Source organism: Thiomicrorhabdus immobilis (genome assembly GCF_021654855.1).
Classification (GTDB): domain Bacteria; phylum Pseudomonadota; class Gammaproteobacteria; order Thiomicrospirales; family Thiomicrospiraceae; genus Thiomicrorhabdus; species Thiomicrorhabdus immobilis.
In genome coordinates, this window is the sequence record NZ_AP024202.1 from 1499455 (window position 1) to 1557125 (window position 57671).

Consider the following 57671-nt stretch of genomic DNA (forward strand, 5'->3'; position numbering starts at 1 on the left):
ATCTTTGATCGTTTTATGATGGAAGAACAGTTTGGCTGGAGGGTCGAGAAAAACGCACCGCAGGCACTCAGGGTGTTAAACACCGAAGACCTGCATTCGTTAAGGGCTTGCCGCCAGCAAATGGTCAAAAACCATCTTAAAACCAAGTCTCAACAAATCAATCTTGAAGAATTGCATTTAACTGACCAGGCCTGGTTGTTCTCACAAATGGCTCAACAAGAAATAACCAAACGGGAGATTGCCGCTATTTTCAGAAGCGATTTAACCCTGATGATCTCCGAATTTGAAATGCAATTATTGCAAGAACGGTTTCAAATACCGGCAAGACAGCTGTTTTACCAACCTTTTCTATACCAACAGCCAACAATCGAAACTTTACCGAGTTTTGAACAACGCCAGCATTTTGTAACCATCGGCAACTTCAGACACGACCCTAATTGGGATGCCGTGTTGTGGCTGAAAGAATCGATTTGGCCGTTAATACGCAAACAGCTCCCACAAGCCGAATTGCATATCTATGGAGCCTACCCCCCTCCAAAAGCCACCGCGTTGCACAACCCCAAACAAGGTTTTTTAATTAAAGGCTGGGCTGACGATGCATTCAACGTCATTCAAAATGCGCGAGTCCTTTTAGCGCCATTACGTTTTGGGGCGGGCATTAAAGGAAAATTAGCAGAAGCCATGCTGAATGGCACCCCCAGCATTACCACCCTGATTGGACAAGAGTCGATGTCAACAGGCTCCCAAAACCTTTGGCCTGGCGCAATCGCCAATAACAGCATGGATTTTGCCAACGCGGCAATCGATCTTTATCAAAACCAACAGGCCTGGTCAAAATCACAGACAATTGGCTTCAACATTGTTTCCCAACGTTATGTTTTAAAAAAGGAAGGTTTGGAAAGTTGTTCTGCTTTGATAAACAGTTGCGACCAACTTATCCGCCATTTGGAAAACCATCGGGCACAAAATTTTATCGGTTCAATGCTGAACCATCACCATCACAAAAGCACTCAATATATGGCACAATGGATTGAAGCTAAAAACCAAAACACGGAAACATCATGAGTGAAATAGAAAAAGCGGACGACATCAAAAAACGCCAACACCCCAAAGACCCTCTTCACGGTTTAAGTCTGAAAACCATAGTGACCGAACTGCAAGAGCATTATGGCTGGGAAGGCTTGGCTGAAAAAATTCCGGTAAACTGTTTCAAAAGCGACCCTAGCTTAAAATCTAGTCTGACCTTTTTAAGAAAAACCCCATGGGCGAGAGAGAAAGTCGAGCAACTCTATATCCGTTCAAAACAGAACTGGGGGAAATACAAGAAGTGAGCCTTTACTTTTAATTGGCCTTTTCTTTTATGAGCTTTTTATCCGCTTTTTACCCTTCTAAAGCTCACCCTATTGCCAATAAAACAGAAAAAACTTTAAATAACCGCCACAATCTTTCGCCTCTCAAAAGGGCTCAATGCATATTAAACAGGCCTGGTAACTTTAAAAAGTGGCCTTATTTGATTTTCAGCTGAAAATTAGCATGACAGCCTACACAAAGTTTTTGCATATTGGCCAGTTTTTGTAAAACCACTTTGGATTCTGCCGTGGGGGATTTTGAAATATCGGCAATCTCAGCAAAACCATAATGCAAGGTTTTCAACATGGCGTAAAAAGATTTAGGCATTTTATCCGTCATCTCTTTCGGTAGGTTTTTAAGCATTTTAGTACCGATTGGGTTGGCGGTACGATGCACCAATGCCATATCGTCTTTGAGAGCGTAATCTAAAACCTCCTGCGAACCCCTTAAAAAATTACGCATTTCAATCAAAAGCACCTCACGTTCAACGGCATTAAGCCAAATGGCCTGCCGGGTATCTTCTGCATGAGATGGGGCAACCATTGTTGAGAAAGAAAATCCAAGTAAGATCTGCACAAACAGTAAGCGATATTTAGCCATAATGAAAACAAGCTCTTTTTAAGTTTTGACCAGTATAACCAAGTATTCCACAATAGTGCTCAAAACAAACTGCTTGCAGAAATAGAATTCTTTATAGTCTTATTAAATAGTTTTTCCAGGCGTGAAACACAGTATCCAAAATTCAAATATAGTTGCTGAAAACGCAAAATTAGGCGTAAAATTATTTAATAGACTTAAAGAGATTGAAAACATGATCCACCCAGATTCACGAGCTAAAGCACACCATATATTAGTCGCCGACGAAGCGGAATGTTTAGCTTTAAAATCGCAAATCCACAGCTTGGAAGAGTTGATCGAATTGGCTAAAACACACTCCATTTGCCCTTCAGCAAAAATTGGTGGTGACATAGGCCTAGTTAAACCTGAAGTAATCGTAGCGGAGATGGCAGAGGCCATTTTCAATGAACCGATCGAGACCCTTCTAGGTCCGATAAAAACCGTGCACGGCTATCACCTGACCTGGGTGACCAAGCGCCATTTAGCCAACCAAGAGCAAAACTGATTTAATTACACATTCGTTCAAACAATAAACGTTTGGATTTTTAAAAATACCTTATAATCTGCCATCTTTTTTACAGCACTCATTGAGATAGATCATGAAAAAAACCTTTAAATTAAATCCAGAAAATCCTCAGCCTAGCCGAGAGGTTGAATCGATTAAAAAAGAAGTCAAAAAGTATCTAAATCGCGAGCGTAAAAAAGCCTTACCAAAAGGCGCTCACTTTTGGGATTTTGATTGCAAATTCGGACGTGATGAAGCGACAAGTGAAGAGATTCATGTCAGCGAAATAGACAATGCCATTGCCCAGGCTAAAGCCGATGGGTTGGAATCATTCTATTTAGAAATCATCGCCGCCCCTGTTGCCCGCACCAAAAAACCTACCGAACTCAAAGCGTTGGAAGACATGGATGATGAGTTTGAAGGTGATTATGATGGCGATGATTTCGATATCGATTTTGACGATGATTTAGATAACGACTTTGACGACGACTTAGGCGGAACTAGCCGCCATACCGACGATTTTGATTACAATTAAAACCGAATAAAGAATATCTGGACTCAGATTCATCCAACAATGAGCTTATGCAAAGCTTCTGTGCAAATCGCTAAGCTCGTTGTAAACTCACTATTTATTCAGATACCGTTGTGTTTTATTGCGTTTTAAACTGCCCAATCAACTTACTCAACTGTTCAGATAACTGCCCAACTTGCGAACCTGTTTCATAGGTTTTAGCCGCACCATTAGCCACTTTTTCAGCTACATCGCTGATTTGCTGAATATTTTCATTAACCATATTCACATGAATACGTTGATTATTCGAGGCATTGCTAATTTGAATATTTTTTTGATTGATATTACTTACCGCCGATTCAATCGCACGCAATGAATCTCCTGCTTCACTCGCCTGTTCAACACTTTCATTAGCTTTCTGCTGCCCAAGCATCATAACCTCAACCGCTCGTTCAGAAGCCGTTTGTAGCTGTGCAATCGTTTGTTCAATCTCTTTGGCGGAATCTTGGGTTCGGCTCGCTAAAATCCTTACCTCATCGGCAACAACGGCAAAACCTCGCCCATACTCACCGGCACGTGCGGCTTCTATTGCCGCATTCAATGCCAGCAAATTGGTCTGTTCAGCAATATCCTTAATAACTTCAAGCACATTACCAATGGTTTCACTGTCCTCTTTCAGGCGTTTAATGACATTGGCCGCATTGATTACCTCATTGGCCAAGTTGGTAATCGAGGAGACCGTTTCACTCACAACCTCACAGCCTTTATTACTGGCTAAATTAGCGGCTTCAACCGAACTCAACGCATCTTCCGCTTGGGCAGACATCTCATAAACGGCCGCATTCATATTCTTCATTGCGGAAACCACGTTACTGGTATCGCGCTTTTGCATCTCCACCCCAGACTGTGTCGCTTGGGTCTCGATCAACATCTCTGAAGAGGCGAGATTCAATTGACTTGAAACATCAGCAATTCGGTTAATCATATTGCGTAAGTTTTGAGACATCAGATTAAAACTATGCGCCATATCCCCAATAAAATCATTACTTTGCATCATACATTTATGGGAAACATCATTATTGCTGATTGCGTTGGCGACTTCACCGATACGTTTAAGGCGTTGCAATAACATTTTGTTTAACAGCCAGAAATTAAACAGGCCGATACTAATCCCGGCAAGTATGCATGAGAGTATAAACCAACCTAACATTCCCTCTTTCCAATCCACAAACAGATTGGCAAAAATGGGAAACAATATCCCCATGGAAAAACCAAAGCCCATGAATGCCAGAAAGATATTTCTCAATACACTTGGCTTACTGAAGTCAAATGAAATCATTATTGATAATCCCTACTAAAATAAAATTAACTGACCATTTCAAACCAACTTAACGGCCATTCTAAAGTTAAATATTCATAAGCAATCATTAAACCAACAAACAGCCATAAGCAAAAAAAACTAATAAAAAATACAAAAAAACTAGAATCAAACATTAAAAATCTGATTTAAATGATAAAAAATAGATGGAACCGCCCCAAAGAATGCCATTGAAACGGTTAGATTAGATAAGTTATTTTGATTTTTTGCGGTTATGATTCTTTTGAGCTTGGTTAGCTTGACGCTCTTTGACAATTTGCCGATACTCAGACTTAGTCTGGTTTTGTGCCTTAGGTCTAGAAGCGTTACCTTGTCGCGCCGTTTTACTGGAGTGCGCTACAGCCTGGTTTATCTCTTTCATCTCTTGGGTGGTTAAATAACGCCAAGCACCGGGCTTTAAATCACCCAATTCGACATTCATTATTCTAGAACGCTTTAACTTTCTGACGTTATATCCTAGATATTCACACATCCGTCGAATCTGTCGATTCAAGCCTTGTGTGAGAATCATCTTAAAAACAAATTGACTCTCTTTTGTGACCTTGCAAGGCTTGGTAACGGTGCCTAAGATTGGCACTCCACGAGACATATGGTTAACAAAGCTGTCTGTAATCGGTTTGTCTACGGTAACGATATACTCTTTATCATGCGCATTTTCAGCACGTAAAATCTTATTAACAATATCACCATCATTGGTTAAAAAGATTAACCCCTCGGATGGCTTATCCAAACGCCCTATCGGGAAAATCCTCTGTTTATAGCCGATTGCATCGATGATATTGTCTTCAATACTGGTATCCGTGATACAGATAATCCCAATCGGTTTGTTATAGGCAATGTAAATACGATCCGATTTGTTTTCAGCTACCGAAGCGATTGGTTTGCCGTCGACTTTAACGATGTCATCAGCTTGTACCTTGGTACCCAATTCCGGCAATTTGCCATTGATAGTCACACGATTTTGCTCGATTAAACGATCCGCTTCTCGGCGTGAACAAAAGCCGGAATCGCTGATAAATTTGTTTAAGCGTTTTTCTGCTACTGTAGTCAAAACCTGTCCTAATCATTACACTATGAAAAAAGTGTATTAAACCATAACAAGCCCTGATTGACGCTAAAGATTCATTTCCAAAAGCTGTCAGCCTACTAAATCCCAGGCATAAAAAAAGCACCGTTTACCAGTGCTTTAGTTGCGATTCAACCATTAAAAATGGCAAAACTTAATTAAGAGTAATCACATACTCGGCAATGGATTTCATATCATCAGAGCTTAATCCAGTCGCCATTGGAGCCATCATGCCTGTCATCGGCCCCATTTGCTCACCAGCTTTATACTTTTCCAACTTAGCCACAATATCTGCCGCTGACTGGTTATTTAAACGAGGACCAACCCCACCTTCGGCTTTAGAACCGTGACAGCCTACACAAGTTGCATACGCTTTCTCACCAGATGGCGTCGCTGCAACCATTTCAGCAACCTCTTCTTTAACCTCGGCGACTTTCTCTTCCACAGCCGTTTTGACCTCTTCAATTGCTGCTGGAGCCGGTTGCAACGCTTCTTTTGGCGCTTCCATTGGTGCAGGCTGTTTCACCGCCATGGTATTTTGTTCTGCTGCTGGCGCTTGAGCCGTTTTCGCATCATCATTATCACCAGAACAACCCGCTAAAAACAGTGCCGACCCTAAAATAGCCGTTGAAATCATTGCCGTTGCTTTAAAGTTAAAACGTTTTTTCATATTTGAATCCTCAATGTTATTTCATGATATATCGAATATATACAAAATCTTAAATCTATTATCTTTGTGTATGGTTATAAGGTTAAGACACAACGTCACACTTAAATGTTAAGAAAACATGAAAAATCTCGTAGAATCTTAAATCGTTTTAGATTTAAATCAAACAAACCTTAAACTACCCTTAAACTGTAACAACCTTATTTGTTCTATTGCAGTTTAAAACGCTTTAACCGCTTATACAAGTAGCCCCTCTTAAATAAGCTGGGTTTCTCGACAACATAAGAAAAACACGGATAAAAGCCTAACTTGCAAGACTGCGTTTTTTTATAAACCGCAATGAAGAAGAACTCCAATTACATAACTGGAATTCATGCCCTACCTTTACAGCGCTTTCATCTGCTTTTGCAAACGTTGAATGGAAACCGGTTTTAAGGTTTTCATCGGCTGAGAAAACAGAGAGATTCGGAGCTCCTCAATCATCCAACGGATATCCACCAGGCCTGGTTGGTTTTGGTAAGCCGGTTCTGCCGCCAAATCTTGATACATTTGTAGAATAGGTTGAATTTCTCTAATCGACTTTTGGTCTTTATTGGGGTCTAAATCAAGTTTTTGCAACCGTATTTCTAGCGCCTTCAAATAACGCTCAATCTGTTTGAACCACATATCCGGGGTATAACGAACAAAATCTTTGGAAATCAAACCATCCAATTGGGTTTGAATATCGGCAACCGATGCCAACCAACGAGGGTTGACTCGTCCTCTGACCTGTTTGGCGATCGTTTGATGTAAGCTAAAAATCTCATTAACCTGCTTGGCAATCTGTTGTGCCACCAAAATCCATTCCGAGCGAACCTTTTCCAAAACCTCGTTAAATTGCGTTTGTCTACGAATCTGTTCAGGATGCGGCACTAAAGTATGCAACGCCCTATCAATCACCTGCTGGGTTAAATCCTGACAGGTTCCATAGGGTGCGTAACACAAACAGGCTTTTTGCATCGGCAGCTTCTTTTGTAGATATTTCATCTTATCGGCCAACAGGCGTTCAATCAGTAATATCACCGCTTGTCCGTGGGCGCGTAAAGCCGTTTGCTGGTCCCCAATTAAATCCAACACAATCTCATCATCTTGGATTTGCAATGCCGGATAAGCCAACATTTCTTTACCTTGACTCTTAATGGTTTGACTATCGGATAAATCACCAAAGTTCCATTCATGGACCTGTATATGCTGTGTTTTTTGTTTGGCTTGATGTTTCTGGATTTTGGCATCCACCAAATGCTGGTAACTTTTCTTAAGTTCATTCAAGTCATTGCTTTCCGCCAACTTTGCACCTTTGTCATCCTCCAGAACAAAGTACGGTTTAAGATAATCCGGCAAGACTATTTCGGCAAAGTCACGTAATGAAACCTTTTGATTGGCTTTACGGTTTAACGCCCAAACCAGTTGATGCAAATAAGGTTCTTTTTTTCCGGCAGAAACGGTTTTCTCCGCATTCATCTCCGCCAAGACCAAATCGGCATATTGGGGTGCGGGAATAAACTGTTTACGCAGCTGTTTTGGCAACGACTTGATATAGAATGCGGTTTTCTCTTTAAGCAGACCCGGCGTCAACCATTCAAAATCTTGCGCTTCCACATTGTTCAGGTTGGCCAGCGGCAAATGGTAAATCAGGCCATCTTTTTGTTTGCCCGGTTCAAAATGGTAATCCACCGCCAACGACATCTGATTGCTTAAATGCACCTGGTCAGGATAGTCTTGCAATAGCGTGCTATTGGCGGACTGCTTCATTAAATCCTGTTCCGTTAAGAACAGCGCTTGCAGTGCTTGAGGTGACTCTTTCTCGGCCTTTTTCACCCACTTTTCAAAAGCGGGTTTGCTATAGATATGTTTAGGGATGCGCTCATCGTAAAACTGATAAAGCACCTCTTCATCCACCAAAAAATCCGGTCGACGTAATTTATGCTCTAACTTTTCAATCTTTTGGATCAACGTTTGGTTATGCACGAAAAACTTGGCTTTGGTGAATAACTGGCCTTCGACCAATCCGTGGCGAAGGAAAATCTTGTGGGATTCTTGAGGATTGATCGGCCCGTAATTGCAGTGCCGTTTGGTGACAATCGGCAAACCATACAAGGTGATGGATTCATAAGCGCCGACCTGGCCGGTTTTCTTCTGCCAATGCGGATCACTATAGCTGTGCTTGATGAGATGTTTGGCCAACCCTTCCACCCAACGCACATCAATCGCCGCGTTGGTTCGAGCATAGAGTTTGGTCGTTTCCACCAATTCGGCCGACAACATCCATTTAGGTTTGCGTTTAAACAGACTCGAACTCGGGTGAATGAACAGTTTGGTATTACGTGCCCCCAAATAGGATTTTTCATCGTCACGAGTGGCGACATTGCCGAGCAAGCCTGCCAACAGTGAACGGTGCACCGCAATGCTGTGCAAATCGCTCAAACGCTCTTTAACCTCACCTTCATGTCCATTGGGCAATTTGGTACGCACCTCTTCAAACAGATGCAGCTCGCCGACTTTCATGCCGATTCGTTTTAGGCTTTGTTCAAGTTGCATGGTCAACTCATGCCACTCTTTCATGCGCATATAGTTCAAGAAATTGGTTTTACATAATTTACGCAGTTTGTTTTGCGATAGGTGACGACGTTGATGCTCGTAGAAATGCCAAAGATTCAAATAGAACAGAAAGTCAGAACGTTCGTCTTCAAGAGGTTTATGGGCCACTCGAGCCGCTTGCATGTTGGTTTCATTGATATCGCGCGGATCTTGAATACTCAATACCGCCGCAATAATCAACACCTCGGCCAACACACCATTCTTTTCCGCTTCAATCACCATTTTGGCGACACTGGGGTCTACCGGCAGCCTGGCGATTTGCCGTCCCTCTTCGGTCAATTGGCGCTTGTCGTCCAAGGCCCCAAGCTCATGTAACTGCCTAAAACCGTCATTAATCGCCTTATCATTCGGCGCTTCAATAAACGGAAAACGATTTACCGCACCTAGCTGCAACTGGGTCATGGTTAAAATCACCGATGACAATGAAGTCCGGTGAATCTCCGGGTCGGTAAACTCGGGTCGGGCGTTGAAGTCCTCCTCTGCATAAAGACGAATACAAATCCCGTCGCTGACACGCCCGCAACGTCCTTTACGTTGGTTAGCCGATGCTTGGGAGATTTTTTCGATTGGCAGACGTTGCACTTTATTGCGCACACTGTAACGGCTGATTCTGACCAGGCCTGGGTCGATCACATATTTGATACCCGGGACGGTCAACGAGGTTTCGGCGACATTGGTACTTAAGATGATGCGACGTTTTTGCGAGGTTTGAAATACCTTTTGCTGCTCACTCATTGACAAACGTGCATACAGAGGCACAATTTCGGTGTTTTTCAATTGGTGTTTGCGCAAGGCCTCGGCGGTCTCTTTGATATCGCGTTCACCGACTTGAAACACCAGAACATCACCAAACGGATCTTCTTGTCCGAGTTCATCAATCGCATCGACAATCCCGGTAATCATGTCTTGCTCGATTTCATTGCCGGCATCATCTTCATATACCGACAATGGGCGATAACGTAATTCAACCGGATAGGTTCGCCCGGAAACCTCCACCACTGGTGGGCGCTTACCATTCAGGGTGAAGTGCTCGGCAAAACGTTGGGTATCGATGGTCGCGGAAGTGATAATGACTTTTAAATCGGGTCGCTTTGGCAACAACTGTTTAAGAATCCCCAACAAGAAATCGATATTGATACTGCGTTCATGCGCCTCATCAATGATGATCACTTCATATTGATTCAGATAACGGTCGTTCTGCACCTCGGCCAACAAAATCCCGTCGGTCATCACCTTAATCAAACTGTGCTCATGCACCTGATCCAAAAAACGCACCTGATAACCGACAATTTGTCCCAGCGAAGAGTGCAGTTCTTCGGAAATACGTTCCGCCACACTGCGCGCCGCAAGACGGCGTGGTTGGGTACAACCGATTTTACCGTGTAGACCTAAACCGGCTTCTAAACAGATTTTAGGGATTTGCGTGGTTTTACCCGAACCCGTTTCACCGGCGATGACCACCACTTGATTGTTTTTGATCAGTTCAACCAGTTCATCTTTTTTACTGGCAACCGGCAAAGCCTCATCGTAATCGATGCTCGGTAGCGTTTTCTGGCGGGCTGCTACCTGCAACTGTGAAGCTTGTATTTTTTCCGTTAATTTCAACCAGGCCTGGTTAGATTGCAAATCCTCCGAAGTCAAATCCTCAAAACCACCTTGTTTAGCCATTTTTTGCAATAAAAAACGGTCTTTAATCATGCATTCTTGAATTGCATTTTTAATATTTTTAACGGAAAAACCGGGGGTTGACGAATTTGCCATAATAATAATTAACAACCAGATAAATATTTTATATAGAATTAGTATTAATGCGAATACTAAAGTAAAAATCAAACGATTATTATAGCAAATACATCTTACGACGATTCACAAACACAAGGCATAACAGCATGAAAATTCGCCAACTATTTGATTACGAAACCTGGACCTACACCTACCTATTGTGGGATGAAACCACTAAAGAAGCGGCTGTAATTGATTCGGTATTAGAGCAAGTCGATCGTGACATGCAACACATTGAAGAACTTGGACTGAATGTAAAATACCTGCTGGAAACCCATATCCATGCTGACCACATTACCGGTGCAGGGCCGATTCGCAAGCGCACCGGGGCTAAAATAGCGGTTCATAGCAAATCAGGTTCAGAGTGTGCCGATATATTGACCAATGATGGGGATATATTCAAATTGGGTGAACAAGAAATCAAAGTGATGTACACACCAGGCCACACCGATAACGACAGCACCTACTTGATTGACGGTGCCGCATTTACTGGTGACACCCTTTTGGTTCGTGATTGTGGACGTACCGATTTTCAATTAGGGAGCAATGAGAACATGTACCACTCTCTAACTGAAAAATTATTTACACTACCGGAAGAGACCTTGGTTTTTCCTGCCCATGACTACAAAGGCTTTACCCAAAGCACCATTGGTGAAGAAAAGCAGTTCAACACCCGCGCTGGTAATGGCAAAGCATTCGAAGATTTTTCAACCATTATGGATAACTTGAACCTACCGAATCCAAAACGGATTGATATCTCTGTGCCTGGCAACCTACAGTGTGGCGATTTAGACAACTAAACCGTCAACCACAATTTTTGAACACAAAAAAGCCCGATGAACCATGAAGTGACCCCCAAATGTTGGACACCAACTTTGGGGGTTTTTCATGTCCAAATACAATCGAGAATTTAAACTGGCGATTGCTAAGCAATGCCTTTCTCATGAATCCAGTCTGTCCATTTCCAAGCGACTCGGTATTCCAGATCGCTATATCCGTTACTGGACACAAGTCTATCGTTTCCATGGTCAAAATGCGTTTATCAAACGTAACACACCATACTCTTTTGAAGACAAATATCGTATCCTAAAACACATGCGTGAAAATCACTGGTCTATTAGTTATACCAGTATTGTCTATAACATGAGTTCTGCGGGTACGATTTCTACTTGGCTCACTCAATTCGAACGGTTCGGCCTTTCAGGCTTACAACCTAAAAAGCAGGGTAGAAAAATGAAAAAAAACCAAAAGCAAGAAACCATTAAACCAACCGAACAAATGAGCCTAGAAGAGTTACGAGAAGAACTCGAATACCGTCGAGCGGAGAATGCCTATTTAAAAAAGCTCGATGCCCTGCTTCAGGAAAAAGAACGCCAAAGCAAGAAAAAGCAGGGCTCATAGATAAGCTTAGAAAGTTCTATCCACTTAAACATCTTCTCAAGGCCGCAGGGCTTGCACGAAGTGTGTTTTATTACCATCAGGCGCGCAGTGCGCTGCCTGATCGTTATGCGGACGTTAAAAGAGCGATTCAACAACTCTTTAATGAACATAAAGGTCGTTATGGGTATCGACGCATGACCTATGCGTTAAGACGCTTAGGTCACTTTTTAAACAAGAAGGCCGTTCAACGTTTAATGCAAGAACTGAACTTGAAGTCATTCGTCAGGCCAAAGCGTTACCGATCCTATAGAGGTCAAGTAGGCCGAATTGCCGAGAATGTGCTTCAAAGAAACTTCCATGTTGATGCACCGGATAAAAAATGGGTCACCGATGTCACGGAGTTTAAAGTCGGAGAACAGCGTGTTTACCTATCCCCCGTGATTGATCTGTTTAACCAAGAAGTGATTAGTTATCGAGTGGCTAAGAGTGCACGGCTACCACTGGTGACCGACATGTTAAAAGAAGCAGTCAATAAGTTAACAGGTAAAGTCAAACCCATATTCCACAGTGATCAAGGTTGGCAGTATCAGCATAGTGATGTACAGAAGCTACTGAAAGAGAATGGATTAACTCAGAGCATGTCAAGAAAAGGGAACTGTTTAGATAATGCGGTTGCTGAGAACTTTTTTGGAATCCTAAAAACCGAGATGTATCATCGTAAGAAGTTCAATAGCGCTGAGCATCTAATGGAAGAAATTAAAGACTATATTGAGTATTACAATACAAAACGAATCAAGGTGAAACTAAAAGGCCTGACTCCGATAGAATATCGAAATCAGGCCTTAAGTGCCGTTTAACTAAAATGTCCAACTTTTTGGGGTCACTTCACCATCATAATTTCATCGGGCTTTTTTTATTTCTAAGGCACCAATCAATCTGGTTTCTTTCAACTTTCTCAAATTCAGTCAAACACGGCGATGTACCATGTACCGATGCACCTAAGGGTGCACCTTCGGCACCCAACCGTTTTACTCTGAATTCAAAGCGAGCTGAAAAAAACCGTTAAAATCAATGGACTTCTAGAACTTCTACTTTGTAATCCAAGGTTTGATCGGCAAGCGGATGATTACCGTCTAAGTAAACCTTATCTTCCGTGACTTCGATAATACGGAATGTCACGGTATTGCCCTCAGGGTCTTCGGTTTCTACCGCTGAACCCACTTCGATTTCGACATTATCATCAAAATTTTCCGGTCCGGCAAAAACAATTAAATCGTCGTTACTCACACCGTAAGCTTTTTCTGGTGGAATGGTCACTTTAGCTTCAAAACCAGGTTCCTCACCCTCCATAAACTCTTCAAGACCCTCAATGATTTCACCTTCACCTTGAATGTAAATAACGGGCTCACCACCAAAAGTCGAATCTAACACATTGCCCTTTTCATCACGCAACTCATAGTGAAATGTAACTCGACTGCCTTTTTTAATTCTCATAACTCAACCTTTGTGACCTTTTAACTGTCTTTTGCATTAAAATAATGACGATATTTTACAGCAAAGAGAATCCGAATGCGTCAGATAATATTAGATACTGAAACCACCGGTTTTGAACCACATAATGGCGACAGAATCATTGAGATTGGTGCCGTTGAAATGTTTAAGCGCCGCTTGACCCATAACAACTACCACCAGTATATTTATCCTGAAAGAACGGTTCCACAAGAAGCGATCGAGGTTCATGGTATTACCGATGAGTTTCTGAAAGACAAACCGGTTTTTGCAAAAATCGCTGACGAATTTATGGAGTTTGTCGCCGGAGCGGAATTAATCATTCACAACGCTCCGTTCGATGTTGGTTTTATCAACCACGAACTATCACTTCTACCTGGCAATAAATGGGGAAAAATCGAAGACCATTGTGTGATTACCGACTCACTCAAAATGGCTCGCCAAACCTATCCTGGACAAAGAAATTCTTTAGATGCGTTATGTAAACGTTTAGGCATAGACAACTCCAACCGAACCTTGCACGGAGCCTTACTCGATTCCGAGATCTTAGCCGACGTTTACCTAACGATGACCGGTGGACAAACCGATTTGATGTTAGCGGCAGACAGCCAAAACAACAGCGAAAACAGTGATAGTCGAGTGACTGTTCGCAGTGACCGTCCAGCCCTTAAGGTTTTAAAAGCCAACGATGCGGAACTTATGCTTCATCAAAAAAAACTGGAAGAGATCTCTAAGAAATCAGGCCAAGAGTTAGCCTGGTAATCTGAAATACATCAATCCCTCATCATAAAAAACGCCCATTAAAGGGCGTTTTTTTTATTCTTACATTTATCCCTAACCAGGATCAAACAACCGTAAAGCGAGCTTACAGCTCTTTGCTAAGAATTCATCAACAACTCATCAATCGCCAAATTCGCCAATTCATCCACTCTTTCGTTCTCTGGATGACCGCTATGCCCCTTGACCCAAAACCACTCGACCGTGTGTGGCTGCAAAGCCGCATCCAACCTTAACCAAAGTTCTTTATTTTTTACCGGCTGGTTGGCGGCGGTTTTCCAGCCTTTCTGCTTCCAACCAGCCATCCACTTAGTCACTCCGTTCTTCACGTACTGAGAATCCGTGGTGATATGCACCGTACTGCTGCGGGTCAATACTTCAAAAGCCTGGATTGCGGCCATCAACTCCATTTGATTATTGGTGGTGTCTTTTTGATAACCTTTGAGTTCTTTACGATATTGACCATATTGCAATAGCACCCCCCAACCGCCAGGCCCGGGATTCCCTCGACAACCGCCATCCGTAAAGGCTTTAACCACCTGATTGTTTTGAAATTGCATCGTTACTTATCCACGCTATTAAGATGTTTTATTTTCTGGCTTGAAACCGTTGCACCGTTTCTGATGCCCTGCCATTTAGGCAAGTGCCATTTCAAACCAACCAAAGTAGGCGCATCAACACGTTTTTTTGCCACTAAACAATAAACATTGCCAAAATCCAAACCGATCATCTTAAGAGAGCTCTCGACTTTTTCGATGATTTTGGCCCAAAATGCATATTTCTCACCGCCGGTGAAACACATTACCGAACTATATTCGATAACCTTGACCTCATAACCTAACACTTCCAACCACTCTTTAATACGATTGGCGCGGCGGTAGTTAGCCTGGTTGAATCCTTGAAGGGTAGAAAAATGTTTTAATCTGAATGGCATACAGGCAATGGGGTTGAACCCCGTCAATACGATATGCCCTTCCGGCACCAACATACTATCCACCTGGCGTAACAAATAATAGGGGTCATCCACGGTTTCAAGAGTGTGCGGCAAGAAAACCACATCCGCTTTATCTTTACCGATCGGTAAAAAATCCAACTCCGCTTGCACCCAGTGCACGCCTTGCAGAATGGTCGGTTGACCACTCAGCTGTTCATCAACCAATAACTTACTGACTACACGACTGTTTTCCACCAAGTTTTCATTCGAAACACAGCCTAATTGAACCAAAAAATAACCGAATAGTCGATTGACAGCCTTATCAACCAGCATCTTTTCTTGTTTATAAACGACCAGGCCTGCTGAACTTTGAAACCAATGTTTTAAAAACGTTTGAAAACCTTGATTCATCGTGCTTTTCCCACTATTTTCAGTGTAATTTTGTTAGAATAATTTTCAATTATAGCAACTGGATTCGGTATCTTATATGAATATCGTTGGTTTACCTGCCTTAGTGGGCACCTATGACAATTACATTTGGGTCATTCACAACTCGGAAAACGCCTGGATTGTTGACCCTGGCGAATCTCAGCAAGTATTGGATTACCTGAATCAACACAATTTACAGTTGCAAGCCATTTTAATCACCCATCAACATTTTGACCATATTGACGGTATTGCCGACTTACATAATGCTTATCCTAACGCACAGGTATTTGGACCGGCAAAAAGCACACATCCTTCGATTCAAATCAAATGTAAAGAAAACGATGTCATTACACTAGCAGATGAGTTGCAACTCAAAGTGTTAGAAACCCCCGGACACACATTGGACCACATCGCTTTCTATAATGATTCAGTACTGTTTTGTGGAGACACCTTGTTTACAGCAGGTTGCGGACGCATTTTGGGCGGAACGGCACAACAATTCAGCGACTCTATACTCAAGCTCCGTCAACTGCCTGATGAGTTAAAATTCTTCTCAGCGCATGAATACACTTTAAGTAATCTAGGCTTTGCCGCCATTGCTGAACCTGAAAACGCTGCGCTAAAACAGCGGATTGCAACTACCGAAATCCATTATCCAAGTAACCATACAGGTGCACAATCGACACTAGGTGAAGAGAAAGCGACCAATCCATTCTTACGATTTGATACACCTCATCTTAAAAAATCCCTACTGGAACGTGGAGCGGAAGATTCTGCAGAAAGTTTATTCGCCACTTTGCGAGCTTGGAAAGATGAGTATGACCGCAACCACTAAACCATCCCCGAATACTAGAACTGAAATACCTATGGCACAAAATACTGAAACCGACTTAATATCAACCCCCAACCGGAGTCAACCAGGCCTGTTCAGATTGAGTTTAATGACCTTAGGTTTGATGGCCCTAGGCCTAAACACCTTGGTATTGACTGGTTGTGTGTCCAACTCTAGCATTCAGTCCGATTCAGGTTTGACTCCGTCAGCTAAACCACAAGTTATTAGCAACAGCCGTCCAATCCAAACTCCGACAACAGCCGATGTAACGCCGGATAACCTACGTGTAGATTTACAAACCCATGTCTACCACCCTATCATTTGGGATGAAATGCGTTATAAATTTGATTTGGCAGATGAAAACTTTGGTCATTACTCAGATTATTTAGCCTTTTACGGAGAACGTAAAACACATTTGAAACGTGTCTCAGAAAGGGCAAAACCATACTTACACTACATCCTGAACGAAGTTAAAAAGCGTAAAATGCCTTATGAAATCGCCCTGTTACCCGCAGTGGAAAGTGGCTTTAGACCTTTTGCCCGTTCCCATCAAAAAGCGGTTGGTTTGTGGCAGTTTATTCCAAGTACGGCGAACATCTACGACCTTGACCAAACCTGGTGGTACGATGGTCGAAAAGATGTGGTCGAAAGCACTCGTGCGGCTTTAGATTATTTACAAAAGCTGTACAAACTGAACAACAACGATTGGCTGCTTGCCCTTGCCTCCTATAATGCAGGTTTAGGCAATGTTTATCGAGCGCAGAAAAAGTATCGCAAAAAACACAAAGACCAAACTGGCATCAAAGAGTACCTACCTAATTTCTGGGAAATAAAAGAGTTCTTACCTCAAGAAACCCAAGGTTATGTTCCTAAACTTCTCGCTGTCGCACATATTATTGAATATTCCGAGCGTTTCAACATTGAACTCGAACCGATTGCCAACCGACCTTATTTCTCGCAAATTGCGTTAAACAAGCAAGTTTCATTAGGTCAGGTCGCTAAACTTTCTGCGACCTCTGCTGAAGTGCTGGCGTCTTTGAACCCGGGCTACCATCAACCTGCCACGCCACCCAATGGTCCTTATCACCTGTTACTGCCGGTTGATAAGGCGGAAGCGTTTGAAGAACATATTGAAAACAACCAAGAAATCTTCAATATCCAATGGCAAAAGCACAAGATTCGTCAAGGTGATAGCCTGAGTGTGATTGCCAAAAAATATAAAACCTCATCCAAAGCCATTCAGCGTTTGAACGGTATGAAAAATGCCAATATACGTGCTGGCAAAACGCTGTTAATCCCGATACCCGCGGATAAAATAGCCCAGGTAAAAGCCCAGTTAGCTCAGGCTGAACAACAGAAACCTTATAAGGTTAACAAAACACCGAATAAAACAACTCAAGCAAAATCAGTAGACACTACCGCAGCGAATAGCCACCTACACAAAGTGAAATCTGGCGATTCTTTATGGCTTTTAGCCAAGCAATACAATGTCAGCAGCCAGCAAATTGCCAAGGCGAACAAGCTATCTTTTAAAACCCCGTTAAAACTTGGCCAAAACCTTGTGATTCCTGGGTATGAAGCAACGACTAAAATCCAGCACACCTTGAAAACCGGAGAAAGCCTATGGTTGGTTGCAAAACGTTATAAGGTAACCACTCAAGATATTGCGGCTTGGAATAACATTTCTGCTAAAAAAGTGCTACAACCAGGAATGAAATTAACGATTTGGACAAAGGAAACACCTAACAAATCGGTTAAATATGTGGTCAAGAATGGCGACAACTTATGGAATATCGCCAAGGCAAATCAAGTTTCCGCTCAGCAGCTTGCTTTACATAACAACCTCTCTTTAAAGAGTTTACTGAAACCTGGGCAGATAATTAAAATCCCATTAACGAGCGCTAAAAATACTTAATATTACCCACCATATTCAATTGAAAGAATTACAATAGGGTTAATTTTTCGATTTAATGTCAATGACGGATAATTTATTTTGACTGTGTCTCAACACTCTGCCAACCTTTGTTCTTCTCAAAACCTGGGGATTGCCTCTCTCCAAAGTTCAAGGTTTGCCGTTTTTTTAGCTTTAACTACATTACTGTTTTTAATAGCCCCTTCTGTTAAAGCGCAAACGGATAAGACCTTGATGAGTGAACAACAAAAAGATTTTTTGTTGGCATACGATGCAATCAAACGTAATGACCGTACAGCCATTGCTAGCTACAAGAAAAAGTTAAAAGACTACCCTCTAGCAATCTACATCACCTATCATGACTATCGTATACACCTATCCAGCACCCCAAGAAAACAAATCAATCAATTTATCAAACAGAATAAAAATCATTATTTAGCGGATAAACTGTACACAAAACTGCTTGTGCAACTTGCCTCAGAAAAGAAATGGACGACCTTTCTCAACAACTACAAACCGCAGAAAAGTCAGAACTTACAGTGTTATCACATTCAAGCATTAGCTAACCGTAAACAGACAACTCGAGCCGTTACATTGGCTAAACCCATTTGGCAAAACTCCACTGAATTGAGTAGTGCCTGCCAGCCACTCGATAAACTGCTACGTGACCAGAAAAAACTCACCGGAACCATGATTTGGGAAAGAATCGAGTTAGCGATGAATAAACGTAAAACCAAGTTAGCCAAGAAACTCAGCCACGATTTATCCAATAAAGATAAAGAGATGTTCAACTACTGGCTCAAAGTCTATAAAAACCCGCTGTTAATCGCCAAACCGTTACCTAAGAGCATATCGCCAAGTATCAAAAAGAAAATTTTTACTCAAGGCATTCGCTTTCTTGCCTCAAGAGATCCTGAACTGGCCGACACAAGCCTGAATAAGTTCTACAAAGACTATGGCTTAAATAAAGATCAATATGCCATCTTAAAACGTAAAGTCGCTCTAAGAAGCGCATACAAATACGCGCCACAAGCGGCCGATTTACTCAATGAAGTCAACGGAAGTACCGCTAAAAGTGAAGATACCCTACGCTGGCAAGCCCAAATAGCCCTTAAGCAATCCAACTGGGCGAGTTTACTGGAAACCATTGACTTGATGCCGGCTGAAACCCAACAAGACAAACAATGGCTATACTGGAAAGCACGTGCTTTGGAAGCCGCTAAACAACAAAAGGAAGCGAATGATTTATATCAAAAGCTGGCTAAACAACGAAACTATTATGCTTTTTTAGCAGCCGACCGCTTAAAACAACCGTATCAATTCAACCCGAATCCGGTTCAAAAACGCGACACCGCTTATCTGGTTAAGAAATACCCCGAACTACAAAGAATTCAGGAGCTAATGGCGATTGACTGGCCATTGAGTGCCAAGCGTGAATGGTACCAACTATTGAATCGTGTGAATCAGGATGAGCTTCAAGCCATCGCCGTCCTCGCCAACCAATGGGAACAGTATTCACAATCGATCCGCAGTTTAGCTAAAGCCAAAAAATGGCATGATTTAGGTTTACGTTTCCCCACTCCGCATAAAGAACCGGTTATGCAAAATGCGGATAAAAATAAAATTGATCCTGCTTGGATTTACGGCATCATGCGCCGTGAAAGTGCCTTCTCAGAAGACGTTAAATCCTCGGTTGGTGCCGTTGGTTTGATGCAACTCATGCCTAAAACGGCAAAATACATCGGCAAGAAAATCGGAGTTAAAAAAGTCTCTTATACAGACTTGACCAAAGCGGAAAACAACATTGAGTTGGGCAGTGCTTATTTAAGTTATCTACACGACAAATATGATGGCAATAAAGTATTAGCCACGGCCTCCTACAATGCGGGGCCAAATCGTGTCGACACCTGGATCCCTAAAAATGGAACTCTGGCCGCCGACCAGTGGATTGACTCGATTCCATTCACCGAAACTCGTGACTATGTGAAAGCGGTTTTAGAATACACCACCATCTTCAAATCGCTTCTAAACAAGAAGTATGACCGTTTAGAGGACGTTATGCCCCCTATTGGCGGAAAACCCGTTAAGCAAACCGACCCTCAACATCCATAACCCCATCAAGCAGTTTACGCTTTCGCTAGTGATAGACCATTTTCTTAATTATCTGTTTCAGCACATTTGTTTCAGCACTTTAAACAGGCAAAAAAAAACCCGAGTTGGACGACTCGGGTTTAAATACATTATCTCATTAGAAATAATCAGAGGAGGATACTCATGAAGAAACATGAATGAGCGAATTATATTAGCATTTCCTTATCTTGTCAAATATAAATAAGCCTTTTTCTAAATAAGAAAACTTAATAAGCAGTTTTAAGCAGTTGATTAAAATACATATTTTTTATAAGGATATTGCCCTACACCAGCCTAATACAGCAAGCTGTACAGCAAACCCTTATAAACAGCGGGCTTTGTATTCCTAAAAAATTAACTCTTTTTATATCCTACGCCAAGTTGTTCCTTCCGCACTATCCAATAATTCAATCCCTTGTTCACTCAATAAATCACGAATCTCATCTGATCTGGCAAAGTTTTTTTCTGCTCTCGCCGTTTTTCTTTCCGCAATGTATTGTGCAATCATCTCATCACTTAAGTCGGAATCGCTGGGTTGTGATTTAAAGAAACTCTCGGCACTCTGTTCTAATAATCCAATTTGATTTGCCAACTTAACCAATAAAGCGGCCAGGCCTGGTTGTTTCGTTTTATTGACTTCTTTCGCCAACTCAAACAATACCGCAATGGCTTTAGGTGTATTGAAATCATCGTTCATAACGGCCATAAATTCCGCTTCGAACTCCGTACCCTTCGCAGGCTCGATAAGTTCATTCAGCTCAACACTTTCTAAAGCCGAATACAATCGCCCAACACTCGCCTTCGCACTATTCAAATTCTCTTCGGAATAGTTCACCGGACTACGGTAATGGCTCGATAACAAGAAATAACGAATCACTTCTGGGTGATAGACTTTCAACACCTCTCGAATGGTAAAGAAGTTATTTAGTGACTTGGACATTTTCTCATCATCGATACGCACAAAACCACAGTGCATCCACGTGTTTACATAATGTTCACCTGTAGCGCATTCTGACTGGGCAATCTCGTTTTCATGGTGTGGGAAAGACAAATCCATTCCGCCACCGTGAATATCAAAATGGTTACCTAAACACTTGGTAGACATGGCTGAACACTCGATATGCCAACCTGGACGCCCATCACCCCAAGAGGAATCCCAACTTGGTTCATTCTCTTTGGAAGCCTTCCAAAGCACGAAATCCAACGGATCTTGCTTGACTTCATTAACATCGACACGAGCGCCAGACTCAAGGTCATCAATATTTTTTCCGGATAAACGCCCGTATTCCGCAAAGGCTTTGACTTTAAAATAGACATCGCCATTGTCTGCCGGATAAGCAAAGCCTTTCTCTATCAAGGTTTCAATCATATGACGAATCTCATCCATATGCTCGGTCGCTTTTGGCTCCATATCCGGACGTAGCACATTCATCGCTTTTTCATCGGCATGCATCTCTTCAATCATACGTTCCGTTAAAGATTGAATGGACTCACCATTCTCTAAAGCACGTTTAATGATCTTATCGTCGATATCGGTGATATTGCGCACATAATTAACGTCGTAACCCAAAGCTCTTAAATGACGTACAACCGTATCGAAAACCACCATGACACGAGCATGGCCGATATGACATAAGTCATAAACCGTTACACCACATACATACATGCCTACTTTTCCAGGGTGGATTGGGGTAAAAACCTGTTTTGTACGGGTTTCCGTATTAAAAATTTGTAGGCTCATAGTCTTCCTGCCGTGTCGTTTCATTTATGGGGTTTACGTTAAAAAGGCATGTAACATTGGGTACAGTATTAAGAACCGCACCAAGATGCTGACTCAATCCTTAAAATTAAGTTAGAAACTGTTCAGCCTATTTAACCTAGGTGTTAGAATGCTGCATATTGTATCTTATAACCGATTTAATATGTTGGAGTGAATCATGAATAGAAGACTGTTTTTAACCTTTAAAGCCGCCCTGCTAACTGCTTTTATCAGCAGCAGTGTCTTTGCTCAAACAACAACCGAAACTCAAGCTGAAGTGGCCAGCAAAACTCCTGCAAAAGCACCGCAAGTATTAATCGAAACCACCGAAGGGACCATCGTACTTGAGCTATACCCAGACAAGGCGCCAAAAACCGTTGAAAACTTTTTGACTTACGTTAATGAAGAGTTTTATGACAATACGATTTTCCACCGCGTGATTCCTGGATTCATGGTGCAAGGTGGCGGTTTTACTGAAGATTTTGAGAAGAAAATCACTCATGCCCCCATTCAAAATGAAGCGGACAACGGGCTACGTAACCGCATTGGTACGGTTGCGATGGCGAGAACCAATGACCCACATTCGGCTACGGCGCAGTTTTTCATCAATGTCGCACAAAACACTTTCTTAGATTTTCGTGAAAAAACCCCTCGCGCTTGGGGCTATGCCGTGTTCGGTAAGGTCATAAGCGGCATGAAAACCGTCAATAAAATTCGCATGGTGAGAACCGGTTTTAAAAACGGTATGAAAGATGTACCGATCAAAACCGTAAAAATCATCAAAGCCCGTCAAATCAAGTAATGGATTCTAGAAATCTTAGATTTGATTTTAGAAATCTAAGATTTGATTCTGTAAATCTTCGATTTGATATGCACAATCAAGTAAAATACCGCGCATGATTTTATAAATACAAAACAAGGATAATCCATGTCAAAAGTCGTTATTGAAACCACAATGGGAAACATCACAGTTGAACTAGATGATGAAAAAGCACCGATTGGCGCTGAGAACTTCATTCATTATGTAATGGAAGGTTTTTACAAAGGTACGATTTTCCACCGTATCATCCCTAACTTCATGGTTCAAGGTGGCGGTATGGTTGAGGGAATGCAAGATAAAGCGTCTGGCGCTCCAATCGAAAACGAAGCCGATAACGGCCTTAAAAATGATCGCGGGACAATCGCTTATGCGCGTACTGGTGACCCTCATTCAGCAACCACACAATTCTTCATCAACCTAAAAGACAACGGTTTCCTTAATCACACCGGCAAAGACATGCAAGGTTGGGGATATGCGGTATTTGGTAAAGTAACCGATGGTATGGATGTGGTCGATGCGATGGCTAAAGTGGAAACCACAAGCCGCATGGGACACCAAGATGTTCCGGTTGATGACATTACCATTTTAAAAACGACTTTGATTGAAGATTAATCATCTAAAACAAGTTTATTTTTAAATCAAGCCGAGTTCAAAACTCGGCTTTTTTGTTTTTAACACATCATTTTAAAAAGACGGGCAGCAAAGCCATCAAAAGCCGTTAAAAGCATTCAAATCACTAGGTGTTGGCCTATATTCTTGTTAGAATCATGCCATGCAAAACTCTATCCCCTCACCCAATCCATTCACACTAGTGGTTGCCGACATTCACCTTCAACCTGAGCAAGAGCACCCTATCAATCAAGCCTTTTATGATTTTTTGGAGCTTGAAGCCGCCAAAGCCGATGCTTTATATATCTTAGGCGACCTGTTTGAGATATGGGTGGGGGATGATATTGGGCTTGAACAATATTCGACTATCATCCAAAAATTTAAAAGCTTAACCGATGCAGGCCTGCCAATTTATCTACAATACGGCAACCGCGATTTTTTGATGAAGCAAGCGTTTTGTGTGGCTACCGGCATTACCATCCTTGACGACATTACCGTAGCAAGACTTTATAACGAACCTTATCTGTTTTTGCATGGCGATAGCTTATGCACCGATGACATCGGTTATCAAAGAATGCGTAAACTGTTTAGAAATCGGTTGGTACAGTGGATTTTCTTGCATTTAAGCCGTAAGCGCCGTTTAACCATCGGCAATAAGATGCGCCACAGTTCCAAACAGCATAGCCAACAAAAAACACCACAAATCATGGACGTCAATCAAAACACCGTTTGCGAACTTTTTAAGCTTCACCCTCAAGTCAACCATATGGTTCATGGACATACCCACCGTCCAGAACACCATATTATTGAAGCGGAACATAAGCGCTTACATCGTTGGGTGTTAGGCGATTGGCGGCCGCAGGCGAAGATTATATTAATTGACCACAATGGCCCGCAGCTTATTGATTACCCTAACCATTGCTAACCTGCTACTAAGATATTCCATACAATGAAAAAAACCGCTTTCAAAGCGTTTTTTTTCAGCAACTTCCTAACAAGCTTGATGGTTTTTTAAGCATCCAGTTTCAAAAACTTAAAGTGTAACTCGCCATCAGTTTCTACGGTAAAACGCACCTTCTCTTTTACACGCCCCGCTTCTTGCGTTCCTGAACAGGTCCAAGCAATGGCCCAATCATAACTGTAATCACAACGGTATAAATTGTCTTTTAAATGTACGATAGCATCCACTGCGATATTCCCAGCATAATTGGCCGCTTGGCTAATATGACTCATATCTTGGACAAAATCATCGCTGTAATCATCGATATATTTATCCAGTAATCTCTTCAACTCTGGTTCTAAAACCAGACTATCGTCAACATTACGGTCCTGTAACTCCGTCAAGGTCAATATCAAAATAACACCCTCAAAGATTCGTTTTGTAAAGTTACCAGGCCTGGTAACTTTATTTATAATTAAAAATTCTTTGTTACTAAAACGTGCTTTTCACCTTCGGTTTTAGCAATCACGACAGCTCCTACCGAATCACTGAAGATATTCACCGCGGTGCGCATCATATCCAAAATCCTATCCACCACCAACAGCAAACCGATCGCCTCCGCAGGCAAACCGACCGCCACTAAAATAATGCTTATCGCGACCAAACTGGCCGATGGAATCCCCGCCACGCCGATAGAAGTGGTTAACGCCACAACAACGATAAGCAATTGGGTAGCAAAGTCTAATTCGACACCGAATAATTGCGCTATGAAAATAGCCGCTACACATTCATAAAGTGCCGTGCCGTCCATATTGATCGTCGCCCCCAACGGTAAAACAAAACTCGTTACCCGGTTGGAAACACCCGCTCTATGCTCAACAGAGTTCATAGAGATCGGAAGTGTTGACGAAGACGAACTGGTTGAAAACGCGGTAAGCAATGCCGGAGCCATAGCCTGATAATGCAACCAAGGATTTTTGATTCCGCCAACAAATTTTAAGATAAGCGGCATAACCACCAAAAAGTGAACCCCTAAAGCGAGAACCACCGTCATAAAGAACAGCGCTAGATTACCGAATTGCTCAAAACCGGTTTTGGCAACTGAAGCGGCCACCAAACCAAATACCCCTAACGGGGCGAACTTCATGATCAAATCGGTCATTAACATCATGACTTCGAAGACACCCAGCCAAAAGTTATTCATAGTCGTAGCGACATCCCCTTTTAGCCTCGTCATAAAAAAACCAAACAATAAACTGAAGAAGATCAAACCCAACATTTGACCTTGAGCGGCCGCATTCACCACGTTGGTTGGAATCATGCGCAGAAAGACTTCAACCACATCGCCAGCGGATTTGCCTTCAACAGCCATTGTCACTGTTTCATTCGCTTCGATTACCGGAGGGGGATTATTTGAAACCCCGGGTTGAATGATATTCACCAACACCAAACCAATTAAAATCGCAATCAGACTGGTCGCTAGATAATAACCAATGGTCTTCATCCCTAAGCGACCAAAACCACCTTGACTCCCCACATTGGCAATCCCCGTGATAATGGCTGAAACCACTAAAGGCACAACAATCATCTTTAACGCGTTTAAAAAAAGTGTGCCAATAAAGGTATAGATTGCTAACCAATGAACGCCCCAAATAGTGCCTTCAACACCCGTATACGCTCCCATAGCCGTGGCGATAACCAATGCAATCAAAATCTGCCAATGTAGTGCTAATTTCATATTCATATCCCTTAAAGAGCTTTTATGGTGTATTTAATGATATAAAAAAAGCGCTTAAAACAGGAGCCTTAAGCGCTTTTTTCAAAAAGACCTAATCAAAGGTATTCAAACTATAGATCCGGGCATTGATGCCAAGCCATGAATGACCCTAGGTTGTACACTTCAGAAAAGCTTTGCGATAACAAGATTTGCATCGCCATATGTGAACGCTGACCAGAACGACAGAATACGATTACCGGTAAATCGGCGTCCAATAAGCTTTCACCGACACGATCAATGTCCTGTAATGGAATATTGATAGCACCCGGCAATTTACTCATAGCGAATTCTTCTGGAGTGCGAACATCGACTAACTGTGCATTTTTTTCTTTAATTAAGCGTTTTGCGTCATCGCATGGAATAAACATAATTTCTCAACTCCCAATTGTATGTTTTTATTTGGTGCGTAATATACCTTAAATCAATTCGCTTTAATAGTTTAAGAAGACGTTAAACTATTAATATCCCCCCAAGCAAAGGTTATACCTTTTAGAACCCTAATCGTTATTAATTGAATCTAATTCATTTAGGTGTCGACGATGTCCTACCAATTGACGTCCTAAGCGATAAAAACATAGGCCAACCAAATCACCGCAATAGCATAAAAAGCGGCAAGTACGTCATCCAGCATAATGCCAAAACCGCCTGAAACTTGCTCATCCACACTCTTGATTGGCCAAGGTTTCCATATATCAAAAACTCTAAAAGCAACAAAGGCAGCAAACCAATATTGCCAATTCTGTTCAGGGAGCACCAACAATACCAGCCAAATCCCTACAAACTCATCCCACACAATACCGCCATGGTCATGAACTTGCATATATTCTGAAGATTTACCACAAATGTGACTTCCTAAAAACAGAGCTAACGCAAATACCAACCAGGCGAACCATTCTGACCATAGCAAAATAGGCAAAAACAATAATAACCCCAACAAGGTTCCAGCGGTACCAGGGCCTTTGGGCGACAATCCCGAACCAAAACCAAAGCCAAGCATCAACATTGGATTATGTAATAGTTCAGAAAATTTAGGGATTCTTGGTTTATTTTTTGACATATCGTTATAGCTGATTGATGTAGAGTGGTTATCGAATTGAATAGCTCACGGGCATATCTGTAACGTTTAGATGCCACATATAAAAACAGCGTTATTTCTAACGCTGTTTTTGATTTAAAGCCTAATTACTTAGAACGTCTTTTTGCTGCCGTTTTCAAGCGCAAGGCATTCAACTTAATGAAGCCTTCCGCATCTTTATGGTTATAGGCTCCGCCATCATCTTCAAACGTGGCAATATTCTCATCAAACAAGCTGTTCTCGGAAGTGCGGCCAACCACAACAACATTACCTTTATACAGTTTGACACGCACGTTACCAGAAACATAAGTTTGTGACTGGTCAATCAACGCCTGTAACATTTCACGCTCTGGAGCAAACCAGAAACCGTTGTAGATCATTTCAGCGTACTTAGGCATTAACTCATCTTTCAGGTGAGCCGCATTACGGTCTAATGTTAAAGACTCCATTGCACGGTGCGCCTTAAGCATAATGGTTCCCGCCGGGGTTTCATAACAACCACGAGCCTTCATTCCCACAAAGCGGTTTTCGACGATATCATCACGACCAATCCCGTTTTCACCACCCACTTTGTTCAAAAATTCCATAACGGTTGCTGGTGACATTTTTTCACCGTTGATTCCAACGATATCACCTTTTTCAAACTCGATATCTAAGTAAGTCGCGACATCTGGTGCGTTTTCTGGAGAAACCGTCCATAACCACATATCTTCTTCTGGCTCGTTTTCAGGGTGTTCAATAATCCCACCTTCATAAGAGATATGAAGTAAGTTTGCATCCATTGAGTAAGGTGATTTTTTACCTTTTTTCTTCTCAATCGAAATACCATGCTCTTCAGCATAAGCCATCAACTTTTCACGAGACATCAAATCCCACTCACGCCAAGGCGCAATCACTTTAACCTCAGGCATTAACGCATAAGCATTCAATTCAAAACGTACCTGGTCATTACCTTTACCGGTCGCACCATGAGAGATAGCATCGGCACCGACTTCTTTCGCGATTTCAACCAAACGTTTCGAGATTAGAGGACGAGCGATTGAAGTACCTAAACGATACTCCCCTTCATAGATTGCGTTAGCACGCATCATAGGGAAAACGAAATCACGAGCGAACTCTTCACGCAGGTCTTCAATGTAGATTTCTTTAATCCCCATTGCTTGAGCTTTAGCACGAGCAGGTTCAATCTCTTCACCCTGACCGATATCAGCGGTAAAAGTCACCACTTCGCAGTTATATTCATCCTGTAACCACTTAGCGATAATTGAAGTATCTAAACCACCAGAATAGGCTAAAACGACCTTTTTAACATCAGACATGATTGTTTTCCTTACTATAAAACGATTAATTGCGCGAATTATACATGAAACAGCCAAAAACATCATAAATTTAGGTGTTGGATTCACTCTAACTTACAAATTATTCGTATCCATTTTGAACAAAAAACATACGCTTGATTCAAAACGCAAAAAATTCGACATAGCACTTAAAAAACCCCGTTATTTTTAGGTCAAGTGAAGTAGATATTCAAAGTAATAACAAAAGATTAATTAGCCTCCTTGAAATATTTACATTAGAATCCCATTAACTAAAGAATATAAAAAATTCAGGAACGCTTTGTCATGGCAAAACTAATGGACTTTATTAAAGTCACACCCCAATATTTCATACCTAAACACCTACTTTCGAGTGGTATGCACTGGTTCATGCAGGTTGAAACACCATGGATTAAAAATAACGTAATCAAGCTTCTAACCAAAGTTTACGGTATCAATATCAGTGAAGCGGCCGATGAAGATATTAACAACTACCCTCACTTCAACGCTTTTTTTACCCGAACTTTAAAACCAGAAGCACGCCCGATTGACCCAACACCAAATAGCTGGGTAAGCCCGGTAGATGGGTTGATCAGTCAATCCACCCACATTGAAGGTAATAAAATCATTCAAGCCAAATGCCACCCTTATACCGTTGAAGCTTTGGTGGGTGGAGACATTGGTTATGCCAAACAATTCCAAGACGGCGATGCCGCGGTCATTTATCTATCGCCAAAAGACTACCACCGAATTCATATACCGGTTGATGCCAAGCTATTATCGATGACCTACGTTCCAGGCGACTTGTTTGCGGTTAACCCTGCTACGGTGCGTCAAGTAGATGGATTATTCGCACGTAATGAACGTTTGGTGATTCGTTTTGAAAATGAACAGGGTCCATTTTGCTTAATTATGGTCGGAGCGATTTTTGTCGGTAGCATGGAAACCGTCTGGCAAGGTAAAATCACGCCGGATTACGAGCCGACAATTCAACATTGGGACTATCAAGACGAAAATATTGAATTCAGCAAAGGCGACGAAATCGGTCGATTCAATATGGGCTCCACCGTGGTTTTACTTACACCTAAAGGGCAGTTACCAGAATTAGGCAAGATTCATAGCGACACCCCTATTAAAATGGGTGAACATTTGGCAAAATACCCAAATAGTTCAAACAGTAATGAACAGCAAGACCAACATTCTTAATCATTAAGGAAGAAATATGAAACTGATTACAGCAGTAATTAAACCGTTTAAATTAGATGATGTTCGCGATGCGTTACATGAGATTGATATCCACGGTATGACTGTTACCGAGGTTAAAGGTTATGGTCGTCAAAAAGGTCATACCGAAATGTATCGTGGTGCTGAGTACGTTGTAGATTTTCTTCCTAAACTCAAGCTTGAAATTGCGATTAAAGGCGAAATGGTTGACTCTGCGATTGAAGCGATTATCAATGCTGCTCAAACAGGCAAAATTGGTGATGGTAAGATTTTCGTAACCAATATTGAACAGACAATCCGTATTCGTACAGGTGAAACGGGTACAGAAGCGTTGTAATCTAGCGCAAAGCCTATTGGGTAAATACAAGTTCAATATAACGCCACTTTTTAGTGGCGTTTTTATTCAATCGAAAAAATTTTAAGTGCGCAACTGGCCTGGTAATCGTATAGACAAGCAAATCAGGCCTCTTATTTTTATATTCACGACACCCTTTTATCGCTGTTTGCCACTAGATATCTATCAATCCATAAAAATAAATTCAATTAATGCTGGACATTCCCCCCTAAACTCTGTAGTGTACTCCTCAGCAAGAAAGAAAGCCTAAAATTTACAACCTACATTTCGCTGTTTTATTCGTAACACCCCGTTCTGAAGTTTTTAAAGTATCAGTCAAGATTTCCATGCTACACAAGCCTCTTGAGGCAATACTCTCAAATATAATTCAGGATAATTATTATGTCTAATGCAGTTAAAGGAACCGTTAAGTGGTTCAACGAATCTAAAGGTTTTGGTTTTCTAGAGCAAGAATCTGGTCCAGATGTTTTCGCACATTTCAGTGCAATCACTGGTTCTGGTTTCAAAACGCTAGCTGAAGGTCAAGCAGTTGAGTTCACAGTAACTCAAGGTCCTAAAGGTCCACAAGCTGAAAACATCGTTGCGATTTAATCTTTAAGATAAACTCTCTTAACCTTGAGTTAAGTTGAGTTTAAAGATTACCAACCATAAAAAAGGCAGGTTTCAAAACCTGCCTTTTTTGTATCTAAAATAAACAATATTACAAAGTGCTCACCTACAGCACTCTTCAGCAAACTTTCTATTGAAGTTCAGACTCTGCCATCTCTTTTACCGTTAACCTTAACAGACGCACCTCATTGCCGGTTTGATTGTGTTTATATACGCTATGCATTGGCTCCTCACGCAACAAACGATAACCTTCATGCATATAGTTAATACGCTCTTCATAATAGCGTTTTAATAATGAGGTTTCCAAACTCCAACCTTTTGGCATGGCCACGCCTTTTACCGGCTTGCTCGAGACTTTGCTCGCCAAACAGATTAAAGTGTTATCTTTCAATTTTGTAAATTGAGTGCTCAGCCAATCACAAGGCATTTCACTCTCACCGAATTGAGTCAGCATCACCATATCTTTAGAGGTCTCTAAACCACCGCCCTCTAAAGCGGCTAAAAACTCATTGGCTTGTTTTAAATCTAAAAAACCGATTCTTAGTAAATCTTCATCAGAACAAATTGCAGTTGGATGCAAAGTACCTTCTACAGAACCTAACGCATCCAAAGCCTTTTGATTTTTTAATGCTTGCTCTTTATTGATAACAATCGAATAACCTTCAATTAAAACTGCCATTTAATTTCCTATGTGATGTGTAGTGATATCCACTGCAAAGTTGAATTTTATATAAGCAAAATGCTAAACAGTTAGCCTGCAAAAAACAACCGATTAACATTACAATTCATTATGCAAATCATAACTAACTCAAACTCTATTCACGGTTAAGTTGGTTTTAGCGAAGCTTAATTAAAAACTCAAGTAACTGAAACTTTAAATCCAGACAACCTTTCTAGCCATCTATCAATGATTCAATCCTTCTTTGGCTCTAAATACTGTTTACGAAGTTCGGTGTATTTTTGAATTTTCTGTTCAACAATGCCATTTAAACTGTCTTTAGGATAACGGCCTTTTTTATCTGCCACACCCATATCCACACCACTTAATATCGATAGCATCTCATCCACCGTTTCTACCGAATAAACTGCAAACTGGCCAGCTTTTACCGCTTGTAAAACTTTAGAGCTTAACATGAGGTGAACTCTATTGGACGCAGGGATAATAACACCCTGCTCCCCGGTCAAACCACGCTTATCACAGAGTTCAAAAAAACCTTCAACCTTCTCATTTACACCACCAATCGCCTGAATCTCTCCATGTTGATTCACAGAACCCGTCACCGCTAAACTCTGTTTTAATGGAATATCCGCTATTGCAGAAAGTAACACGCACAGTTCCGCAGCTGAGGCGCTATCGCCTTCAACCTCACCGTAGGATTGTTCAAAGACCAAACTCGCTGATAAAGCGAGAGGTTTCTCTTTTGCGTAACGATAAGCAAGATAAGAGGAGAGAATCATCACCCCTTTGGAGTGAATCGCGCCACCCAATTCAACCTCACGCTCAATATCAATCACTTTACCAGAGCCCAATCGAGCAGTAGCGGTAATACGAGTAGGCCGTCCAAAGCTAATATCGTCTAGCTGTATGACACTCAGACCATTGATTTGACCGACCTTTTCACCACTGGTGTTGATTAAGTGAATCCCTCTCAATATTGACTCTTGAACACGCTCACGAAGCTGCCCGCTTCTCATTAAGCGGCTATCGATTGCTTTTTCCACATCTTCTCTAATGATGCCCTTGCGTTTAGCTTGCTGCGCCCAATAATCGGACTCTTTTAGCAAATCGACTAAACTCCCCATATGCAATGACACTTTTTCGCCATCGTCAGCCATTCTAGAACAATGCTCAATGACTCTCTCCACCGCCGCTTTATCCAATGCCAACAGTTTGTTTTGCTGTTGTAGCCCAGCTATCATGCGAGCATATAAAAAACTATTTTCGGGGTCGCGATCCATATCTTCAGAAAAATCAGCCGCCACCTTGAACAGCAGCCCAAACTCTGGGTCAAATTGTTTCAACAAGTAGTACAACACCCTGCTACCCGTTAACACGACCTTCACATCCAGTGCGATAGGCTCCGGTTTTAGTGAGATTGTGCTGGCCATGCTTAGAATTTGCTCTAAGGATTCAATTTTGACGACATGTGAACGTAACGCTCTCTTTAGACCATCCCACGCATACAGCGACGTCAAGACCTTACGAGCATCCAACACCAAGTATCCACCGTTAGCCTGATGCAAAGCGCCAGATTTAATAAGCGAGAAATCGGTTAGCAAAGTACCGAAGTGGGCAATATGCTCCACTCGACCAATGAGATTTTGGTAGCTAGGGTTATCCTCGAAGATAACCGGTGCACCTTCCGTTGTACTGTTATCAACCAACACATTGATTTGATATTCGGTAAACTCTGGAGGCAATTGATTGGCGGTTAAGGTCGCAGGTGGTTTTTCAGCGGCATATTTTCTGAACAGATCCGCGTTGTTGATAATATCCTGTTTGACGAGTTCCAAAAATGCCTTAACCTCGGCTATATCTGCGTAATGGGCTTGCAGATCTTGAGCATAATGCGTGACCGTCATATTGGAAACATCACGGTTCAATTTTTTAACACTTTCAGCCATCTCTTTTTGCCAAAGTGGGATCTGTAACAAGATTTTCTTCAACTCATCTCTGAGCTCTTCGACCACACGAGTAATCACCTGTTGCTCATCGTCCGGCAACTGCTTGAACTCCTGTGGCGTAAGCACTCTTCCCTCTTTTTTGGGGCCAAGATTCCAACCGGTGGCGGTACGAGCCATCATGATATTGTTCGTTTCCGCTTTTGCGGCAATTTCCTGTAATGAAAGATCTTCTTTATGCACAAAAGCATCATGGATGGTTTGATATTCGGCTTGATACTGGTCACTTTCAAAAGCGGCGGGAATGGCAATCAACAAGTCAGAGATGAATTGCACCATATCTTGCTGCAATGACTTCCCCCTGCCTTTAGGGAGTTTTAAAACCAGCGGTTTTTCAGGAAACTCAAAATTGTTGACATAACACCAATCAAAAGGGGGTTGCGCGTGCTTAGCTTGCTCTTTTAATAAGGCTTTAACGGTGGTGTTTTTTCCTAAACCAGTTGAACCTAAGACAAATAAATTATAGCCCTCATGCTTCATGCCCACACCAAACTTAAGTGCGTCCATAGCACGATCTTGCCCTAGATTTTCAGTTAAAGACTCCAAATCGGAGGTGGTCTCAAATTCTAATTCGGATAGGTCGCATTGATGATATAGATCCGCATTAGATAATTGATATTTTCCTGGCTGACCTTGATCATTAGATGCCGTCTTTTTCATAGAATCACTCTCATATTTAAATAATGCGTTTAAATATCACATTGTAAAATTCAACTACCGTTCAGCATACCATGGCAATAATAAACCTAAAAATCCATTTCATGGCTATCATTGAAATGCTTTACATGATGTTGAGTTAAATCAAGTTGGTTTAGAGCTCTACATCGACCAGCTATTGATTGGCCAATTAACTCTAAGGAGCAATGCTTGGAATAGGTTTCTACCTCCAAAAGCTTGACGATAAGATGAAGAGTAATGAACGGCAGAGAATGACAATAGAGAATAACGATAGAGACCGAAAACAGAACGCTTAAAAGACGGTGATGATTTCAGCCTTTAATCAAAGAAGCTTTTTTTAAGATGGTTGCTGTAACCTAATATTGTTATAGGAAAGAAACACCTACATGGTTTTTTTGCCATTTTTTACCGGCCTCACCTAAAGGGACCACCTCCCATTCCCAGGTGGTCTCAGCTTTTGGTGGCTCGACATCCCACCAAGGATCAAAGCGCTCCACCTCCTGCCCCTGTTCATCAAACTCAATATCGAGGCGATCGGCAATCAAGCAGACCTCACCGGAAAATTGCTTGAGGTAGTTGACGTGGGCAAAGATCAATTGCTTACCGACTATATCAGCCGCCTCTTCGGAAAGTTTATAATCATTAAGCAGCCAACGCACCGGGATTAGAGGTAATTGAGTAATTAAATTCAAGGAAACCACCAAATCGATATGCGGATCATCCAACCAGGTAGATGGTGCTTGAACCATGGCTTGACCTTCTGAAATCCACTCCAAAGACTCGGTAACATCATGCTCTATCAATTCGACATTATCGAATTTTGCGGCTTTCTCACGGGCAGATTTTAAGAACACCAAATCCACCAACATCACCCTTTCAAACCGGTTGGATAAAGCCTCCAACGGTACATCATTTAATGAACCTGCACCAAAAATGAGTACTTTACGATGTTGCACCGCTCGAGTCATTGCTTGCAAGATGACTTGTTGACACTTTTCATAATGCATACCCCACTCTTGCTGACAACGGTCGGCACGGGCTGACATAGCAATTGCTTCTTTTAAGTATCCCATTTTTTTTGCCTGCTCAATTTGAGTGGGAGTGGTCAAATACTGCCAAAATTCAAATATCATTGAGAGTGCCTCTAGTGAATTTAAGTCGACTAATGTCATCGTTAGCCTAGACTTGCATTTTATTGCCTCATACCTGAACCGAACGGAATCTTTAAAATCCAATCAATTCAAATACATTCACACTAATGATGATTACTCATCAAGCCCTAAAGCCTGAGTTTTACGTGTTAGGGTATTTCGTCCCCAACCAAGCAACACTGCAGCTTTTTGACGATGATTCCCACTGGCATTCATAGCAACTTCGATCAAGACTTTTTCAAACATTTGCTCTGCGGTAGTATGCAGACCTTCACGGCCACTTTTCAAAAACGCTTCAGACCAACGACGCAAAGGTTTCTCCCAATTATCACCACTACAATCGTCCCCCTCTATCTCCGAAGGGTTTTGTAACTCAAGAGGCAGGTCTTCCATATAAACCGTTTTATCTGGCGCCATAATGGTCAGCCAAGTACATAAACTCCTTAACTGTCTAACATTACCAGGCCAGGGTAAATTGGATAAAAACTGAGTCACCTCTTTACTTAATGTCTTCTCTTCAAGCCCTAACGCCTTAGCCTCTTTTTCCAAATAGAAACGTAACAACAAAGGTACATCTTGAGCACGCTCCCTTAACGCTGGTACCTTGATACGGATAATATTCAAACGATAAAGCAAATCCTCACGGAATTTCCCTTCACGCACGAGCTGTTTCATGTTTTGGTGAGTCGCCGCTACGATTCTAACATTGGTCTGAATAGCACTTTTGCCCCCTACTCGATAGAAACTACCGTCGTTCAACACTCGAAGCAGACGCGTTTGCAAATCAACAGGCATATCACCAATCTCATCTAAAAACAGAGTTCCGCCATCGGCCTGTTCAAAACGTCCTACTCGCTGTGAGTGCGCTCCGGTAAAAGAACCTTTTTCATGTCCAAAAAGCTCAGACTCCAATAATTCTCTGGGGATGGCGGCGGTATTTAAAGCCACAAAAGGGCCTTCCGATCTTGGGCTTAACTCATGTAATGCTTGGGCAACCAACTCTTTACCGGTACCTGTTTCACCATTTATCAACACCGTGACATCCAATTGTGAAACACGCCCCAACACCCTGAAGACCTCCTGCATCGCGGGAGCGGCACCAATGATATTCAGGGGTTGCTTATCGGTTTTAGCCGAGCGTTTGACCTTTTTGACACCGCCTGATTTAAAACGTTTAATCGCCCTATCGACAAGGGTGGTGACTTCATCGATATCGAAAGGTTTAGGAAGATACTCAAACGCTTTACTCTGGAACGATTTTACCGCTGTGTCTAAATCTGCATGCGCAGTCATGATGATGACCGGAATGTTTTTATCCAACTCATGCAACGCTTCCATAAAGGTCAAGCCATCCATATCCGGCATACGTACATCACTGACCACGACGGATGGAGGGAACGCATCATAAGACTTCAAAGCAATTAACGGCGAATCGAAAATCTTGACCAAATAAGGCTTGTCTTCCAAAGCGGCCTCTAATACCCAGCGTATTGAAGCATCATCATCAACAACCCAGACAATCGGTTCCACACTATCTGCAACGTTATCACTCTTTATACTCATGCCTCATCTTCCTTCTGTTTCAACGGTAAATACACGGTAAATACCGTATTACCAGGTTCACTTTCTGCAACAATCAAACCATCGTGTTGACGCAATACATTTTGTGCCACGGGCAAACCTAAACCGGTTCCCTCTTTCTTACTGGTCACCATCGGGTAAAAAATCGAATCGAATACCGAACTGGGAATCCCCTCACCCTCATCCTTAATACTGATGGTAGCGACCAACGGATAAGTTTTAGCACCCAGGGTGAACTTATGCTCAACACGGGTTTTGATGGTTAAAAAACCACCCGTTTTCTCCATCGCCTGCAAGCCATTTTGAATCAAGTTCAATAACGCTTGTACCATGGCGTCAAAATCCATATAAATATCTGGAATACTCGGGTCATAATCCAACTTCACATAAACGTTTTCCGGCTTTTCACCCTCAATCACTTGCAAGACATAACGAATCAATTCATGCACATTATGCGCTTCTTTATTTGCGGTTTTTTCTGGCCCTAACATGCGATTCACCAAGTTTTTAAGGCGGGTCACCTCCTTGGAGATAATGTCTAAAAAAGCAGACTCTTTGTCTTCAGTGCCAAATCGTTTTTGTAGCAATTGGGTCGCACCCAGAATACCTGCCAATGGGTTTTTAACCTCATGTGCAAGGGTCTTAACTAAAAGGTTACCCGCTTCATACTGATGCCAACGCTCATCTTCCTCAACAATTCGGTGATGGCGCTCCGTATTATAGATTTCCACAAGCCAACCCATTTCATCATTCAACTCATAAGGAGAAATGGTACAACTCACACGAATCTTTTCCATTTCTTGAATGGTGATGACATATTCATGAATGGTTACCCGTTTATCCCGCGATTGATTCAAAGTATCCACTAGGCCTGGTAACAATATCTGCCAACTTTCTCCCAGCATTCGTTTGGGACTCACCTGAAAAATCTCCCCGGCGGCCACATTCATAAACTGAATGGTCTCTTTTTTATCCAACCACAAAACCGCGGTAGTCAAACCCTCAAGCACTTCATAAAAAAAACTTTTAGACATCATTTTTGATTAGCCTTCTTAGCTTTTGGTTCGCCAACGTATAACGCCATAGCCAACCGGTAATCAATGGCATGCAGACTCTTGTCTTCAACCTCTACCAACAAAGGACCGTTTAACGGTGCCATATTTTTGATCGTTAATGAAACACCGGTAGTCAATCCAATATTCGCTAGATAACGTAACTCTTCAGGACTACGGTTTTTAATGCGAATGACCTGGACTTGCTGCCCTAGCGGAATATCGATCAATGGCACTAAGTTTTGTTTCACCAACTCGCCATCAACCGATGGAATCGGCGATCCATGAGGATCATGAGTAGGCTGCCCTAAATCGTCCCACATACGATTCGCTAACGTATCCGAAACCGCATGTTCGAGCACTTCCGCCTCTTCATCAACCTCATCCCAAGAATAGTTCAGACGTTCGACCAAATAGAGTTCAAGAATACGATGCTTACGAATCATATTTAAAGCGATTTTACGACCCGATGCAGTCAAACTCACCCCGTAATAAGGCTCATAGGAGATAAAATCTTGCTCAGCCAACTTTTTCAACATATTGGAAACAGAAGCTTGAGAGATGGACAGTCGCTCGGCAATCACGGAGGTTTGCACCCCTTTCTCTGAGCTTTTATCTTCAAGCTTATAAATAATTTTTAGATAATCTTCCAAGGCTTTAGATGCCATTAAAACCGCTCTCTTTTAATCCGTTGTAAAACACTTATGAGTTTGCTGAAAGCGGTTCAGCGCCATGGGTCATCATCTCACGGATCACATCAGGATCGGGAAAAGCAAAAACGTATAAGATCATGAACAAGATATAGAAAACAAAGCGTCCCACACCTTGAAACTGGAGTTTTGGATGACTTAAAACGGCAATCGCCAAACCGGATACAATCCCCCCTAGCGTGCCCAAGGTAGCCGCCAACATCGCGAGTAAAGCGCCAAACGCCATTACATAGTAATGCCATGTAAACTTTGCTTTTTGTTGATTCATTGATACTATTCCTGCTAATTATTAATGACAACCATTAACACAATGGTTTGTAAGTGAGTATATTCTACACTCTAAATTCGATTGAGTTGAAATACTTCCTCCATTTTGGTGCAATATTGCACAGTAAAATTTTCTGCTGACAAAATGAAATTACAGCAGATAAAAAGTTATTTAATTCAAGAGGTCAACGAATGAAAGATCCTATTATTGTTATCGGACTAGGGGAGTTAGGAAGCGTATTTGCAAGAGGCTTCTTGCGTTTAGGCTATCCGGTACAAGGCGTTTCTAGAGAGATGGATTCTGCCGTTATCGCAAAAGCAATCCCGAATCCTGCTGCCGTTTTAATCGCCGTAGGCGAAGCCGACATTACCCAAACACTTAAGACCCTACCTCAAGAATGGAAAGACAAAGTCATCCTATTGCAAAACGAGTTACTTCCAAGGGACTGGAAGGCCGCTGAAATCGATAACCCGACAGTCATCTCGGTTTGGTTTGAAAAGAAAAAAGGTATGGATAGTAAGGTCGTATTGCCATCGCCAATTTTTGGTGCAAATGCCAAATTGGTTTTTGATGCCCTTTCACAAGTTGACCTACCAAGCTTTATTTTAGACTCGGAAGAAGAGTTGACCTATGAACTGGTGCGCAAAAACCTGTATATCTTAACCACCAACATTGCCGGCCTAGAAGTCGGTGGTAATGTTGAAGGTTTGGCCAATGAACATGCTGGGATCATGAATGCTGTCGCCAATGACGTCTTAGATATCCAAGACTGGCTAACCGATTCGAGCAATGAACGTACACGTTTGATGTCAGGGTTAATAGAGGCAATCAATGGTGACCTTGCCCATGGCTGCATGGGACGCTCTGCGCCAGCAAGGCTTACTCGAGCGATTGGCTTTGCAGACCAAGCAGGCCTAGAGGTTGCAACCCTGCGTGACATCGCTGAAAAACACCTGTAATACGTCGTTTTAAACCTACCAGGCCTGGTTAATACCTAAACCAACAGGCCTGGTCGGTTTTCCAAACCCAATACCTATCGAATCCACAACACAACCAGTCACTCTGAATCAACTTAGATAAATCAGCCCAGCTAATTCACTTCAGCCAAATGCATTCACCCTTGATTCTTTCCGCTTGTAACATTACTCACTAAAACACTCTTAATTTAGCCACTTTTGTTAATTTTGTTAGAATGGGAATTAAATCGTTCAAAGGAATCAAAGATGATTAATGAACTACAACACCCTCTTGTCAAAGACTTAGTGAACCGTTTGCGCTCAAACCAGACACAGGCAGAAGAATTCAAGACAATCATTGCCGAACTCAGCCGGTTATTGGCATATAACGCCTTAACAACCCCTCCATTAATCCAATCAACCATCGATACTTGGCAAGGACCGGCTGAATACAGTTTCATTAAACAGGACGATCTAATCTTCATTCCGATTATGCGTGCCGGCTTACCCATGTTAAGCGGCCTTAGTTCGCTGTTTCCACATAGCCCAAGCGGTTTTTTAGCAATGCGCCGAGATGAAACCACCCACCAAGCCAAAACCTACTATGACCGCATACCCGAGTGTAACGATAAAATTGTAGTGTTATTAGACCCAATGGTTGCCACAGGCGGTTCTTTAAATGATGCGACAACCCTCATTAAAAGCAAAAACCCTAGCAAAATCATCTGCTTGAATATCATCGGCTCAAGAGAAGGCTTAGATGTTGTTGAAAGCAATCATGCCGATGTAGACATTCACATCGCCCAGATTGATAAAACATTAGACAGCAATAAATTTATCATTCCAGGACTTGGCGATGCAGGTGATCGTGCGTTCAACACACCAGAGTAAAAGAAACCGATCTGTTGGTGAACAAGCGTTCATAAAACCACAACGACATTGCCACTGATTGCTGTTCTTAGAGAGGGAAATTAAATGGGAATTAAATAGGATAAATCCTAGACAATAAAAAACCCCGTTTTTCTATTGAAAAACGGGGTTTAGAATATGGTGGGTCGTGAGCGATTCGAACGCTCGACCAATTGGTTAAAAGCCAACTGCTCTACCAGCTGAGCTAACGACCCATAATCGTATGATAAGCTCAATACAAATTGTTTCCAAACAAACCCAAAAATAAATGGTGGGTCGTGAGCGATTCGAACGCTCGACCAATTGGTTAAAAGCCAACTGCTCTACCAGCTGAGCTAACGACCCGCTTGGAATGGGGCGTATTATACAAGCCTGTCAAAAGTGTGCAAGTCCTTTTGACAATTATTTAACATTTATTTGAACTTTTTTATCTGACTCAGACGGGGATTAAGGCTGATATATCGTTGGATCTGGCACACCAGCGTCGCTAAACCCTTGTTTTCTCAAGCGACATGAATCACAAACCCCACAAGCACGCCCCAACTCATCCGCCTGATAGCAAGATACCGTTAAACTGTAATCCACACCATTTTTGATGCCTTGTTGGATAATTTCCGCTTTGCTCAAATCAATCAACGGAGTTTGGATATGCATTTTATGCCCTTCAACCCCCGCTTTGGTTGCTAAATTGGCCAGGACTTCAAAAGCGGCTATGTACTCCGGACGGCAATCAGGGTAACCTGAGTAATCTACCGCGTTGACACCGATAAACACGTGATCGGCCTGTAAGACCTCTGCCAAACCTAAAGCGTAAGATAAAAACACCGTATTTCGTGCCGGCACATAGGTGATAGGAATTTCATTCTCTTCCACCCCGCCTACCGGGACATCAATGGAACTGTCGGTTAACGCAGAGCCACCAATCGCCCGCATGTCCATATTCATAACGCGATGTGTTTTAGCCCCCAGCTGCACCGCCAACTTTTCAGCCGCATCCAACTCTGCACGATGCCGCTGACCGTAATCAAAACTCATGGTATGGCACTCATAACCTTGTGCAGTGGCAATCGCCAATACGGTGGCTGAATCCAACCCTCCTGAGAGCAACACAACGGCTTTTTGAGGTGAAACCGAATGTTCTTGTGATTGACTGTTTTGCGTTTGCGACATCAATAACTCTCCAAACGCTTCTGCGCATTTTTAGCGGCCTTGCTATGTGGACGACTGTCGATGATGTCCTGATATAATTTTTTGGCTTCCGTTATTTGCCCTAAACGATCATACGCATCACCGGCACGAAGTTTCGCATCAGGAACTTTTGATGAATCCGGGTAACGCTCTATCACCAGCATAAAAGCGTCTAATGCCGCCTGGTTTTGGTCTTTAATCAAATAGCCTTCACCACTCCAATAAGCCGCATTACTCGCTAAATCGCTCTCAGGATAATTGTTTAAAAATTCCTGAAACGACTTAATCGACGCTTCGTATTTAGAGGCTCTCATTAACGCAAAGGCCTCTTTATATTGCTCTTTTTCCAACTCAGTTGGTGTACGTGTTTTAATCGGCATCGAGACCGCTTGACCTTCTGTGGCCGCAACAGGCTTATCAGCCGTGGCTAATGTTGCTGAAGCGACATTAACTGAATCGGATGCTGCTTCAGTTGCTTTTGAATTTTCGGTAATAGAATTTTCATTCACCGAATCTTTAACCGCTGAATCCGCTTTAGAGTTGTCACTCACACCACCTTTCTGCGCTGATGGAGTTACAGCAACCTGAACCTGTTTACTTGGGTCTGAATCGGCACTGGAATCCATACTTGAATCACGACTGCCAGCTCGCTCATCTTGATTCTTGTTGAAAGCGACACCACCTTCTAAAGCACTGAAACGCTCATCACTCTCTTTATAACGCTTATCCATCAAACTTCTTAGGTTTTTAAGTTCACGTTTCAAACGATCGTTCTCATCTTGCAATGATTGGATATCTCGCTGTTGCTCACCTAACCGACGACTTAATTGCAACAGGACAGGATTTTCCAGCATGCGTTCCAAACGTTTCACACGCTGATCTAAGGTGGCACCCTCAACGGCCTTTGCTGGCAGGGCTACACTTAGACTTAGAACAGAAACGGCTGAAATTAAAACAAAATTACGCATTACCAATCCTTATTTGATTACGATTTCTACACGACGGTTTTTCTGCCATGCTATTTCATTACTTTGTACATCTTCTGGCTGCTCCTCACCAAAGCTGACCACTTCAATGCGCTCTTGTTGCACACCAAACAACATCATCGCCTGAGCCACGGCCTGGGCTCTTTTCTCACCTAACGCCAAGTTATATTCAGGGGTTCCACGTTCATCGGTATGCCCTTTCAAAACCACTTTTTGTTTAGGGTTCGCCATAAGGATATCGGCGTGATAACGTACAATATCCGTTGCTTTATCATCTAAGTCGTACTGATCGTATTTAAAGTAGATAATCGGTGGGTAAATGGAGTCCACATCCACCATCTTCATCTCATCTAAAGATTGCCCTGTTCCTAGATTTTCTCCACCAGCCTGAGAACCACTTGCCGGAATCACTTCAACACCATTGGCAGAGTCACCACCAACACCAGGTGCGGTATCCGTAGTCACTTCAGGGTCATTCATGCCACTGCCAGCTTTGTCCGGAGTTGAACTACAGGCCGCAAGTAAAGAGATTGCCGCAATAGAAAAGAGTTTTTGTAATGTATGCATTTGAAACCTCATCGGTTAATTTGTGTGTTAATTTTAATGCTTAAGTTTTGAATGTTCATATATGGAAATGGGTTCTACCAGCGAAATCATTTCACCAAATACGGACCCCAAGCAGGCTCACGTACTTCACCATCTTTCACTTTGAGTGTCTGTGAGGTCTTACCATCGATTGCAACCACCGCCAACTCACCTCTACCATTTTTATTCATCGCATACAGAATCATCTCGCCATTAGGTGAAAAGGTTGGAGACTCGTCTAAATAAGTGTTGGTCAACACTGAAAATTCATTGGTATATAAATCCTGTATTGCAATATGAAATCCACCATTACCGTTTACCACGGCTAGATAACGGCCATCGGGAGAGATTTCAGGGTTAGCGTTGTATTTACCCTCATAGGTGACACGGCGAATCTCGCCGGTATCCAAGAACACCTGAAAGACTTGAGGTTGACCACGACGATCAGAATTGAAGAAAATCGAATTGCCGTTTGCCGCCCACGTCGCTTCAGTTTCAATTGACCAGTTACGTGTTAAACGGCGTAACTTTTGCGTCGCCAAATTCATAATATAGATATCGGCACTACCATCCTTTGAAAGCGTTAGCGCCATCTGCGTGCCATCCGGAGACCACGCTGGAGCGCCATTAATCCCTTTATAGCTGGCAATCACTTTTCGGTACTTACCATCTAAACTTTGCACAATGATATTAGAACGCCCACTTTCAAATGACACATAGGCCAACTTACTCCCATCCGGGGACCAACTTGGAGACATGATCGGCATCTTGGACTTTAAAATCGGTTGGGGATTAAAGCCATCCGCATCGGCGATTTCAAGGGTATAAAGTCTTTTACCACCTACCTTACGTAGTGTCACATAAGCGATTTGGGTGTTGAAAGCCCCCCTTACCCCGGTTAACTCTTCGTAAATCAAATCACTGATTTGATGGGCGATTTGTCTTAAACTGTCTTTGTGGATACCACTCCAACGTTTTCCAATCACCTGGTTTTTACGCAAAACATCCATAAACCGCATATCAATTTGATAAAGGTCATTACCTTGAGAGACCACTTTACCGATAAGCATGTTATCTAAATCAAGCGCTTTCCAATCATCAAAGTTGATGGCATCGATATCCGTTGGCAAAGCAGGCAATGAATCTCTTGAAATAGGGCTAAAGCGCCCACTTCTTCGTAAATCGGCCGCAACCACAGAAGCAATATCAACAGGTGCACCTTGTGATGAAACCGGCTTAGACAAATTCGGCTGATTGGCCATAGTGGCGGCATCTTCAAAACCAAATGGCACAACCGCTATCGGCAATGCATTTTCGTAACCTTCATTGATTTCGATTGTTAACTCTGACCAAGCGGGTAATGAAAAAACCAATAACACACTCAATACAATGGATTGAATTTTAAGATTTAGTTTTGACTGTAAATGCAAAGGAATCACCATTCATTTTGATTTAATTATTTAGAACACTTTCTATCGTTTAATTGACAGAACGCCTAGAAAACTAACCAGGCCTGGTAAAATTATAAAACCAGGCCTGTTAGTTTGTTTGTATAGTTTCATGATACTCGAACAACGTTTAAATACAGCATCAAACAATGCGGCTATGGTTTAAACTCAAAGGTAATTTCACGTTCAAACAACTCTTTAACCGGTGGAGCTGGGAGAGGTTCAGCACGGTAAACCGCTTTTTCCGCCGCTTCTTTAAACTGCTTGGTGGCTTCTTTATTACAGTTCAGCACCTTAACACTGGTAATATTCCCACCAGGTGACTGCGTAATCTTTAAATCACACTGAGCATCAGGAGAGATTCGAGCCGGCGTTCTCCAGTTGTCTTTGACTTTAGCGGTAATCGATGAAATGTAAGATTCTCTTAATGAGAGCATTTGCTTACGTTTTTGTGCCGCTCTCAACTCAGCCGCTTCTTCATCCAATTGACGCTGTAACGCAGCCGCCGCTTCCTGCTGTTCTTTTTGGCGTTGCGCCTCAATGGCCGCTTTCTCCAACGCTTTCTTCTCTTCCGCTTTTTTCGCCAACTCTTTCTCTAAGACTTTCTTTTTCTTCTCTTCTTCCAAACGCTGTTTTTCTGCCAGAGCGGCCTTCTCTTTAGCGGCTTTACTTTGCTTTTCCGCATCTAGAGCCGCTTTTTTAGCTTGTTCGGCTTTTTTACGCTCTTCATCCGCTTTTTTCTTTTCAACCAAAGCTAAACGTTTCGCTTCTTCCGTCTTCTTACGCTCGGCTTCAGCTTTGCGCTTCTGCTCTTCAGCCTGCTGTTTGGCCTTATCCGCTTTGGCTCTTTCGATTTCTTGTTTCTTTTGCAGTTCCTTCAAACGCTCACGCTCTTGGTCTGTCTTAGCCGCCAGCATTTTCTGTTCATAACGTTTGGCTTCTTGCTGTTCCTTAAGCTTACTTAGCTGAGCTTGAACCTGGCTCGCATCCACCGTAAAGGTTTTCATAGGTTCTAGCTGGGCGATTTGTTTTACATGTTGCGGAGGCTGGTTGTCTTGCTCACCCTGCGAAGAGACTTTAATCACTTCCTTTGAATTCCAGTTAATACTGAATGCACCCACAATCGCGATGTGCAGCATGAACGCCAAAAAGACCGAAACAGGATGTTTAGAAATAAATTTTAACATTAGGGCTTCACCAACTCAGGTTCTGTCATTAATGAGACGTTCTCAACACCATTTGCCTTCAACAAAACAAATATATGCACAACTTTACCGTAGGGTGCGGCTCGGTCACCTTGAATATAAATGGGTTGTTGATTTAATTGTGAACGCGCCATAACTTCGGCAACTAAAGTCTCTAAATCCTGGCCGCTTAAGGTCATCTCAGGCTGCTCGGAGGTCTTATACAAACCATCGTTGGTGACCGTAATGACAAAAGGTTTGTTTTCCTCGGTTACCGGCGTTGATGGCTTAGTCACTTCAGGTGTTTGCGGCAGGCTGACGGTTACCGCTTGCTGCACGATGGGAGCCGTGACCATAAAGATAATCAGCAACACTAAAGTGACATCAATGTATGGCACGACATTGATTTCAGCCATTAGGCGTTTTTTGCTTCTACTACTACGAAAACCATTCTGCATTGTCTTTCCTAGATACCACTTAAAATCAACTCGTTATACGCTCTTTCAAACACTATGCGCTTGGCGGTGTAGAATTGTTAAAAACCCTTCAGAGAAGTTCTCATATTCGTTGAGCAGACGGTCGACTTTATTCGTTAAACGGTTATAGGCAATTACCGCTGGAATAGCGGCAAACAGCCCGATAGCGGTCGCAATCAACGCTTCTGAAATACCCGGCGCAACCGCGGCTAAAGTGGCATGCTGGACGTCGCCCAATGATTGGAAAGCGTGCATAACGCCCCATACGGTTCCGAACAAACCGATATAAGGCGCCGATGAACCGACCGTAGCCAATAAAGACAGGTGGTTTTCCAATGCATCCGACTGTCTTGAAAAGGCAATTTTCATCGTTCTTTGGGCACCAGAAACCAAATCCGCCGCCTCTTGCACACCCTGTTGCTTTAAACGGGCAAACTCTTTAAAACCATCCGCAAAGATAAGCGCCAAACCCGCCGCATCATGGCGGTTAGATTCTACTTGATGATAAAGGCTCGATAATTCTTGAGTTTCCCAAAATATTTTTTCAAACTGTTTGGCTTCACGTAACGCTTTACGGACTTGATAAGACTTTGCAAAAGCCACCGACCAAGCCGCTAATGACATGATGGCCAGCAACACCATTACCGTTTGCACTACAGGACTGGCCGTTAATATAATTTCAATTAAATCACTATCGTTCATGAGTATCTCTTTCCAATATCTGGAGAATTAATTTTAAAAATCAGTTTATATCGTGCACATCATTCTAACGTATTTCTTGACCAATTTTAACCTAATGTAATTAATTTACATTTAAAATAAGCCATTACGATTCTTCGAAATTTAGATGGCGATAAGCATGTGAAGTGGCCATACGACCTCTTGAGGTTCTAACCAAGAACCCCTGCTGAACCAAAAAAGGTTCGATCACATCTTCAATCGTTCCACGTTCTTCACCTAAAGCGGTAGCCATACTATCAATCCCGACAGGGCCGCCTTCAAACTTATGGATCAAGGTTTCCAAAAAACGTCTATCCATTTTGTCTAGCCCCAACGAATCGACCTCTAATAAATTCAACGCCAAATCGGCAATCGACTGGGTTATCACACCATTACCTTTCACTTGAGCGTAATCGCGCACTCTACGCAATAGACGGTTTGCGATACGTGGTGTCCCTCTAGAGCGGCGCGCGATTTCCCGAGCCCCTTCTGCTTCTGAGTGCATCCCCAAGATAGAAGCTGAACGTGTCACAATCTGTGTCAGCTCATCATCGCTATAAAACTCCAAACGCTGAACCAAACCGAAACGGTCACGCAAAGGTGAAGTCAGCAGGCCTGCTCTTGTCGTTGCACCAACCAAGGTAAAAGGCGGAATATCAATCTTGACACTTTGTGCAGCAGGCCCTTCACCGATAACGATATCGATCTGGAAATCTTCCATTGCCGGGTATAAGACCTCTTCTACAATCGGACTTAAGCGATGAATCTCATCCACAAACAGAACGTCATGCGGCTCTAAACGTGTCAAAATCGCAGCCAAATCACCGGGCTTTTCAATCACCGGCCCTGATGTCTGACGTAAAGTCACCCCCATCTCTTGTGCAATGATATTGGACAAAGTGGTTTTACCCAGGCCTGGTGGCCCATAAAGCAGCACATGATCCAAAGCTTCATTGCGCATTTTGGCCGCATCCATAGAGAGTTGAAGCTGCTCTCTTACAGCGGTCTGGCCAATGTATTCGTCTATCTGCTGCGGGCGTACCGTAGGGATACTATAGATGTCATCCTCAGTCTCTTGACTGCCGATAATACGGTCTGTTTCAATCATCTAAAGTTTCACCCCTTGTAAGGCCCGTTTAATAATGGCTTCCAATGTTAACCCCTCTTCAAAGACCCCTGCAACCATTTTTTCTGCCTGGTTATTTTTGTATCCTAAAGCAATCAATGCCTCACAAGCTGACTGTTGTATTGAGCTCGCAAAACCGGTTGTTGGAATCGATGTTTGCTTGGATGATGAGTCACTAATCGGTTGATAATTCAATAGCCCAGATTCTACAATCGGCTTGAGGCGATCACGCATTTCGATCTGTAGCCGTTCAGCGGTTTTTTTACCCACACCAGGAATACGTGTCAATGCCGAAATATCCCCGGTATCCACATAACTACAAAACTCATTGACCGACATGGCCGACAAAATACCCAATGCCATCTTAGCGCCTACACCATTGACCTTAATCAAGGTTTTAAACAGAACTCGTTCCGATTCAGTGGCAAAGCCGAACAACAGCATGGCATCTTCACGGACATGCATATGCGTGAGAATCGTGACAGAGTCATCCACCGACTCCAGCTGATAAAACGTCGACATCGGAGCCTCTATCTCATAACCGACACCATTGACATCCAGCAATAACATTGGCGGCATTTTTTGAACTAAATTACCTCTTAAAAAGCCAATCACTTTTCATCTTCTCCTAGAACTTGGTACCTTTGGAAATCAATTCGGCATCAATCCCCAAAGACATATAACGGTCGTGACATAAGGCACAGGCTAGAGCGTCTGCCGCATCTTCTTGAGGTTTGTCGGTCAATTTCAGTAAGTTTTGAACCATATATTGCACCTGGTCTTTATTGGCATGCCCTTTACCCACAATGGTGCTTTTGATTTGGGTCGGCGTGTATTCCATAATCTCTACATTCTTAATCGCCGCGGCGCATAAGATGACGCCTCGTGCCTGCCCCAAGGTAATCGCTGATTTAGGGTTCTTATAGACAAAGACTTTTTCAACCGCCATCACATCGGGTTGATATTGGTCGATAATCTGGCAAATGGATTCAAAGATGTTTTTCAGGCGTTGCGCACCGGAGAATTTCTCGACTCGAATGACTCCACTCACTAAATACTTGGCAGAATAGCGCCCCGATTCCACAACTCCAAAACCGGTTTTGCGAGACCCAGGGTCAATACCTAAAATACGTTTTAACTTTGCCAAAAAACACCTCTGACCAGGCCTGGTTGATTTAAATTAGGCCATAAAAAAGCGGGCATAAACACCCGCTTAACATTTAACCAAAATCACTTGGATTTTACCAAACCTGCTTTTCGAGAAAAATCGAGCATTCTTTGTAACGAAACCAAGGCCTTTTGGCGAATGGGTTCTGCAATATGGATTTCACCAGTACGGTTTTTAATGCAATCGCGAAGATTCTCTAAACCGTTCATCGCCATCCATGGACAGTGTGCACAACTATTACAAGACTGTACTTTGCTACCGGTCGGCGCAATATAGAGCTTTTTGTGTGGTGCCGTTTGCTGCATTTTATAAAAAATACCGTAATCGGTTGCGACGATAAACTCTTCATCCGGCATCGATTCAACCGCATTCAGCAACACTTTGGTTGAACCGACAACATCCGCCAAATCCACCACTTCAGAGGGGGATTCGGGATGTACCAAAACTTTTGCTTTGGGGTGTTTCTGTTTTAACGCTTCGAGTTCAAAGGTTTTGAATTCGTCATGAACAATACAATGCCCTTGCCAACGGATCATCTCGATACCCGTCTGTTTCTCAATCCAGTCACCTAAATGACGGTCAGGTGCCCAAATGATCTTTTTACCCTGCTCTTTTAAATGATTGACGATCTGCAATGCATTACCAGAGGTTACCACCCAATCCGCAATGGCCTTGACTTCAGCACTGGTGTTAGCATAAACCACCACGGTGTAGTCAGGGTATTGAGCGCAAAACGCCGCAAATTCATCTGCCGGGCAGCCAACATCCAATGAACAGGTGGCATCCAAATCAGGCATGAGTACGGTTTTTTCCGGGCTAAGCATTTTGGCGGTTTCACCCATAAAACGCACCCCACAAACCACCAACATGTCTGCTGTGGACTGTGCTCCGAAATTCGCCATCTCCAGAGAGTCGGCAACCACACCGCCGGTTTCCTCCGCCAAAGCCTGCAACTCATCATCCACATAATAATGGGCAACCAATTGCGCATTATTATCCTTTAACAACTGCTTGATTTCAGCTTTCAAAGCCGTCTTTTGCTGCTCATTCAACCAAGGTTGAGTTGGCGCATCAGCCGCCAACTTCTGAATACGCGACTCCAGCTGCACAGGAATGTTCAACGCCTTTTCCTGGGCTTTTTGTTGCTGTGTATCGCTTATTGATTGCGCCATGGCTAAACTCTCTTCACTCAGACTTAAAAGGTTTAAGCTTCACCACGTGCTGGCTTTCTAAAACGTAGAGCCAACTCAGCAAGCTGTGCGTTATCGACCAGGCCTGGTGCTTCAGTTAATAGACAGGCCGCAGACTGGGTTTTAGGGAAAGCGATTACATCACGAATGGAATCGATATCCCCAAGAATCATCACCAAACGATCCAAACCAAATGCCATACCCGCATGCGGAGGACAACCGTACTTCAATGCGTTCAATAGGAAGCCAAACTTATCTTGCGCCTCTTCATCTGAAATGCCTAATAATTTAAAGACGGCTGCTTGCATATTGGTATCGTGAATACGTACCGAACCACCACCGACTTCCAACCCGTTGATAACCAAGTCATACGCTTTAGACAACATCTGTTCAGGTTCATCGTGGTTTAGAATCTCTTCCGTGGTCGCTTTTGGTTGCGTGAATGGATGGTGAATCGCCGTCATTCGAGCCGTTTCTTCATCCGCTTCAAACATCGGGAAGTCAACCACCCATACCGGTTTGAACTTGCCGTTAAGCATCCCTAAATCTTCACCAATCTTAACACGCAAAGCCCCTAACGCATCGTTAACGACTTTAGCGTTATCCGCACCAAAGAATACGATATCACCATCTTGCGCACCGACACGTTGCATGATATCCATAACCTGGTCTGGGAAGAATTTAACAATCGGCGACTGCAAACCATCAATACCCGCAGATAAATCATTCACCTTGATATAAGCCAAACCTTTTGCACCGTAGATACCCACAAACTTGGTGTATTCGTCAATCTCTTTGCGGCTCATAGAACCTGCGCCAGGAACCTTAAGGGCTACAACACGACCTTTCGGGTCTTTAGCGGGTGCGGCAAAGACTTTGAATTCGATATCTTGCAACAAATCAGCGATATCGACTAACTGCATATCAATACGCAAGTCAGGACGGTCAATACCGTACTTTTGAATCGCTTCGGAATAAGGCATACGAGGGAAGTCGCCTTCAAACTCATGACCAATCGTTTCTTTGAAGATGGTTTTGGTTAGCCCTTCCATCAAATTCATTACCGCATCTTCTTCCATAAATGAAGTTTCGATATCCAACTGGGTGAATTCAGGCTGACGGTCGGCACGTAAATCCTCATCACGGAAACAACGTGTGATTTGATAGTAACGGTCAAAACCTGACATCATCAACAACTGCTTGAATAGCTGTGGAGACTGCGGCAAAGCGAAGAATTTGTTCTGGTGAGTTCGACTTGGCACCAAGTAGTCACGCGCACCTTCTGGTGTTGACTTGGTTAGGATTGGTGTTTCAATATCCATGAAGTTATTGTCATCTAAATAACGACGCATTGAACGAGTCACCTTATAACGCAACATCAAGGTCTGTTGCATCTCATCACGACGTAAATCGATATAACGATATTTTAGACGAGTCTCTTCACCCACATTCTTATCATCCAACTGAAATGGAATAGGCTCAGCCATACTCAAGACATTCAGCTCGCTGGCAACGATTTCAATTTTACCCGTTGTCATATTAGGGTTGATTGTACCCTCTGTACGTGGAATGACTTTACCGGTAATCTGCAATACACACTCAGAACGCAAACGCTCCGCTTTAGCAAATACTTCCGCTGTATCAGGGTTAACCACCACTTGCACCAAACCTTCACGGTCACGTAAATCGATAAAGATAACCCCACCGTGGTCACGGCGACGATGCACCCAACCTGCAACGGTTACTGTTTGGTCAATAAATGATTCTGTAACTTGCCCACAATACTGCGTACGCATACTCTTTAAACCCTTTTAATTTCACAGCTCTCGCTGTTTTAAATCGCTTTGGTCACCTAAACACTTAGAACAAGTGTTGTAAAGCAACCACTAAAAATAAACTATATTTCTAAACAAAATCCAAGCATGACAATCTCAACAACCTCAATAAAACGGGTTATTTTGGATCAATCGCTGGAGTCTCTTCAGAGGAATTCTCAATTTTCTTTGTCTGGTTTTTAGCAAAACCATTCTTCATGCCTGGGACAACCACACCACCAGAGATGACCATCTTCAAAGCGTCATCTACACTCATTTCCAACTCAATAATTTCATGTCTTGAGGCCATGATAAAAAACCCCGAAGTTGGATTGGGTGTTGTCGGTACAAACAAATTAACCGTATCACCCATTTGAGTTTTCTGCTGAGCTTCACCCTGATGCGTCCCTGTTTGAAACGCCAAAGTCCACAGACCTTTTCGAGGATATTCAATCAAATAGGCCTTTTCAAACATTTGGTCGCCGGAACCAAATACCGCTTCTGCAATTTGTTTGACCGCATTGTAAATGGAACGAACCAAAGGGATACGAGATAAAAAAGACTCCCATATCTCTACAATCTTACTACCTAAGAAGTTAGCAACCACAAAACCGGTGAATAAAATCAACAAGAAAGACAGAACCACACCAATACCTGGGATATTCACACCCAGCAGGGTTTCTGGTCTATAAGCATAAGGGATCAACAACAAAGACTGGTCGAATAAATCAACCAAAAATTTGATGACGGCAATAGTCACACCCAAAGGCAACCAGATTAACAAGCCAGCTATCAAATAACGCTTAAAAAAAGACACGGAGTTCAACCTTGTTGGACTTTCCTGTAAACCGAAAGCAGATTAAAAATAAATAAACGAGTTATTATAAAGGAATTCGTATAACAATTAACACTAGATTTAGACAGAAGCGATGGTTTTAACCATATTTTTTAGAGTTAAGCCAACAACTAGCAGCTACATAGTAACTAACAAAAAAACCACTACCCTCATTAAGACAATTTAACCCCAATAATCTAGGTTACAGAGTCAGTTTTTGATACAGTTACAAAACAGATAACCCTAAAGAACACCCCCTCATCCAACACATTTATAAACAACAATAAGCAACAAAATAACAACAGGCTAAACCATGACAACACTCAGCACCTCTCAACTTCTCATTTTCAGCGGCATTCTTGGGCTTGTAATCGGCAGTTTCTTATCCATGTTAACCTGGCGACTTCCTCGAATCATGATGTTAGAAGAAGAGGAACAGCTAAAAGAGATTAGCCTAGGAGGCTCCAAATGCCCACAATGTGATGCCACCCTTCCCTGGTATCGCCTCATCCCCCTTTTCAGCTGGCTTGCAACCAAAGGTAGATGCCACAATTGTAAAACCAAAATCTCAGCACGTTACCCTCTGATTGAAGCATTAACCGCCATAATCACCATTACCTGCATGTGGCAATTCGGCTTAACAACCGAAGGCATAGCCGCCACCTTATTCAGCTGGATTTTAATCGCCATTTTTGTGATTGACTACGAACATCAATTAATCTTAGACAACCTGAGCCTACCCCTGCTCTGGCTTGGCTTACTCCTCAATACACAAACTTTATTTGCCACCCCTATTGACGCCATCTGGGGTGCGGCCATTGGATACCTTTTACTATGGGTAGTCTTTCACAGCTTCAAACTGCTCACCGGAAAAGAAGGCATGGGATACGGAGACTTTAAATTACTCGCGGCTTTAGGAGCTTGGTTTGGCTTTATCGCGCTCCCACAAATCATTCTGATTGCCGCTGTAACCAGCATTTTGATCAGCCTTATTGGAATCATGCTCAAAACCCGTGATCGAAATACCCTTATGGCATTTGGGCCTTTTCTTGCCATTGCAGGCTGGGCAACTTTGTTTTTTGGACCCAATATTTTCTAAGCACACCAAAAAAATAAAGCAAAAATTTCAGACATAAAAAAAGCGCCTAAGGCGCTTTTTTATTTAGGGCTAAATTTTAATCATCAAAAAAACATCCGCTAAACACGGCACAACAACAGTTTTTTTAAACTCGAGAAAACAGCGAAAACTACATTCCAAACCGATTATGAAAACCTGATTCGTTAGTCCTTAAGTTAGTCATTATGCGATTACGCACCTAACTTAGACTCTACCAATTCACACACCTGGGTCATCTTCAACTTATTGCTTTTGACAAAATTCATAACATACTGGAACATTCCTGGATTCTTCTGCTCCAAAGTCGTATCAATAATCAAACATTTCTGCCCTTCGTACAGTTCAGGATGGAGCAGATCCGAATAAACCAAACGCTGCATCTCATAGCTTGCGCCCATAGATGAAATACGGTCAATCCAATCACTTGGTCTAAATTTGCGCCCATCTTCTGTGACGCCTTCGATAACATATTTACAGTGCTGCACTTTTCTAGCCCATATCCAGAATTTCAAACCTTTAAATTCTAACACAATAAATTGTTACATTGCCCATCATAAATGCAGTTTTTTCGTAATTTTTAGAATCATGTTTTCATTCAAAACACCGCCAGCACCGCTTACTTTAAAACAAATCAAGCAAATCACTATAATTTCCTGCATTTTCCCAGCCAATTAGATGAATTCATTAAGCAAACTCCTTCATAAGATGGCATAATATTTCGTCCAATAAAACGAGTTTTGGTAAGCACAAAATTTAGCATAAAAAATCCTGCAAAATAGACGCTTACAATGAAATCCGGCCGAGCTTTTAAACACTATAAAGCACGACGCAAAACGCAGTATTAAGCACACAACCCAATTGATGATTAAGGTTTTAAAATGACGCAGTATCAAACAGATGATTTACGCATCAAGAACATCACAGAAGTTCGCCCACCTCGTGAATTGCATGATGAATTCCCTCTTACCGAAATGGCCGCTCAAACGGTATACGATACACGTCAACAGATTCACAACATCCTTGCAGGTCGTGATGATCGACTTTTAGTGGTGATTGGACCTTGCTCTATCCACGATACTGGAGCGGCTCGTGAATACGCAAAAAAATTGAAAGAGCAAATCGCACACTATAAAGACACCCTTCTTATTGTCATGCGTGTCTATTTTGAAAAACCAAGAACAACGGTTGGCTGGAAAGGGTTAATCAATGATCCAGGTTTGAACGAATCTTTTGAAATCAATAAAGGGTTAGGTTTAGCGCGTGAGTTACTACGTGACGTCAATGACATGGGGGTTCCTGCAGCAACAGAATTCTTAGATCTAATCTCACCTCAATATGTAGCCGACCTGATCTCTTGGGGGGCTATCGGCGCACGAACAACAGAAAGTCAGGGGCATCGTGAACTTGCATCAGGCCTTTCTTGCCCGGTTGGTTTCAAGAATGGAACCGATGGAGGATTTAAAATCGCCGTTGACGCTATCCGTGCTGCAAACAACCCACACATCTTCATGTCCATGACCAAAGACGGCCACTCAGCCATCTTTGAAACCAGCGGTAATGAAGACTGTCACGTGATTCTTCGTGGCGGAAACGAAGGCCCTAACTATGAAGCGGAATTCGTAGCGGATGCCGTCAACCAGCTACAAGCTGCTAAAGTGGAAGATAAGCTGATGATTGACTGTAGCCATGCAAACAGCAGCAAGCAACACGAAAGACAACTGGTCGTGGCGGAATCCATTGCTGAACAACTTGCTAACGGCTCACCTTACATTATGGGTGCGATGGTTGAAAGCCACCTAGTCGGTGGCCGTCAAGATGTTGAACCAGGCAAACCGCTTAACTATGGTCAAAGCATCACCGATGCTTGTCTAGACTGGGATGATAGTTTGACCGTTCTAGAAACCTTATCAAAAGGTGTTGCGGCAAGAAGAGCGCTTAATAGTAAATAACCTATTGAAATCAAATTAAGTTATCTCCTTGCTTTATCGAAAAATGCCCGGCTTTATGACAAAAACCGGGCATTTTTTTGTGCTCTGAAATCACACAAAAGCAATCTTGTTCAGCAAACATTCAAACAGAAAATTTTCTCGCAACAAGGATAATCCGTCAAAAGTGCAAATAACCTTTGAGTTCTCCACCCTGCTGATTAAAAACCTCACCATCTTGCAATAGTACAGGTGAAACACTTTCAATCACCCGGCCGATAACCGTGAGCTCAACACCGATTTTTGAAGCTTTTTCGTGCATCGTTTTAAAGTCATCTTCAAGCATGGTGAAACAAAGCTGATAATCATCACCACCCGTTAAAATCGTCGTCCAATCTTGGGTTTTATCAATATACTTTTGGGTAGCGCTTGAAAGAGGGATTTGACCTAACTCAATTTCAGCATTCAAACCTGGGGTTGATTGCTCGAAGATATGCCCCATATCCGCTAATAGTCCATCTGAAATATCAATCGCACTGTTCGCATAATCACTCAACAGCCGGCTCAATAAAAGTTGCGGGATCGGACGGTTTAACGCAGCCAACAAAAAGCTTTTTTCTTCGGCGCTTAAAGCGTTATCGACCTGTCTTGGCAAACTGTTTTGCGCCACTTTCAAACCTAAAGCGCCATCTCCAATAGTATTGGTAACACAAATCAAATCATCACATTGAGCACCTGAACGGCGTACCGCCTTCCCCTGCTCGACCCAACCTTGTGCAGTGACCGTTACCGTTAAATGCCCTTTGGTGGTGTCACCACCAATTAACGGGATGGAATACTGTTCACTGATTGCTGTTAAACCTCGAGCAAACTCACCCAACCAGGCCTGTTCATTATTGGGCAAAGTCAGCGCCAAAGAGAAAAAACCCGGTTCGGCACCCATAGCCGCCAAATCACTTAAATTAACCGCCAAAGCTTTCCAGGCAATATCATAAGCATTGGTCTCTTCAGGAAAATGTAC

57 protein-coding genes and 2 tRNA genes (2 of these 59 only partly in view) are annotated in these 57671 nt (G+C 42.5%); 21 read left to right on the forward strand and 38 right to left on the reverse strand.

Features of this window, described 5'->3' with window-relative positions; all coding sequences use genetic code 11:
- Together L6421_RS06805 and L6421_RS06810 are read left to right on the forward strand one after the other, a co-directional pair.
- A protein-coding gene (locus L6421_RS06805; RefSeq protein ID WP_237260773.1) for a glycosyltransferase crosses the window boundary here: on the forward strand, positions 1–1065 show its 3' portion. Its footprint begins 318 nt before the window's first position; 1065 of the gene's 1383 nt are visible here — the last part of the coding sequence; its start codon lies off the left edge, out of view; its stop codon occupies positions 1063–1065.
- Positions 1062–1331, forward strand: a complete 270-nt coding sequence (locus tag L6421_RS06810) for a VF530 family protein (protein WP_237260775.1) — start codon at positions 1062–1064, stop codon at positions 1329–1331. The genes L6421_RS06805 and L6421_RS06810 overlap by 4 nt, the downstream gene beginning before the upstream one ends.
- Before the next feature lie 175 nt (positions 1332–1506).
- Here the strand turns inward: L6421_RS06810 and L6421_RS06815 are convergent, their stop codons facing one another.
- Entirely contained in the window at positions 1507–1950 is a 444-nt protein-coding gene (locus L6421_RS06815; RefSeq protein WP_237260777.1) for a hypothetical protein, read from the reverse strand.
- Between the two features lie 211 nt (positions 1951–2161).
- Here L6421_RS06815 and L6421_RS06820 point away from each other — a divergent pair, with 211 nt between their 5' ends.
- Complete coding sequence (locus L6421_RS06820) at positions 2162–2473, forward strand: peptidylprolyl isomerase (protein ID WP_237260779.1); 312 nt, start codon at positions 2162–2164, stop codon at positions 2471–2473.
- 94 nt (positions 2474–2567) lie between these two features.
- Positions 2568–3008: a DUF6172 family protein gene (locus L6421_RS06825; protein ID WP_237260781.1), complete on the forward strand. Its 441-nt coding sequence runs from the start codon at positions 2568–2570 to the stop codon at positions 3006–3008.
- Between the two features lie 115 nt (positions 3009–3123).
- Here the strand turns inward: L6421_RS06825 and L6421_RS06830 are convergent, their stop codons facing one another.
- The 4 genes from L6421_RS06830 to hrpA form a co-directional block, all read right to left on the reverse strand.
- The gene (locus L6421_RS06830) at positions 3124–4323 is read right to left on the reverse strand and encodes a methyl-accepting chemotaxis protein (protein WP_237260782.1); all 1200 of its coding nucleotides are present in this window, start codon (positions 4321–4323) and stop codon (positions 3124–3126) included.
- Positions 4324–4555: 232 nt separating this feature from the next.
- On the reverse strand, positions 4556–5413 hold the full coding sequence (gene rluF / locus L6421_RS06835) for a 23S rRNA pseudouridine(2604) synthase RluF (RefSeq protein ID WP_237260783.1): 858 nt from the start codon (positions 5411–5413) through the stop codon (positions 4556–4558).
- A 169-nt stretch (positions 5414–5582) separates the two neighbouring features.
- Positions 5583–6098, reverse strand: coding sequence for a c-type cytochrome (locus tag L6421_RS06840; protein ID WP_237260784.1), 516 nt, complete (start codon positions 6096–6098; stop codon positions 5583–5585).
- Positions 6099–6479: 381 nt separating this feature from the next.
- Entirely contained in the window at positions 6480–10493 is a 4014-nt protein-coding gene (gene hrpA, locus L6421_RS06845; RefSeq protein ID WP_237260785.1) for an ATP-dependent RNA helicase HrpA, read from the reverse strand.
- A gap of 128 nt (positions 10494–10621) precedes the next feature.
- On the opposite strand from hrpA, the gene L6421_RS06850 reads away from it, so the two are divergent.
- From L6421_RS06850 to L6421_RS06860, 3 genes are all read left to right on the forward strand, one after another.
- On the forward strand, positions 10622–11314 hold the full coding sequence (locus tag L6421_RS06850) for an MBL fold metallo-hydrolase (RefSeq protein ID WP_237260787.1): 693 nt from the start codon (positions 10622–10624) through the stop codon (positions 11312–11314).
- A gap of 88 nt (positions 11315–11402) precedes the next feature.
- Complete coding sequence (locus tag L6421_RS06855; RefSeq protein ID WP_237260710.1) at positions 11403–11915, forward strand: helix-turn-helix domain-containing protein; 513 nt, start codon at positions 11403–11405, stop codon at positions 11913–11915.
- Positions 11825–12751 carry an IS3 family transposase gene (locus L6421_RS06860; RefSeq protein WP_237264455.1) on the forward strand — a complete coding sequence of 309 codons (927 nt, stop codon included), beginning with the start codon at positions 11825–11827 and terminating at the stop codon, positions 12749–12751. Before L6421_RS06855 ends, L6421_RS06860 begins: the two co-directional genes overlap by 91 nt.
- A 211-nt stretch (positions 12752–12962) precedes the next feature.
- Here L6421_RS06860 and L6421_RS06865 read toward each other — a convergent pair whose 3' ends face one another.
- Positions 12963–13388 carry an FKBP-type peptidyl-prolyl cis-trans isomerase gene (locus L6421_RS06865; protein WP_237260788.1) on the reverse strand — a complete coding sequence of 142 codons (426 nt, stop codon included), beginning with the start codon at positions 13386–13388 and terminating at the stop codon, positions 12963–12965.
- A 75-nt stretch (positions 13389–13463) separates the two neighbouring features.
- On the opposite strand from L6421_RS06865, the gene dnaQ reads away from it, so the two are divergent.
- Positions 13464–14165 (forward strand): DNA polymerase III subunit epsilon, encoded by a 702-nt coding sequence (dnaQ, locus tag L6421_RS06870; RefSeq protein WP_237260790.1) that lies wholly within the window; start codon positions 13464–13466, stop codon positions 14163–14165.
- Positions 14166–14281: 116 nt separating this feature from the next.
- Here the strand turns inward: dnaQ and rnhA are convergent, their stop codons facing one another.
- Together rnhA and L6421_RS06880 are read right to left on the reverse strand one after the other, a co-directional pair.
- Positions 14282–14740 carry a ribonuclease HI gene (gene rnhA, locus L6421_RS06875; protein ID WP_237260792.1) on the reverse strand — a complete coding sequence of 153 codons (459 nt, stop codon included), beginning with the start codon at positions 14738–14740 and terminating at the stop codon, positions 14282–14284.
- A gap of 2 nt (positions 14741–14742) precedes the next feature.
- Entirely contained in the window at positions 14743–15525 is a 783-nt protein-coding gene (locus L6421_RS06880; RefSeq protein ID WP_237260794.1) for a class I SAM-dependent methyltransferase, read from the reverse strand.
- Between the two features lie 76 nt (positions 15526–15601).
- On the opposite strand from L6421_RS06880, the gene gloB reads away from it, so the two are divergent.
- The 3 genes from gloB (at position 15602) to L6421_RS06895 (ending at position 20399) form a co-directional block, all read left to right on the forward strand.
- Positions 15602–16378, forward strand: coding sequence for a hydroxyacylglutathione hydrolase (gene gloB, locus L6421_RS06885; protein ID WP_237260796.1), 777 nt, complete (start codon positions 15602–15604; stop codon positions 16376–16378).
- A gap of 31 nt (positions 16379–16409) precedes the next feature.
- Entirely contained in the window at positions 16410–18290 is a 1881-nt protein-coding gene (locus L6421_RS06890; protein ID WP_237260798.1) for a LysM peptidoglycan-binding domain-containing protein, read from the forward strand.
- A gap of 84 nt (positions 18291–18374) precedes the next feature.
- Positions 18375–20399 (forward strand): transglycosylase SLT domain-containing protein, encoded by a 2025-nt coding sequence (locus L6421_RS06895; protein ID WP_237260800.1) that lies wholly within the window; start codon positions 18375–18377, stop codon positions 20397–20399.
- Between the two features lie 382 nt (positions 20400–20781).
- Here L6421_RS06895 and cysS read toward each other — a convergent pair whose 3' ends face one another.
- Positions 20782–22158: a cysteine--tRNA ligase gene (gene cysS / locus L6421_RS06900; RefSeq protein WP_237260802.1), complete on the reverse strand. Its 1377-nt coding sequence runs from the start codon at positions 22156–22158 to the stop codon at positions 20782–20784.
- A gap of 196 nt (positions 22159–22354) precedes the next feature.
- Here cysS and L6421_RS06905 point away from each other — a divergent pair, with 196 nt between their 5' ends.
- The 3 genes from L6421_RS06905 to L6421_RS06915 all read left to right on the forward strand — a co-directional run bounded on the left by L6421_RS06905 (position 22355) and on the right by L6421_RS06915 (position 24530).
- Positions 22355–22978: a peptidylprolyl isomerase gene (locus L6421_RS06905; RefSeq protein WP_237260803.1), complete on the forward strand. Its 624-nt coding sequence runs from the start codon at positions 22355–22357 to the stop codon at positions 22976–22978.
- Between the two features lie 126 nt (positions 22979–23104).
- Positions 23105–23608, forward strand: coding sequence for a peptidylprolyl isomerase (locus tag L6421_RS06910; RefSeq protein WP_237260805.1), 504 nt, complete (start codon positions 23105–23107; stop codon positions 23606–23608).
- A 160-nt stretch (positions 23609–23768) separates the two neighbouring features.
- A complete protein-coding gene (locus L6421_RS06915) occupies positions 23769–24530 on the forward strand; it encodes a UDP-2,3-diacylglucosamine diphosphatase (protein ID WP_237260807.1) in 762 nt (253 codons plus the stop codon).
- 86 nt (positions 24531–24616) lie between these two features.
- Here L6421_RS06915 and L6421_RS06920 read toward each other — a convergent pair whose 3' ends face one another.
- The 5 genes from L6421_RS06920 to L6421_RS06940 all read right to left on the reverse strand — a co-directional run bounded on the left by L6421_RS06920 (position 24617) and on the right by L6421_RS06940 (position 28782).
- Complete coding sequence (locus L6421_RS06920) at positions 24617–24961, reverse strand: hypothetical protein (RefSeq protein ID WP_237260809.1); 345 nt, start codon at positions 24959–24961, stop codon at positions 24617–24619.
- Between the two features lie 59 nt (positions 24962–25020).
- Complete coding sequence (locus L6421_RS06925) at positions 25021–26283, reverse strand: dicarboxylate/amino acid:cation symporter (RefSeq protein ID WP_237260811.1); 1263 nt, start codon at positions 26281–26283, stop codon at positions 25021–25023.
- Between the two features lie 110 nt (positions 26284–26393).
- Positions 26394–26690 (reverse strand): rhodanese-like domain-containing protein, encoded by a 297-nt coding sequence (locus tag L6421_RS06930; protein ID WP_237260813.1) that lies wholly within the window; start codon positions 26688–26690, stop codon positions 26394–26396.
- A gap of 191 nt (positions 26691–26881) precedes the next feature.
- Complete coding sequence (locus tag L6421_RS06935; protein ID WP_237260815.1) at positions 26882–27379, reverse strand: phosphatidylglycerophosphatase A family protein; 498 nt, start codon at positions 27377–27379, stop codon at positions 26882–26884.
- 125 nt (positions 27380–27504) lie between these two features.
- Positions 27505–28782, reverse strand: coding sequence for an argininosuccinate synthase (locus L6421_RS06940; protein ID WP_311195298.1), 1278 nt, complete (start codon positions 28780–28782; stop codon positions 27505–27507).
- 237 nt (positions 28783–29019) lie between these two features.
- Here L6421_RS06940 and asd point away from each other — a divergent pair, with 237 nt between their 5' ends.
- From asd to L6421_RS06955, 3 genes are all read left to right on the forward strand, one after another.
- Positions 29020–29919: an archaetidylserine decarboxylase gene (gene asd, locus L6421_RS06945; RefSeq protein ID WP_237260818.1), complete on the forward strand. Its 900-nt coding sequence runs from the start codon at positions 29020–29022 to the stop codon at positions 29917–29919.
- A 16-nt stretch (positions 29920–29935) separates the two neighbouring features.
- Positions 29936–30274 (forward strand): P-II family nitrogen regulator, encoded by a 339-nt coding sequence (locus L6421_RS06950; RefSeq protein ID WP_237260819.1) that lies wholly within the window; start codon positions 29936–29938, stop codon positions 30272–30274.
- A gap of 399 nt (positions 30275–30673) precedes the next feature.
- Positions 30674–30883: a cold-shock protein gene (locus L6421_RS06955; protein ID WP_237260820.1), complete on the forward strand. Its 210-nt coding sequence runs from the start codon at positions 30674–30676 to the stop codon at positions 30881–30883.
- Between the two features lie 148 nt (positions 30884–31031).
- Here the strand turns inward: L6421_RS06955 and L6421_RS06960 are convergent, their stop codons facing one another.
- The 7 genes from L6421_RS06960 to L6421_RS06990 all read right to left on the reverse strand — a co-directional run bounded on the left by L6421_RS06960 (position 31032) and on the right by L6421_RS06990 (position 39023).
- Entirely contained in the window at positions 31032–31580 is a 549-nt protein-coding gene (locus L6421_RS06960; RefSeq protein ID WP_237260821.1) for a hypothetical protein, read from the reverse strand.
- Between the two features lie 233 nt (positions 31581–31813).
- A complete protein-coding gene (locus L6421_RS06965) occupies positions 31814–34243 on the reverse strand; it encodes a Lon protease family protein (protein WP_237260823.1) in 2430 nt (809 codons plus the stop codon).
- A gap of 383 nt (positions 34244–34626) precedes the next feature.
- Positions 34627–35394 (reverse strand): hypothetical protein, encoded by a 768-nt coding sequence (locus L6421_RS06970; RefSeq protein ID WP_237260825.1) that lies wholly within the window; start codon positions 35392–35394, stop codon positions 34627–34629.
- A gap of 132 nt (positions 35395–35526) precedes the next feature.
- Entirely contained in the window at positions 35527–36975 is a 1449-nt protein-coding gene (gene ntrC, locus L6421_RS06975) for a nitrogen regulation protein NR(I) (RefSeq protein WP_237260827.1), read from the reverse strand.
- On the reverse strand, positions 36972–38027 hold the full coding sequence (gene glnL / locus L6421_RS06980) for a nitrogen regulation protein NR(II) (RefSeq protein ID WP_237260830.1): 1056 nt from the start codon (positions 38025–38027) through the stop codon (positions 36972–36974). Before glnL ends, ntrC begins: the two co-directional genes overlap by 4 nt.
- Positions 38027–38713, reverse strand: coding sequence for a metal-dependent transcriptional regulator (locus L6421_RS06985; protein WP_237260832.1), 687 nt, complete (start codon positions 38711–38713; stop codon positions 38027–38029). The genes glnL and L6421_RS06985 overlap by 1 nt, the downstream gene beginning before the upstream one ends.
- Before the next feature lie 34 nt (positions 38714–38747).
- Entirely contained in the window at positions 38748–39023 is a 276-nt protein-coding gene (locus L6421_RS06990) for a hypothetical protein (protein WP_237260834.1), read from the reverse strand.
- A 191-nt stretch (positions 39024–39214) separates the two neighbouring features.
- Between L6421_RS06990 and L6421_RS06995 the strand changes: the two genes are divergently transcribed.
- On the forward strand, positions 39215–39982 hold the full coding sequence (locus L6421_RS06995; protein ID WP_237260836.1) for a hypothetical protein: 768 nt from the start codon (positions 39215–39217) through the stop codon (positions 39980–39982).
- 264 nt (positions 39983–40246) lie between these two features.
- Complete coding sequence (gene upp, locus L6421_RS07000) at positions 40247–40870, forward strand: uracil phosphoribosyltransferase (protein WP_237260838.1); 624 nt, start codon at positions 40247–40249, stop codon at positions 40868–40870.
- A 157-nt stretch (positions 40871–41027) separates the two neighbouring features.
- Here upp and L6421_RS07005 read toward each other — a convergent pair.
- From L6421_RS07005 to L6421_RS07075, 15 genes are all read right to left on the reverse strand, one after another.
- A tRNA-Lys gene (locus L6421_RS07005) sits at positions 41028–41103 on the reverse strand.
- A 54-nt stretch (positions 41104–41157) separates the two neighbouring features.
- Positions 41158–41233, reverse strand: a tRNA-Lys gene (locus L6421_RS07010).
- A gap of 102 nt (positions 41234–41335) precedes the next feature.
- Positions 41336–42058: a 7-cyano-7-deazaguanine synthase QueC gene (gene queC / locus L6421_RS07015; protein ID WP_237260840.1), complete on the reverse strand. Its 723-nt coding sequence runs from the start codon at positions 42056–42058 to the stop codon at positions 41336–41338.
- Positions 42058–43044 (reverse strand): tol-pal system protein YbgF, encoded by a 987-nt coding sequence (ybgF, locus tag L6421_RS07020; RefSeq protein WP_237260842.1) that lies wholly within the window; start codon positions 43042–43044, stop codon positions 42058–42060. Before ybgF ends, queC begins: the two co-directional genes overlap by 1 nt.
- 9 nt (positions 43045–43053) lie before the next feature.
- Positions 43054–43629 carry a peptidoglycan-associated lipoprotein Pal gene (gene pal, locus L6421_RS07025; RefSeq protein ID WP_237260844.1) on the reverse strand — a complete coding sequence of 192 codons (576 nt, stop codon included), beginning with the start codon at positions 43627–43629 and terminating at the stop codon, positions 43054–43056.
- An 86-nt stretch (positions 43630–43715) separates the two neighbouring features.
- Positions 43716–45077, reverse strand: a complete 1362-nt coding sequence (tolB, locus tag L6421_RS07030; RefSeq protein WP_237260846.1) for a Tol-Pal system beta propeller repeat protein TolB — start codon at positions 45075–45077, stop codon at positions 43716–43718.
- A gap of 173 nt (positions 45078–45250) precedes the next feature.
- Positions 45251–46282, reverse strand: a complete 1032-nt coding sequence (gene tolA, locus L6421_RS07035; protein ID WP_237260848.1) for a cell envelope integrity protein TolA — start codon at positions 46280–46282, stop codon at positions 45251–45253.
- Entirely contained in the window at positions 46282–46737 is a 456-nt protein-coding gene (locus L6421_RS07040; RefSeq protein WP_237260850.1) for an ExbD/TolR family protein, read from the reverse strand. Before L6421_RS07040 ends, tolA begins: the two co-directional genes overlap by 1 nt.
- Positions 46738–46782: 45 nt before the next feature.
- Positions 46783–47457 (reverse strand): protein TolQ, encoded by a 675-nt coding sequence (gene tolQ, locus L6421_RS07045; protein WP_237260852.1) that lies wholly within the window; start codon positions 47455–47457, stop codon positions 46783–46785.
- Between the two features lie 124 nt (positions 47458–47581).
- Positions 47582–48583 carry a Holliday junction branch migration DNA helicase RuvB gene (gene ruvB / locus L6421_RS07050; RefSeq protein ID WP_237260853.1) on the reverse strand — a complete coding sequence of 334 codons (1002 nt, stop codon included), beginning with the start codon at positions 48581–48583 and terminating at the stop codon, positions 47582–47584.
- Complete coding sequence (gene ruvA / locus L6421_RS07055) at positions 48584–49216, reverse strand: Holliday junction branch migration protein RuvA (protein ID WP_237260856.1); 633 nt, start codon at positions 49214–49216, stop codon at positions 48584–48586.
- Between the two features lie 13 nt (positions 49217–49229).
- Positions 49230–49748: a crossover junction endodeoxyribonuclease RuvC gene (gene ruvC / locus L6421_RS07060; RefSeq protein ID WP_237260858.1), complete on the reverse strand. Its 519-nt coding sequence runs from the start codon at positions 49746–49748 to the stop codon at positions 49230–49232.
- Between the two features lie 83 nt (positions 49749–49831).
- Positions 49832–50941, reverse strand: coding sequence for a quinolinate synthase NadA (nadA, locus tag L6421_RS07065; RefSeq protein ID WP_237260859.1), 1110 nt, complete (start codon positions 50939–50941; stop codon positions 49832–49834).
- Between the two features lie 32 nt (positions 50942–50973).
- Complete coding sequence (gene aspS / locus L6421_RS07070) at positions 50974–52755, reverse strand: aspartate--tRNA ligase (protein WP_237260860.1); 1782 nt, start codon at positions 52753–52755, stop codon at positions 50974–50976.
- A gap of 157 nt (positions 52756–52912) precedes the next feature.
- On the reverse strand, positions 52913–53590 hold the full coding sequence (locus L6421_RS07075) for a DUF502 domain-containing protein (protein ID WP_237260861.1): 678 nt from the start codon (positions 53588–53590) through the stop codon (positions 52913–52915).
- Between the two features lie 331 nt (positions 53591–53921).
- Between L6421_RS07075 and L6421_RS07080 the strand changes: the two genes are divergently transcribed.
- Positions 53922–54707 (forward strand): prepilin peptidase, encoded by a 786-nt coding sequence (locus L6421_RS07080; RefSeq protein WP_237260862.1) that lies wholly within the window; start codon positions 53922–53924, stop codon positions 54705–54707.
- Positions 54708–54916: 209 nt separating this feature from the next.
- Here the strand turns inward: L6421_RS07080 and L6421_RS07085 are convergent, their stop codons facing one another.
- Positions 54917–55210 carry a DUF3579 domain-containing protein gene (locus L6421_RS07085; protein WP_237260863.1) on the reverse strand — a complete coding sequence of 98 codons (294 nt, stop codon included), beginning with the start codon at positions 55208–55210 and terminating at the stop codon, positions 54917–54919.
- Between the two features lie 393 nt (positions 55211–55603).
- Here L6421_RS07085 and L6421_RS07090 point away from each other — a divergent pair, with 393 nt between their 5' ends.
- Entirely contained in the window at positions 55604–56674 is a 1071-nt protein-coding gene (locus tag L6421_RS07090) for a 3-deoxy-7-phosphoheptulonate synthase (protein ID WP_237260865.1), read from the forward strand.
- Positions 56675–56831: 157 nt separating this feature from the next.
- On the opposite strand, the gene thiL is transcribed toward L6421_RS07090, so the two are convergent.
- On the reverse strand, positions 56832–57671 hold the 3' portion of the coding sequence (gene thiL / locus L6421_RS07095; protein WP_237260867.1) for a thiamine-phosphate kinase. 153 nt of this gene lie beyond the right edge of the window; only the last 840 of its 993 coding nucleotides appear in the window; the start codon falls outside the window, past its right edge; its stop codon occupies positions 56832–56834.

Coding starts and splice junctions, on each gene's coding strand:
- pal (WP_237260844.1), bottom strand. CDS start 43,629: ATGCATACATTACAAAAACTCTTTTCTATTGCGGCAATCTCTTTACTT.
- dnaQ (WP_237260790.1), top strand. CDS start 13,464: ATGCGTCAGATAATATTAGATACTGAAACCACCGGTTTTGAACCACAT.
- L6421_RS06970 (WP_237260825.1), bottom strand. CDS start 35,394: ATGATATTTGAATTTTGGCAGTATTTGACCACTCCCACTCAAATTGAG.
- hrpA (WP_237260785.1), bottom strand. CDS start 10,493: ATGGCAAATTCGTCAACCCCCGGTTTTTCCGTTAAAAATATTAAAAAT.
- L6421_RS06880 (WP_237260794.1), bottom strand. CDS start 15,525: ATGAATCAAGGTTTTCAAACGTTTTTAAAACATTGGTTTCAAAGTTCA.
- L6421_RS06915 (WP_237260807.1), top strand. CDS start 23,769: ATGCAAAACTCTATCCCCTCACCCAATCCATTCACACTAGTGGTTGCC.
- upp (WP_237260838.1), top strand. CDS start 40,247: ATGATTAATGAACTACAACACCCTCTTGTCAAAGACTTAGTGAACCGT.
- L6421_RS06950 (WP_237260819.1), top strand. CDS start 29,936: ATGAAACTGATTACAGCAGTAATTAAACCGTTTAAATTAGATGATGTT.
- L6421_RS06905 (WP_237260803.1), top strand. CDS start 22,355: ATGAATAGAAGACTGTTTTTAACCTTTAAAGCCGCCCTGCTAACTGCT.
- L6421_RS06995 (WP_237260836.1), top strand. CDS start 39,215: ATGAAAGATCCTATTATTGTTATCGGACTAGGGGAGTTAGGAAGCGTA.
- L6421_RS07040 (WP_237260850.1), bottom strand. CDS start 46,737: ATGCAGAATGGTTTTCGTAGTAGTAGAAGCAAAAAACGCCTAATGGCT.
- L6421_RS06810 (WP_237260775.1), top strand. CDS start 1,062: ATGAGTGAAATAGAAAAAGCGGACGACATCAAAAAACGCCAACACCCC.
- L6421_RS06930 (WP_237260813.1), bottom strand. CDS start 26,690: ATGTTTATTCCATGCGATGACGCAAAACGCTTAATTAAAGAAAAAAAT.
- cysS (WP_237260802.1), bottom strand. CDS start 22,158: ATGAGCCTACAAATTTTTAATACGGAAACCCGTACAAAACAGGTTTTT.
- L6421_RS07090 (WP_237260865.1), top strand. CDS start 55,604: ATGACGCAGTATCAAACAGATGATTTACGCATCAAGAACATCACAGAA.
- L6421_RS06955 (WP_237260820.1), top strand. CDS start 30,674: ATGTCTAATGCAGTTAAAGGAACCGTTAAGTGGTTCAACGAATCTAAA.
- glnL (WP_237260830.1), bottom strand. CDS start 38,027: ATGTCTAAAAGTTTTTTTTATGAAGTGCTTGAGGGTTTGACTACCGCG.
- L6421_RS06960 (WP_237260821.1), bottom strand. CDS start 31,580: ATGGCAGTTTTAATTGAAGGTTATTCGATTGTTATCAATAAAGAGCAA.
- L6421_RS06940 (WP_311195298.1), bottom strand. CDS start 28,782: ATGATGTTTTTGGCTGTTTCATGTATAATTCGCGCAATTAATCGTTTT.
- tolA (WP_237260848.1), bottom strand. CDS start 46,282: ATGTTAAAATTTATTTCTAAACATCCTGTTTCGGTCTTTTTGGCGTTC.
- tolQ (WP_237260852.1), bottom strand. CDS start 47,457: ATGAACGATAGTGATTTAATTGAAATTATATTAACGGCCAGTCCTGTA.
- L6421_RS06990 (WP_237260834.1), bottom strand. CDS start 39,023: ATGAATCAACAAAAAGCAAAGTTTACATGGCATTACTATGTAATGGCG.
- ruvB (WP_237260853.1), bottom strand. CDS start 48,583: ATGATTGAAACAGACCGTATTATCGGCAGTCAAGAGACTGAGGATGAC.
- L6421_RS06890 (WP_237260798.1), top strand. CDS start 16,410: ATGGCACAAAATACTGAAACCGACTTAATATCAACCCCCAACCGGAGT.
- gloB (WP_237260796.1), top strand. CDS start 15,602: ATGAATATCGTTGGTTTACCTGCCTTAGTGGGCACCTATGACAATTAC.
- L6421_RS06965 (WP_237260823.1), bottom strand. CDS start 34,243: ATGAAAAAGACGGCATCTAATGATCAAGGTCAGCCAGGAAAATATCAA.
- aspS (WP_237260860.1), bottom strand. CDS start 52,755: ATGCGTACGCAGTATTGTGGGCAAGTTACAGAATCATTTATTGACCAA.
- L6421_RS06855 (WP_237260710.1), top strand. CDS start 11,403: ATGTCCAAATACAATCGAGAATTTAAACTGGCGATTGCTAAGCAATGC.
- L6421_RS06830 (WP_237260782.1), bottom strand. CDS start 4,323: ATGATTTCATTTGACTTCAGTAAGCCAAGTGTATTGAGAAATATCTTT.
- rnhA (WP_237260792.1), bottom strand. CDS start 14,740: ATGCAATTTCAAAACAATCAGGTGGTTAAAGCCTTTACGGATGGCGGT.
- L6421_RS06865 (WP_237260788.1), bottom strand. CDS start 13,388: ATGAGAATTAAAAAAGGCAGTCGAGTTACATTTCACTATGAGTTGCGT.
- ntrC (WP_237260827.1), bottom strand. CDS start 36,975: ATGAGTATAAAGAGTGATAACGTTGCAGATAGTGTGGAACCGATTGTC.
- L6421_RS07080 (WP_237260862.1), top strand. CDS start 53,922: ATGACAACACTCAGCACCTCTCAACTTCTCATTTTCAGCGGCATTCTT.
- L6421_RS06925 (WP_237260811.1), bottom strand. CDS start 26,283: ATGAAATTAGCACTACATTGGCAGATTTTGATTGCATTGGTTATCGCC.
- L6421_RS06985 (WP_237260832.1), bottom strand. CDS start 38,713: ATGGCATCTAAAGCCTTGGAAGATTATCTAAAAATTATTTATAAGCTT.
- queC (WP_237260840.1), bottom strand. CDS start 42,058: ATGTCGCAAACGCAAAACAGTCAATCACAAGAACATTCGGTTTCACCT.
- L6421_RS06815 (WP_237260777.1), bottom strand. CDS start 1,950: ATGGCTAAATATCGCTTACTGTTTGTGCAGATCTTACTTGGATTTTCT.
- L6421_RS06850 (WP_237260787.1), top strand. CDS start 10,622: ATGAAAATTCGCCAACTATTTGATTACGAAACCTGGACCTACACCTAC.
- asd (WP_237260818.1), top strand. CDS start 29,020: ATGGCAAAACTAATGGACTTTATTAAAGTCACACCCCAATATTTCATA.
- L6421_RS06825 (WP_237260781.1), top strand. CDS start 2,568: ATGAAAAAAACCTTTAAATTAAATCCAGAAAATCCTCAGCCTAGCCGA.
- L6421_RS06910 (WP_237260805.1), top strand. CDS start 23,105: ATGTCAAAAGTCGTTATTGAAACCACAATGGGAAACATCACAGTTGAA.
- L6421_RS06820 (WP_237260779.1), top strand. CDS start 2,162: ATGATCCACCCAGATTCACGAGCTAAAGCACACCATATATTAGTCGCC.
- L6421_RS06840 (WP_237260784.1), bottom strand. CDS start 6,098: ATGAAAAAACGTTTTAACTTTAAAGCAACGGCAATGATTTCAACGGCT.
- ybgF (WP_237260842.1), bottom strand. CDS start 43,044: ATGCGTAATTTTGTTTTAATTTCAGCCGTTTCTGTTCTAAGTCTAAGT.
- L6421_RS06935 (WP_237260815.1), bottom strand. CDS start 27,379: ATGTCAAAAAATAAACCAAGAATCCCTAAATTTTCTGAACTATTACAT.
- nadA (WP_237260859.1), bottom strand. CDS start 50,941: ATGGCGCAATCAATAAGCGATACACAGCAACAAAAAGCCCAGGAAAAG.